Genomic DNA, 53602 nt, shown 5'->3' on the forward strand with positions numbered 1-53602 from the left:
GCTCCAACTGGGCGAGCGCGTTGTGCGCAGCGTTGGGGACGGCCTGCCAAGCCGGATTGTCCCGCCGCGCGAGCCAGGCGCGTTCCCGCAAGCCGGGGTCGGCCACATAGCTCTGATAGGTCGACAGCAATTCGGCGATGGGATCTTTCGTCCACACCCCGCGCGGGCCGCGGAAGTCGGGGATGCCGGAATCGGTGGAGATGCCCGCGCCCGTGAGCACTCCGATCCGACCGGTACGACTGCGCCACTCCGTCGTCATATCTGCACAGCCTAGGGGCAGCGACAAGATCATCGGCCACGGATAGACGATGAGAGAATTGTAGGGCTATCATCTCATTGTATTGAGTTCGACCGATCAAGGGAGATCACGATGACCGCGTCCGTCGCACGCTCAACCACCGGCGCGCGAACGCTGCCGCCCCGCCGCCCGATCGAACCGGGAACCCAGATGTGGGAACAGACCGGTCTGATCACGTTCTCCCTCACCGCGGGCTCGGCTTTCCTGCTGCAAACCATGGAGCCGACCATCTCCGCGGTGGTGGACGAGTACTCCACCTTCCGCACCGATCCGATGGGCCGTGCCACACGCAGCCTGGCGTCGGTGATGATGTGGGTCTACGGCGGCGACGAGGCGCTCGCCGAGGCCGACCGCCTGCGGGAGCTGCACGCCTCGCTGAACACCACCGACGCCAACGGCGTGCGCCACACCGCCCTGTCCAGCGCCCCCTGGGCCTGGGTGCTGCACACCGGGACGTTCGCCTTCACCGAGAGCGCCAAGTACTTCGCCAAGCGCCCGCTCACCGCGGCGGACAAGGAAGCGTACTTCCAGGAGACGCTGCAGCTGTTGCGCAACTTCTCGGTGGCGCCCAAGGAGATCCCCGCGAATTACACCGAATTCGAGAAGTTCTTCGAGGACACCGTCGCGAACCATCTGGTCGCCACCGACACCGCGCGCGATTACCTGCGGGTGATCCGCTCCGTCGCGCCGCCGAAGCAGCTGCCGCGCGTGCTGCGTCCGGTCTGGAAAGCGGCGGTGGCGCCGATCGGCCGGCTGCAGTACTTCGTGACGGTCGGCACCACGCCCGAGGTGGCGCGCCAGAAGCTCGGGCTGACCTGGACCGCGGCCGACGAGCGCAAGCTGCGGGTACTCGGCTGGCTGATCGCGCGACTGGTTCCGCTGCTGCCGGAGCGGTTGCGCTACTTCCCGATCGCCTACGAAGCCCGCCGCCTCGAACGCGACCGGCAGCGGCTGCGCAAGATGATCGACCTGCGTCCGATCTGATACGCCGTCGGGGCATCCGTTCCCGGTGCACTTGGACAGCGGGGCGGGTGCTTCGATCCCCGTGCCATGACCCCGTTGATTCTGGGGCATGTACCCCGGTCGACCCACGTCGACCGGGGTACACGTGTCGAAGCAGCCGAAGCCTGTTTCGCGATGCGGCGTCGCGTTGTGTAGCGATTCGTGTGACCGGGCGACGCCCGCACGCGCCGAGCCCGTGCGCTCGTCGGACGGAGTCGCGAGTCGGCCGCTACTGCCGAAAAGCCGCGGACGACAACGTCTCTGAATATCGCAGACCTCTCGGTGACGCCTTCCTGCGGGTGAACACTCCTGCGTTACCGTCCAGTCCGCTCCAGCAGTCGGCTGCCGCGCGGCGCCGCTACGGTTGCGCGGTAGCGAATTCCGTCGTCTGACCTGCGATTTCCGTACGCGTGCGCACGCGAAGGCACGGCGCGCCGTAACGATTCACGGCTCGCTGGTATACGTATCCCATACGCTCCGAGAGCGTTTCGGCTCAACCAGCCGGGCGGCCGGTCCGGCAGCCAGCACACTTATGCTCCACCTTGCACATCGAAAGGCGTTCCCATGTCCCACAAGCCCAGTGTGCTGTTCGTCTGCGAACACAACGCGGGCCGCTCGCAGATGGCCGCCGGGTTCCTCAGCGCCCTCGCGGGCGACCGGTTCGATGTGCGCTCGGCGGGTAGCGCACCGGCCGAGGCCCTGAACGCCACGGTGGTGGACGCCATGGCCGAGATCGGCATCGACATCTCCGGCCACACCCCCAAGCCGCTCACCATGGACGCGATCGGCATCTCCGACGTGGTGGTCACCATGGGCGCGGGCGATGCCTGCCCGTTCTTCCCCGGCATCAGCTACCGCGACTGGATGCTGCCGGATCCGGCCGACCAGACCATCGATGTGGTGCGCACGATCCGCGACCACATCCGCATCCTGGTGGAGAACCTCATCGCCGAACTGGTTCCCGCGCCCGCGCGGTAGGCGCTGTCCGATTCGTTCAAGACGCGCCCGCGCGCGACTGCCTACGCTGCGGGCATGACACCGCAACTCGACGTCCTCGGCATCGTCGTCCGTGACATGGCCGCCTCGCTGGCCTTCTACCGCCGCCTCGGTCTGGACTTCCCGGAAGGCTCCGAACAGGAGGGGCATGTCGAGGCGGCCCTGCCCAACGGCATGCGGCTCACGCTGGACACCGAAGCCGTCATCCGGTCGTTCCACACCGACTGGACGCCGCCGACCGGCGCGGGCCGTCTCGGGATAGCCTTCCGCTGCGCCGACCCCGCGGAGGTCGACGCCGTCTACGCCGAACTCGTGGACGCGGGCTACCACGGCGAACTGAAGCCGTGGGACGCGTTCTGGGGGCAGCGCTACGCGGTGGTGCACGACCCGGACGGCAACGGCGTCGACCTCTACGCCGCCCTCTAGGGCTGGGCGAGCAACTCTCCCAGCGGCATTCCGGCCAGGGCGCGCACCTCGCGCGACAGGTGCGCCTGGTCGGCGAACCCGGCCTGCGTCGCGGTCTCGGCGAGCGGCACGCCGCGGCGCGCCGTGGCCAGCGCACGCTGCAAGCGCAGCACCCGCGCAAGGGTTTTCGGGCCGTAGCCGAAGGCGTCCAGGCAGCGGCGATGCAGGGTCCGCTCCCCCAGCCCGGCCGCGTCGGCGACCGCCGCCACCGGCCAACCGGCATCGAGCGCGCCGACCACCTTGCGCAGGAGCGGATCGGCCGGCTCGGCCTCGGCCGCGCGCGACCACACGATGTGTTCCAGCACCGCCGCCGGATCTGCGGCGTCCGCGATCCGGTCGACCAGCGGCCGGACCACCGCCGATGGCCACAGCTCAGCCAGATCGACCCGCCGGTCGCGCAACTCGCGCGCCGGGACGCCGAGCAACGCGGGCGCGGTGCCCGGAAAGAACCGGATGCCGACGTACCGATCGCCGGACGATCCGCGGGGGTGGTGCGCACGGGTGTCCGGCCCCGCGACGATCAACCGGCCGTTCATCCAGATCAGATCCATGCAGCCGTCGGGCAGTACCGGCGGCGCGGGGCCACGGCCGTCGACGGTCTTGGTCCACAACACGGCGCCCGCGTACCGCGACGGCCGCTCACGGTAGGCGGCGTCGTCCATGACGCCCGACGCTACTCCGGACCACCGACGAGCACGAGTTCCGATGTCTCAAAAATACCGTCTCAATAAGATCCGCTATTTGAGATAGCGATACAACGTCGCCCGGGAAACACCCAACTCCCGGGCGATGTCCTGCACACTGCGGTGTTCCGCGTCGCGCATGCGCCGGGCGAGTTCGATCCGCTCCGCGGTCAACGCCGCGGGCCTCCCCCTGGACGCGTACGCGGGCGAGGTCCGATCGGTGGGCGCCAACAGCAGGCGCACTCCCTCCAGCACCTCCGCCCGCAACTGCTCGACCGGCGCCTCGGCGTACAACACGACCGGGTCGCTGAGGCCGGCCACCGCCTGGGTGGCTCGAACGCGCTCGGCGAAGGTGGCGTCCGGGCCCGCCACCAGGATGTTCGCCTGCATCATGGTCTTGCTGAACCGCTCGAAAATGGTTCCGGGAGCGGCAAGCGCCAGGTCCCGGACATTGAGCCGGAGCAGATAGCGATGCGTGAGGAACACGTCGAGCAACCCTTCGATCACGCGGCGGCGCGCCTCACACGGATCGGGATCGGCCGCCTCGGCGACGATGCCTTCCATGGCCACGAGCAGCGGTTCGGCCAAGCCGGCGAGGATGTCGTACTTGCTCGGGTAGTGGTACAGCACGCCCGCCTTGGAGATGCCCAGTTGCTCGGCGATCGCGCGTACCGAGGTGCGGTGGTAACCATGCGTCCCGAACAGGTCCATGGCCACCTCGAGGATGCGCGCGCGGGTGGTCGTCTCGTCGCTCACGACCCAGATCCTACCCGTTGACTGACCGATGGTCAGTGCCTTACATTCGTGACTGACCAACGGTCAGTCGACAAGGAGGCACTCATGACGCAGCAACCCCGCATTCTCATCTCCGGCGCGAGCATCGCCGGACCGACGCTCGCCTACTGGCTGGTGCGCAACGGCTTCCGGCCCACTGTGGTCGAGCGCAGCCCGGCACTGCGCCCTGGCGGCAACGGCGTCGACATCCGTGCCGATTCGGTGCGGATCGCGGAGCGCATGGGCGTGCTGCCGCGGCTGCGCGAACGCGCCACCGACATCCGCGAGCTGACCTTCGTCGACGCCGCCGACCGCCGCGTCGCGGGCATGAGCACAAGCGTCTTCAACGCCGAGGGCGACATCGAGATCATGCGCGGCGACCTGGCCCAGGTGCTGTACGAGGCGACCGCGGACGACGTCGAGTACACCTTCGGCGATTCGATCGCCGCGATCGACCAGCATCCCGGCGGCGTCGAGGTGACCTTCGACAGCGGCGCGCAGGCCGAGTTCGACCTGGTCCTCGGCGCCGACGGATTGCATTCGCGGACCAGGAATCTCGCCGTCACGCCGGAAGCGGACGCGCTGCACCACCTCGGTGTGTACTTCGCCACCGCACGTATCGACGCCGAGCTCGGACGACCGCACTCGGTAACGCTCTACAACACGCCGGGGAAGGTGGCGGGGGTCTACCGGTCGGGCGCCCACGACGCCGCGACGGCGTTCTTCGCCTTCCGGGAGGATCGCGTACTCGATATCGACCACCGCGACCAGGAAGCTCAGAAAACGTTGCTGCGCGAGTATTTCGACGACCGAGCCTGGCAGGTGCCCACCCTGCTCGACCAGGCCACCGCCGACGACGGCTTCTATTTCGACGCGGTGAGTCAGGTCCGCATACCCGCGTGGTCGAACGGGCGGGTCGCCCTGGTCGGCGACGCCGGGTACTGCGCCACGCTGCTGTCCGGAGCGGGCGCGGCACTGGCCATCGAGGGCGCGCACCTGCTGGCGACCGAGCTGGCCGCGGCCGGCGGCGACCACCGGATCGCCTTCCGCCGCTACGAGCAAACCCTGCGTCCGACCGTGCTGCGCGCGCAGCGTTCGGTGCGGGCGAGCAGTTCCATGCTGATTCCGGCCACCGGCGGCCGCATCTGGTTGCGCAACCAGCTGACCCGCCTGATGGTGCTGCAATCTCTCGCGTCCCGGGTCTACCGGCCGGTCACGGTGCGCGCCGCCTGAACAGGCGTCCGGGGGTCAGCGCTGCGGCGGTGGCGCGATCGGAACGATCTCGCGCGGCACCACACGCAGATACTGGTCTTGCCGAGCGGCGGTGATCTTCGATTCCGGGTCCCGGCAACCCACGGTGACGTCGCTGTTCGGGACGGAGGAGAAGGTCCACACCGTCACCCATTCCGTTCCACCGAACGTCTCGGTCTTCTTCGCGTCCGACGAGCGCAGATCTTCATTTCGGCCGGAACTGTCGGTGACCGTGCAGCGAATGCCGCCGGCGGCTTGACCCCACGCGGCGGGAGCCCGGATATCGAGCACCGCATCGGCGGGCACCGGAACTTTCTTCACCTCGCCCAGCAAAATCCGGAGCCCGCCGTCCGCCGCCTCGTCGTCACGCGCTCCGGCTGTTGCCGCCGGGGCGCTCGGGGCGGCGGCGCTGGTCGAGGTCGCCGCCTCGTTCTCCTGCGGGTCGTCGGAACACCCGCACACGGCGGCGACGACCAGCGCGGTGATCGCCATCCAGCTCAGTTTCACAGTCGGACCTCTCGTCGCGCCCACTCGTCAGGCGGTTGGTTCGGATCAGCCAGGCACTGAGCATGACAACCGAGCGGAGGAAAATCGCGGATACACGCCGAGGTATCGGCAATTGGACCGCAATCGCTCGAATTCACCCCACCGATAATGAAATAGGTTGAATTGTCGATGCGCTTCCAAAAGCTCGGCTCACCTTCGAGCAATCGGTGTGCAGCCGCGCGCATCGCGTTCTTCGCGGCGCTCGGCCCGGTACCCGGGGCGCTCACACCCCAGCGGGGCGATCGAGGACGCGCACGTATACCTCGACCGACCGGCCAACTCGTCGCGACCGGACCGGTGCCGCACGGCTCGCACTGCGCACGGCGGCGAAGGAATAAAACAAGATTCATCCGATGTTTGTCGTCGGGTGGCACGGGCCTGCGTCCGGTCCGGTTCGTGTCACGCCAGCAACCTGCCGGTTTCGAAGAGGCATTTCCTCGAGACCGCCGGGGCGCATAGTGTGTCGGTAGGCGATCATCTGGAGGGCCACCATGGCGAAACTGTCGTGGGCAGCGGAACGCGAGGGCAGGGCGGAGCCCCGTCGTGCCTGACGGCCAGGGAACCTCCAGCGCACGCACATTGCGCGCAGCAACCCTCAGCGGCTACCGGGAAGCCGCTTTCACCACCACGCCGGTCACGCGCGCCACGCTGATCACCTTGGCGCTGCTGATCGCGGTGATCCTGGCCTACGAGGCCAACGTCACCTCGAGCGAGAGCGTCGACCACGGGTGGTTCGTCGCGCTCGCGCTGTCCGGGGTGTTCGTCGCGCGCGGGCTGCACCTGCGCAGGCCGATCACGCTTCCGCATCTCACCGCCGCCGTGCTGGTGCTCGCCGTCGCGCATCTGGCCTACCGCGCCGAGCATCCGCACGCCGGCTTCGTGCTGCTGGCCGCCACCGGCTTCGTGCTGGTGCTGCCGGTGTCCAGCAAACCGCAGCCCGACCAGATGTACCGAGTCGCCGAGCTGGTCGGCCGCACGGAGGGCGATCCGCTGGCGCCGTTCGCCCTGCACTCGTCCAAGACCTACTTCTTCAACGCGTCGTCGACCGCCGCGATCGGCTATCGCGCCCGCTTCGGCATCGCCGCCGTGGCGGGCGACCCGATCGGTGATCGCGCGGCCTTCCCCGAACTGGTCGCGGCGTTCTCCGACTTCGCGGTCAACCAGGGCTGGCGCGTCGCCGTGCTGGGCGCGAGCCCGGAACTGGCCGAACTGTGGCAGGTGTGGGCGCTGGAGCATCGCGGGCTGCGCGCGGTGCCGATCGGCCGCGACGTGGTGATCGACGTCGACGAGTTCGATCTCGTCGGACGCAAGTTCCGCAACCTGCGCCAAGCCGTGAGCCGCACCAAGAATTTCGGCGTCAGCACCGAGGTGGTGTACGAGTCGGCCCTCACCGAACAGCGTCGTGAGGAACTGCTGGCCATCGTCGACGAGTGGCGACGGGGCAGGCAGAACCGCGGCTTCTCGATGATCCTCGACCATCTGCTCGACGGGCGGAATCCGAACATGCTGGTGGTCATCGCCAGCGATGCGGACGGCAATCCCGTGGGCTTCCAGCGCTACGGCATCTCCGACCGGGGACGGGAACTGAGCCTCGATGTGCCGTGGCGACGCAAGGACGCGCCCAACGGCTTGGACGAACGCATGATCGTCGATCTGGTCGACTACGCCGCGTCCCACGACATCCACCGGATTTCGCTGGCCTTCGCCCCGTTCCCGGAACTGTTCGCCGAGAAGGACAAATCTCGCACGGCCACGCTGCTCTACCTGCTGGTGCACCTCGCCGATCCGCTGATCCGGCTGGAATCGCTCTACCGCTTCCTGCGGAAGTTCCACGCGCTGTCGGATCAGCGCTACGCCTTGATCCGCTGGCGCGAAGTGGTGATCGCCGCCGCCGCCCTGCTCACCCTGGAGTTCGCCCCGCACCGCCGCGAGCACTGAGCGGCACGGCACCGAGGAGTTCGATGGAACTGACCCACAGCGACGTGAAGGCCGCCGCCGAACGGGTGGCTGGGCTGGTCAGACCGGTGGCCGTAGCGCAGGCCGATCCCACGGGCGAGTTGTGGTTCGCGATGGAGTTCCTCCAGCACACGGGCAGTTTCAAGGCTCGCGGCGCGCTGAACTTCTTGCTCACCCACCGCGAGAACGGCACGCTCCCTCCGGTGGGCGTGACGATCGCCTCGGGCGGCAACGCCGGACTCGCCTGTGCGTGGGCGGCCCGCAGCCAGGGGATTGCCGCCACCGTGTTCCTGCCGACCACCGCGCCGCGGGTCAAGGTGGACCGGTTGACCTCCTATGGCGCCGACGTCCGTCTGGTGGGGACCCAGTACGCCGACGCGCTCGCGGCCAGTCGCGAATTCGCCGACGCCACCGGCGCCCTGCTGTCCCACGCCTACGACAACCCGCTCATCGCCGCCGGTGCGGGCACGCTCATGACGGAGATCCGCGAGCGGATTCCCGATCTCGGCGCCGTCGTGGTCGCCGTCGGCGGCGGCGGGTTGTTCGCGGGTGTGGCCACCGCGGCCGACCACTACGGCATCCGGACCGTCGCCGTCGAACCCGACCGCTGCCGTGCGCTACATGCCGCGATCGCGGCCGGAAATGTGGTGGATGTCGAGGTCGACTCGGTCGCCGCCGACTCGCTCGGCGCCCGCCGCGCCTCGGAGCTGGCGCTGACCGCCGCACAGCGCTACGACGTGGCATCGGTGCTGGTCGACGATGACGCGATCGTCGCGGCGCGCCGCGAGTTGTGGGCGGACCGCCGCTTGGCCGTCGAGCATGCCGCGGCGACCGCCCTGGCGGGGATACGCGGCGACGAGCCCGCGTTCCGGCCCGCGCCCGGCGAGCGGGTGTGCGTGGTGCTGTGCGGGGCGAACACCGACCCGGCGGATCTGGCCTGCTGAGCGGCCCGCCACGCCGACCGACGGTTCATCGGCGTATTTCCGACGAATCGGACGACACGGGGTTAGGCTCCCGCTGTCCTCTGCGATCCCGACGGAAGGCACACCATGGCGCATACCTCACACATGGTTCCCATCGGCACACCGCTACCCGACTTCTCCCTGCCCGATCTCGACCAGCGGATCTACTCCCGGGACGACTTCGCGGACGGACCCGGCCTGCTGGTCGTCTTCGCATGCAACCACTGCCCCTACGTCAAGCACATCGAAGCGGCGCTCGGCGAACTGGTCGACTCGCTGCCGTCCATGCCGACCGTGGCGATCTGCACCAACGACGCGACCGCCTACCCGGACGACGCCCCGCTGCGGCTGCGCGACCAAGCGATCCGCGCCGGCTGGACCTTCCCCTATCTCGTCGACGAGGAACAGCACGTCGGGCGGGCCTTCCGCGCCGCGTGCACCCCCGACTTCTTCCTCTACGACGCCGACCTCCGGCTCGCCTACCGCGGCGCTTTCGACGAATCGACGCCCGGCAACGGCAAACCGCTGACCGGGAAAGACTTGCGCACGGCCGTCGAAGCCGTGCTGGCGGGCGAGCCCGCTCCCGAACCGCACCGGCCGAGCATGGGTTGCTCGATCAAATGGCGGGACGCCTGAAGACCTTCCCGCGTTCGCGCACGCGACGATCGCGCTGCGCCACGCACGGCGGCCGACAACCTGGCGAATTCCCCGAGGTTGCCCGGCTCGATCACGGTCCCGGCCTGCCGGGCGGTGGCGGAAATCCGCACGGCGCGCGACGCCTTGCTGACGTGACCGGCGTCGAACGGCGGTTGCGGGTCGTACTCGATGAGAGCCCCCGTGCACACCGAGGTCGTCACCGGGTGCTGCGGTGGGCTCGCGGGTGTGAATCGCTACCCGAAGCGCCATGATGTGCGCACCCGCCGCTCCCGGACGAAAGGATTACCGTTGACCAACTCAGGCGACCCCGGCTCGGTGGCGCGTCGTTATGTCGAGGCGATCGGCGAGCAGGACTGGCAGACCGTCACGGATTGCTGGCGGCCCGGTGCGATCGACGTATTCGTCGGCGTCGCCGATCTGCGCGCTCCGGGGGAGGTCGTGTCCTTCTTCCGCGACGTGCACGCCGCGGTCCCCGACCTGACGGTGGAGATCCTCTCGGTCACCGCGCAAGACGAGCGTGCCGTGGTGCACTGGCGCATGCGGGGCCGGTTCGACGGCACCGCGCCGCTGATCGGTCTGGCGCCCAACGGAAGACAGCTCGATCTGCTGGGCACCGATATTTTCGTCGTGCGCGAGGGGCTGATCGAGTCGAACATCGCGATCGTCAACGGGCTGGAACTCGCCCGCCAACTCGCCGTCCTCCCCCCACAGCACTCGATCGCGGAGCGAGTGCTGTTCGGGCTCGCGAACTCGATTGCCCCACTGGCCAAAGCGATCCGCGCGCGGAACCGTTCCGGACGATGAGCCACTGCTGCCGATCCCGCCCCGATGGGGGACACTGTTCCCGACACCGGGGATCGGAAGGGGTGGGACGTTGGCGACGATCGTCCTCGTACACGGCATCGCGCAGGAACAGGAATCGGCCGACACGCTGGAGGCGCGCTGGTTGCCGGGACTCGCGGGAGGCGTCCGCAACTACGGCGCACCCGAATTGGCGGATCGCTTGTGGCGCAACGGCACTCCCGGAGACTTGTCGACCCGCATGGCGTTCTACGGCAATCGGTTCCTGGTCGAGGGCGCCCAGGGCACGGGGGCCGAACTCGATGACGCCCAGCTGGATCTGATGGAGCAACTCGCGGCCGCATGGCTCGCGACGGCCGTTGCGCACGCCGGCGACCAGCGAGATCGGGCCACGGCCCGCCGCCTCGGCACTCCCCCGCCGACGGACGCGGTGGCGCAGGGAGCGCAGGCGAGGCTGCGGCCCGCTTTGAACGCGCTGATGCGATTGCGCTGGTTCGCGCCGTTCGGGTTCGGGCTGGCACAGAAGTTCGTCATCGCGGCGCTGTCCCAGGTCGCCCGGTACTTCACCGACGACGAGGTGCGGGAGTACGCCCAGCGTCAGGTGCTCGACCAAGTCGGTCCCGACACCCGTCTGGTGATCGCGCACTCGCTCGGCAGCGTGGTGGCCTACGAGGCGCTGCACCGCACCGACCACCCGGTGACCCTGCTGACCATGGGCTCCCCGCTCGGTCTGCGCACGGTCGTGTACGACCGGCTGCGCCCGCAGCCGAGCACCGTGCCGAAGGCGGTGACGAACTGGCACAACCTGGTGGACGAGGACGATCTCGTCGCGGCGCACCTCGACCTCACCCCGTTCTTCCCTCCGTATCCCGGTGGCACCGTCGTTCCGGTCACCGAGCAGCACTTCGACAACGGCGCGTCACCGCACGACTCCACCGGTTATCTCGTCAAATCGGTCACCGGCAGTATCGTCGCGAAAGCGCTCGGGCACTAGAGCTTGTCGAACTCTGCTGCGGGCGAGTTCGTTTCCGCTCTCGATCGAATCCGTCGGTCGCGCAGGAGCAGATAGACCGCGAGCGCGACCCCGAGGCCGGTGAGCGCCGCGCCGACGGAGTAGAGCGACCGCAGACCGGTTCCGTCGCCGATGACCGCACCGCCGATCCGGCCCGCACCCGCCGCGGCGAGCTGATATCCCGACGCGTTCACCGCGACGGCCAGAGTCGGAGCCGCCGTCGCCGCCGTGATCACCCTGGCCTGCATACCCGGGATGACCGCGAAGGCCAGCGCGCCGAGCGCGAAGATCAACGGCGCCAGCACGACCCGGACGTCGGCCGCCAGCCGGAGTAGGACCAGCACGGCCGCGAGCGCGGCCAGCAGCGCGGTCACCGAGGGCAGCAACGCCCGATCGGCGAGCTTGCCGCCGAACTGGTTGCCGACCACCGCGCCGAGACCGTAGACCAGCAACAGGATCGGCACCGCGGCCGGGGGAAACCCGCCGACTTCGGTGAGCAGCGGTGCGATGTAGGTGAAAACCATGACGCCGCCGATGTTGCCGATCGCGGTGAGCGCCAGCGCCCACAGCACATCACGATCAGCGAACACGCGCAGTTCCCTCCCGATCGAGCCCGCCGCGGAACCCGGCGAGTTCGGCACGAAACGCAGTACCAGCCCGAGCGCGGCCGCGGAACAGAGCGCCACGGCCGCGAAAGTCGCTCGCCAGTCCAGACTCCGGCCGATGGCCGCGCCGAGCGGAGTACCGAGCACGATGCCCAGATTCATCCCGAGGGCCACCCGCGCCACCGCCGCCGCTTCCGATCCCGGTCGTGCGGTCGACACGGCGGTGGCGATCGCGACCGCGAAGAAGGTGGCGACCACGGAGCCCGCCGCGCACCGGCTCGCCATGAGCACAACGTAATTCGGCGCCAGCGCCGAGCCCAGATTCGCCAGTATCGCCACCAGTACCAACCCGATCACCAAGGGTCTGCGCGCTACCCGCGCGGTCAGGACGGTGACCACCGGACCGCCGGCGATCATGCCGACGGCATACGCCGTCACCAGCGCGCCCGCGGCGGCCACCGAGACGTCCAGGCCGTTCGCCACCTCGGGCAGGATGCCCGCGATCACGAACTCGCCTGTGGTCAGGCTGAACACCACGAGCATGAGGGAGAACACCGCGGGCCGCATCACACGCCTTCCAGATAGTTCCAACTCTAATGATTTGAATTAGAACTATCACAGTTCGAATGGAAAGCGCTAGACTCGGAGCAATGACGCGGCAGCCGAACCCCGTGGTGGACACCGAACTCGACCGCGACGTGTGCAAGCTGGTGCATCAGTTCACTCACCGGCTCGACGTGCACGTCCGCCGGGTCGCCGAGCAGCTGGAACTCACCCCGTCGCAGGTGATCGCCCTGCGCGAGTTGTCCGAGCCGATCACCGCCAGGGAGTTGGCGGCGCGGATGTCGTGCGAGCCGTCCAACGCGACCTTCGTGCTGGACCGGCTGGAGCAGCAGGGCCTGATCCGTCGCGAGCCGCATCCCACAGACCGGCGCGCCAAACAGATCGTGCTGACATCGACCGGTCTGCGACGGCGCGACGAAGCCGTGGAATTGCTCGGCGCGAGTTCTCCCTTGATCTCATTGACCGAAGCTCAGCAGCAAGCCCTGCGCGACCTCTTGCTCACGATGGCCGCCGATTCCCAGAGCTGACCGCTCTACTGGACACTCTGGGACAGATGGGTTTTCGCGTCCGCATAAGTCCCGGTCAGCACGGCCTCGTCTCGGGTGTAGACCAGATGCAGCACGCCGGTGTCGAAGGTCTGCGAGGACAGCAGGCGCAGCGCAACGGTCGACGCGCCGTCCTGGAACAGGCGTTCGCCTCTGCCCACCGCGATGGGATGCACCAGTAGGTGCAACTCGTCCAGCAGCCCGGCGGCCAGCAATTGACGGACGACCGAGACCGAGCCGCTCATGCCGATGTCCCCGCCCGGCTCGCCTTTCAACGCCGTCACCGCCTCGATCAGGTTCCCGTCGAGCACTTCGCTGTTGCGCCAGGTGAATTCGAGATCTTGTCGCGTCACCACGATCTTGCGCGCATCGCCCAGTTTCTTCGCGAACACCGCGTCCGGACCGCCTGCCGCTTCGCGCTCCGGCCACGCGCCCGCGAAACTGTCGTAGGTCCTACGGCCGAGCAACAGGGTGTCGGCGGCGCCGAGCTGGGCGTCGACGGCCGCGCCCATGGCGTCGTCGAAGTACGGGAAGTGCCAGTCCTGCGGATCTTCGATGACGCCGTCGAGTGCGATGAACAGACCGGCGGTGATTTTCCTCATGCGCGTTGCTCCTGGATCGTTGGTGCGAGGTGGGTCGCTTGATCCGACGACACGACGCGCGCGAACTCATCGGTCGGCACGAAAGCGTGAGCCCGGCCCGCACTAGCCTGGCCGGTTCGCACCGGAACCGTGGAACGCCGCACGGTAGCTGTGCGGACTCGTCCCGACCACCCGCTTGAAGCGGTCGCGGAACGCGGTCGGCGACCCGAAACCGACTTGGCCCGCGATCCGGTCGACCGGGTGACCGGTGGCTTCGAGCAGGTGCTGGGCCTGCCGGATGCGCGCGCGCAACAGCCATTGCAGGGGCGTGGTTCCGGTGTGTTCGCGAAAACGCCGATTGAGCGTGCGGGTGCTCATTCCGGCCTGTGCGGCGATGTCGTCGAGGGAGAGGTCGCGCGCGGAGTTGTCCTGGATCCACCGCAGCACCGGCTCCAGCGCCGAGCCGCGCGGGGTCGGCGGCTGGTCGTGCACGATGAACTGCGCCTGTCCGCCTTCGCGTTCCAGCGGCACGACCGACTTCCTGGCCGCGTCCGCCGCGACCGCCGAGCCGTAGTCCCGGCGGACCATGTGCAGGCACAGATCGATTCCGGCCGCGGCGCCCGCCGACGTGAGCAGCGAACCGTTGTCCACGTACAGCACCCCCGGATCCACCTCGATCTCCGGGTAGCGGGCCGCGAGTTCCGCGGCGGCGAGCCAGTGTGTGGTCGCGCGGCGCCCGTTCAGCAATCCGGTGGCCGCCAGGATGAAGGCGCCGGAACAGATCGACGCGATGCGGGTGCCCGCGGCGGCGGCCCGGCGTAGCGCGTCGATCACCTCGTCCGGCACCTGTAGAGCCGGGTCGGCGCAGCCGGGCAGCACGATCGTGTCGGCCTCGGCCAGCGCGTCGAGCCCGCGGGACGCGCGCAACGTGAACACGCCCGCGTCGACCGTCGGCGCGGCCGCGCAGACCAGCACACGATAGGCGGGACGACCGTCGGGCAGACAGGTTCGCCCGAACACCTCCACGGGCGTGGCGAGATCGAACGAGATCACCTGGTCCAGTGCGAGGACGACCACGGTGTGCATGGCAATAGCGTAGTTCTCCGGTCGATTTTCGCCAATGCGGTCCAAATGCATCTCTGATGACAAGAACGAGGTCAAAGGAGTTGGCGAGAATCAATCGCAATATGGCGGTTTTGCCAATTTCTGGTATCCGCGGCGCTGGCTAGTCTCGACCGCCGTGACGAAGTTCCTGCTCTCGGTCCACGTGCTCGCCGTGATCATCGCCGTCGGACCGGTGACGGTGGCTGCCAGCATGTTTCCCGCCACCACCCGTCGTGCCCTCGCCGGGGCCGAGCACAGTCCGGCCGTCCTCGGTACGTTGCATCGCATCTGCCGGGTCTACGCATTGCTCGGCGTGCTCGTCCCGGCATTCGGTGTGCTCACCGCCCTGAGTCTCGGCGTGCTCGGCGACGCCTGGTTGACGGTGTCGATCGGATTGACCGCGGCCGCGGCAGGGGTGCTCGCGCTGCTCGTGCTGCCGGGGCAGCAGAAGATCCTGGCCGACCTCACCGGGACGACCCCGGGGCTGATCCGTCGCCTCGCCATGGACACCGGGGTGTTCAACCTGCTGTGGGCGGCGGTCACCGTTCTGATGATCGTGCGGCCGGGTTCGACGACCGGGGCGTGAGGCTCAGTCGGGCAGGTAGCGGACCACCATCGAGAGATCGCGGACGATCATGATCGGGCACGCCACCGACAGCAGCAGTGCCTGACTGGTCGAGCCGAACAGCATGCCGGCGAACCCTCCTCGCCCGCGGCTGCCGACCACGAGCAACTGAGCCTGCTCGGAACGTTCGAGCAGGCAGCGCTCGGGCCGGTCGGTCACGATCTCGCGGCGGATCTCGACATCGGGAAAGCGCTCCTGCCATCCGGCGAGACTCTCCGCGAGCACGATCTGCTTCTCGGTGTCCACCGTGAGCGCCGCAGTCGTCGACGGCACTTCCACGCCGGTCCACACGTGCAGGGCCAGCAATGGCACATCCCGGGCCGAGGCCTCGTGCAGCGCCGCTTCGATGGCGGGTTCGCTCGACTCCGTGCCGTCCACCCCGACCACGATCAGCTGCTTCCTGGCCTCCGCGGTGAGCGGCGCGCCCTCCCGGACCACGACCAGCGGGCAACGCGCGCGGCGCGCCAGCGCCGCGCTGACCGAGCCCAGCAGCGCGCGCCGCACGGATCCGCGTTCCCGGGTGCCGACCACCATCGTCCGCGCTGCGCGGGTGCGGTCCAGCAGCGCCGGGCCGACCGGCTCGTACACCAGCTCGGTGGTGATCTCGATGTCGCGCAACGCCCGCGCCGCGATGAGCGCCTCCTCGGTCGCGGTGTCCAGCACCCAGCGAGCGTGCCCCTCCAATCGGGCGTAGTCGGTGCTGGTGAGCGGTTCGGTGACGCCGGGCCCGTAGTCGGCGACCGGATCGAGCACATGCACCAGGCGCAGCGGCGCGCAATGTTGCGCGGCGGCCTGCGCTCCCCACGCGACCGCCGCCGCCGATCCGGCGGACCCGTCCACACCGACCACGATCGGCCCGTTGCTTCGCATGCTCACTTCCTTTCCGACGAAAAGATCGAGCTCAGCACCGCCGGTTTCGACACTACCGGCGCGGCGGACCGGCGAGCGTCGTCGTCAACCGCCGTGGACGACGCACGCGTAGCCCAGGTGGACGCCTTCGCCGACCCGGAGATCGATACTCGCCACATACGGCGCGTACGGCTGCTGTACCGCGCTGACGGTGTGCGGTCCCGGTGTGGCGGGCACCCAGTCGATCAGCGCGACGCCGCCGGACGGCCGGACCACACCGAACGGAATACCGTTGTCGTAGAACGTCACCGGTGCGACGGTGTCGGTCACCGTGGCTCGCGCGGTATAGGTACAGCCCGTCCCGTAGTTGGTCGCCAAGCCGAAGTTGATGCCGGGATACATCCCTACCTGGGTCACCGTAGCTCCGGCCAGGGACGGGCAGACCAGCGCGACTGCCGCGCCGACTCCGATCGCCGCCGCTGTCGCGGCAACTTCTTTTCGCATGCGGGGTGGTCCTATCCGTCGTGAGTCGCTCTTCGTCGAACGGACGCCGGCCGCGCACCGGCGCGATAACTAGATAGTCACTCCCCCACGGCTTCGACGGGGGCAAACCGCCAAAACTCGCTCCCGACCGGTACCACGGCCCGTCTCCGGGCTGCCCCAGGGCCACAACCGGCCGCCGTAGACTATCCGCGCTCTCCGATCGGACAAGCGCACGATCGCCGGATCCGAAAAGCACAGCGGCGCTTCTCCCGGGCACGGTCGGCGTGCGGGTACCGGGCCGCCCGACGGTCGTGTCGTCCCGGCGTGGTTGTGTGTCCGGAGGTCTTCCCGAAACGACGGAGGTGCGACGTGGTGGCGATCGACATCGAGCGAAGGCTGCGCGGGGCGAAGCCGGTGGCGGTCTGGCGTTCGATCGCCGCGCATGGGCTCGGTGGCGTACCGCCGACGGCGCTGGTGCTGGCGGGCATCGTCAGCGTGCAAGTGGGCGCGGCGGTGGCGAAGCAGCTGTTCGCGGCGACCGGAGCGGCCGGGGCGGTCACGCTGCGGCTGGTCTTCGCGGGGATCGTCCTGCTGGTGATCTGGCGCTCGTCGCTGCGGGTGGCACGCGGCGCGCTCCCGGTAGTCCTCGGCTACGGCGCGGTGCTCGCGCTGATGAACCTCTCGTTCTACGAGGCGATCGACCGGATCCCGCTGGGCATGGCGGTGACCATCGAGTTCCTGGGGCCGCTGAGCGTCGCGCTGGCCGGATCACGACGCTGGATCGACCCGCTGTGGGCGGTGCTCGCCGGGGCGGGAGTGCTGCTGCTGACCCGAGCGGACGGCGACGTGAACTGGGCCGGAGTGCTGTTCGCACTGGCCGCGGCGGCGTGCTGGGCGGGCTACATCCTGCTGAGCGCCGCACTCGGCGAACAGACCACCGGCGGCGGCGGGCTTGCGCTGGCCATGGCGTTCGGCGGGCTGGTCATGCTGCCGATCGGCATCGTCGACGCGGGCGCCGCCCTCTTGCATCCCGGCGTGCTCGCCGCCGGATTCGCGGTGGCGATGCTGTCGTCGGTGTTGCCGTACTCGGTGGAGCTGGAAGCGCTGCGGCGGATCCCGCCCCGGGTCTTCGGTGTGCTGATGAGCCTGGAGCCCGCGGTGGCGGCGATCGCAGGCTTGGTCGTCCTCGGTCAGATCATGAATCTCGGACAGTGGGCGGGCGTCGCGTGTGTGGTCGCCGCGTCGGCCGGGGCGACGCGGACCGAAGCGAAGGATTGACGCTCAGCGCGTTTGCCGAGACACATCCGGTTGCCGCTGGTCACCTGCCGTCTCGGGGTTGTCCGCGATCAAACTGCCGAGCAGGGCCAGCGATCGTTCCGAGGGCGATCCCGGTTCCGCGTGGTAGGCGATGAGCATCTGCCCCGGCGCGCCGTTCACGCTGAACGTCTCGTAGGACAAGGTCAGGTCCCCGACCATGGGGTTGCGGAATGCCTTGCTGCCCGCGGTCTTCACCCGGACGTCGTGGCGCGCCCACAGCTGCCGGAACTCCTCGCTCTTCAGCGACAATTCGCCGACCAGCTCGGTCAACCGCGGGTCGTCCAAGTCCGCGCCCGCGGTCGCGCGCAGGCTGGCGACGGTGTCGGCCGCGATGGTCGGCCAATCCAGGTAGAGGTCGCGCGCCTCCGGGTCGAGGAAGACCATGCGCACCTGGTTGACTCCGGGAACCGAACACGAGTTGACGGCCGCGGCCAGTGGATTCGCCGCCAGGACGTCCAGATATCTGCCCAGCACCAGCGCGGGAGTGTGCGGCCACGCGTTCATCAGGCGCAGCAGGCCGGGCGCGACGCGTTCGGGGCGCCGCGGAGCGCGCTGGCGCCTGGCCGTCGGGCGGGCCAGTTCGCGCAGGTGCGCCGTGCCCTCCTCGTCCAGCGCGAACACCCGTGCGAGCGAGGCGATGACCTGCTCGGAGGGGTGCCGGTCGCGCCCTTGCTCCAGCCGCACGTAATAGTCGGCGCTCACCCCGGCGAGCAGGGCGATCTCCTCTCGACGCAGACCGGCGACCCGCCGCTGGCCACCGCCCGGCAGGCCGAAATCCTCCGGTCGCACCAGTTCGCGGCGCGCGCGGAGGAAGGCGCCCAGTCGATTGTCGGAGTCCATGACCCGAGCGTAGGTCAGCGGCGCCGCTCCTGGGTGGCCCCGCGACTACCAGGAAGTCCGCAGCCTGTCAGGTGCGCACGAAGGGCCGGAAGGTAGTGGACATGACGAACAACAACCTCACCGGCCGCGTCGCGGTCGTCACCGGAGCATCGAGTGGAATCGGCGCCGCGACCGCACGGCGGCTCGCACACGGCGGCGCCAAGGTCGCCCTGCTGGGCAGGCGCAAGGATCGCATCGAAGAACTGGCCGCCGAGCTCGGCGGGGACGCGCTCGCGGTGGTCGCCGACGTCGCCGATCAGCAGTCCGTGCGCGATGCCGCCGCCACGGTGCGCGCGGCCTTCGGGCCCGTCGACCTAGTAGTCGCGAACGCGGGCGTCATGCTCGCCGCGCCGTTCGAGTCGGCCCACACCGACGAGTGGGACCAGATGGTCGGTACGAACGTGACCGGCCTGCTCTACACCGGGCGAGCGTTCATCGACGACCTGCTCGCGGCCGCGGCCGAGGGAAAGCGCGCCGATCTGGTGCTGATCGGCTCGATCGGCGGCCACACGGTGTTCCCCAACTACGCCGTCTACACCGCCACCAAGGCGGCGGTCGCGCACCTGACGCGCAATCTGCGCGCCGAGTTCGGTCCGCGCGGCGTCCGGATCAAAAACATCGAGCCCGGTTTCGTCGGCACCGAACTCGGCGACGGCATGCAGGACGAGCAGCAGCGCGCCGGGCTGACGCAATGGCGCACGGCGATCAAGATTCTGGAACCGGGCGATATCGCGGACGCGGTCGCCTACGTCGTCGACGCGCCCCAGCACGTCAACATCGCCGAACTCGTCGTCGTCCCGACCCAGCAGGGCTGATCGCCGACGCGTTCGCTGGTACGTCGCTAGTCGCCGTCCGCCCACCCCGGCCACGGTCGCATGCCCTCGTCACCGCGGATATAGGCGAGGCGGCGCAGCGCCTGCCGCTGATAGTCCGGGTCGACGGCAGCGGCTCGCAACGATTGCAGGGTCATCCGGAACTCCTGAATGTCGCGCAGCAGGTAGAAGCCGTCCCACCGCATCACATCCCGGCCGTATCCAGCACAGAACTCGGCGTACTCCGAAGCGGTGATCTTTTTGGCGGTCCAACAGTCGATCGCCGTGTGCACCAGATCCCACTCCGGCGGGCCGATCACGGCCCGTCCCAATTCGACCAGGATCACGTCACCGTCGTCGCCGACCACCACGCCGTCGTCCCCGCCCGCGCCCTGGACCACCGACCACGGCAGGCCCTGGGGCAGCGCCGTCCAGCGGCCGCGCAATTCCTCCAGGTGTTTGTGCAGCCAGCGCCGGTCGTCCTCGGTCACCGTCCGAGCAGCGGCGATCTCGTCCTCGACCCGAGCCAGCGGCGACATCCGGCGTAGCTCGAAGCCGGGCAGCGGCAGCCGATGCAGCTGCCCCAGCGCCCTGGCGACATCGCCGGGCGTGCCGGGATGATGCGGCGGCAGCTCCTGCCAGAAAGTCACCGGACGGCCGTCGACGACAACCGGCTGCGGGACATCCGCGACGACCCGCGTCGCGGAGACCCCACAGGTCTCCAGCCAGCGGGCCACGGCGACTTCCCGCGAGGTCACCAGCTTCTGCTGCCGCCCACCGATCCGCACGATGACACCGTCGCGCAGCCGGTAGACCCCCTGCGCGCTCAGAGGTTCGGCATCGCTCGCATCGATACCGACGCTCACACAGGCGGCACGCAGAATCGACGGCATACCGTTGCCCGCGACATACGCGGTCATGTCGACCCCCCGCGACCACCCCGGGGGCAGAAGCACCGCATCTCGGCTTCGAGCATCATGGCAGCCATCCAGATACCGGGGGGCTAACACCCCATTTTCCCTGGTCAGTGGACATTACCTGGAACATTCCACCGCGCTCAGCAACCAAACAGAATCCGCCCGGTTCGACCGAATTGCCCCCTTCGGAACACCTCATCGAGCACGTCACGGGCGGTCACCGATCAGTTTCGCGAGCGCGCGCGGTCTACACCTACAGCCCCCACTTGTGAACACGGCCCGAGAGGACGACCTCCATGAGCACCAAGGCACTGCCGCCCGTCACCGACGCCGACACCTGGCAGCGCGAACTCGAAGCGCTGCGCGTCCGGGAGAAGGCCGCGACCAGGGAACTGGACGCGATCGCCGCCCAGCGCCGCCGCCTGCCGATGGTCGAGATGCCCGACTACACCCTCGAGGGCGAGCAGGGGCCGGTCCGGCTGGTGGACCTGTTCGATGGCATGCGGCAACTGATCGTCTACCACCACATGTGGTTTCCCGGCGAGAAGTGGCAGTGCGGAGGTTGCACCGGCTTCACGTCACAGTTCACCCGCCTGGAGTTCCTGAACAACTACGACGCCAGGTTCGTCATCGTCACCCAGGGACCCATCGAGCAAGCACTGACCTACAGGCGGCGGGTCGGAAACAGGATGACCTGGTACTCCACGGCGAACAGCCCCTTCGGCGCCGACGTCGGCGCACCGCCCGGCGGAGGGTTCGCGGTCAACGTATTCCTCCGCGACGGCGACACCGTCTACCGCACCTGGCACACCACCGGCCGCGGCACCGAACAACTCAGCCACTCCTTCGCCCTGATCGACCTGCTCCCCTACGGCCGCCAAGAGGAGTGGCAGGACTCCCCCGAAGGCTGGCCCCAGTCCCCCACCTACAGCCGATGGAGCAGCTCCCAGGACATCGCCGCGGCGTACGGCGATCCGAACTCGTGAAAGAAGGCGATCCTACGCCACGTCCGGCGGTCGGTCGTATGCGTCGATAGCCGCCTTGGACGTCGACGAGTCCTGCAACACCAGCTCCCACGGGCCGGAGTTGATCTCGAAGTTCTTGCCGAAGCCCACCCACTTGCCGGCCATCCTCGCGCCGGTCAGCTCGATCAACAACTGGATCGCCCCGTGGTAATAGGCGCCGCGGTAGTAACCATCCTGGGCGGTGTGCTCACGCCATGTGCCCGTAGCCACGTGACCGTCGACGGTGAGGTCCATCTCCATCGACGACTGCGCGGAGTTCGGCAGGCTGCGAACCGTCAGGCGGTTGTCGTGCTGTAGCACCACCACGTGATGTACGGCCGTGAACGTCGCATCTCGGCCGGACGAGTAGTACTCGTAGCGGCTCAGCCAGATCCCCGAATAGTTGCCGGGCGTCCGCGGGCGCCGGGCGGCGGTGAACTGCTCGGGCGAGACTTCACCGATAGCCGAGTCGACCACGGTCCCGTCCTCGCCACCGGACAGGCTGCGGCCAGCCATCACGGCACCGAATCCAAGCGATTCGATCGGCAGCCGCATGACCTTCTCGAGTGCCCGCGCGTGCGACGGCCGAGGGTTGGCGGTGAGCCCTGATTCCCAGCGCTGCACGAGGCGTTTGGTGGCACTGGCGCATCCCGCTTCGCGGAGCGCCCGCGCTAGATCGCCCTGGCTCATCAGACGCGCGTTCCGGGCCGCGCGGAGAGCCGTGTTAGGTGCGGAAGCCATGTCGCCACCGTAACGCTTTGACGCCTAAATGTCGCCTTGAATAGACGCGGATTGACGCCGATCCCGTCATCGCACGGACATGACCTGTCGACCGACTCTGAACGTGGCCCCGGCGTCGGGTTCGAGTTCCGACCTCCCCGGCGTCGGGCGCCTGCCAACCCACACCACTATGCAAGGGGTTTCGGAGTGACCGAACTCGCAGTCACCCTTACTGTCATGGCCGCTGTCGGCGGCCTGCTGATCCTCGTGTTCTGGGTCCTGCCTTGGCTACTCGATCTCGGAGGCGATACGGACGAGCAGGTGCCGTTCCCTGAAGTCATGGACCGCATCGAGAGCGAGGACAAGCGGTGACGACCCGACGTTCCTGGGTGCAGGACTATTGCGAGGACGGCAACATGCCCACCGACGGGAAGCACGCGCGTGACCTGCTGAAGATCCACACGAACTGCGAACCGCCATGCCCCCGAAAGGTGTCCGCTGAGCGGTATCTCCGGGACAGTGGCGAGGGCAACGATGGCAAGGGTGGGGCGAGCGAGGACAGCTAGCCCAACCCGTTACGTCACGCAATCGGTTCCGAAGACGTGATCGATTCGGACGGTCGCGTACGAAAAAGGCCCCTCACGTGCGATGCAAGTGAGGGGTCTCGTCGTGGACATGTCGAGAAGATACTCGAAACGGACCGATATGCTCGAAGGCTTCACTGAACTGCGACAACGCATCGAGGAAAGCGGACCACATCGGTCAACACGATCCAACAGAGGCACGTCTGGCCGTCGGAAGAAGCAACTGACTCCAGAAGAGACTGCGGCGATCGCAGCCAAGTACGAGGCGGATGCTTCCATTGCCCAGCTGAGGGTCGAGCTCCACATGGCCAAGCGAACTGTGGCCAAGGCATTGCAGGAGGCCGGAGTGACGATTCGGCCGAGGGCGGGCAGTACCGCTGAGGGGTAGGGATTCCAACCACGATCCGGCAGATGGACGACTGGCGTCGAACACCAGCCTAGCCACCATCTTGCTGCATGTCGTTGACGACATATACTGTTGATGGCGTGAGCGAACTGTTCGCCATCGAGATCGAGCCCGAGGTGCGGGACTGGCTGGAAGCCCTACCGGCCAGACACTTCCTCAAGATCGACGAATACGTCGGCCTGCTCGCCGCACAAGCCGAATCGCTGGGCGAACCCTACGCCCGATATCTTGGCGACGGGGTCCGCGAACTGCGCCCAACACTGGATGGCGCAGCCATCCGCATCACCTACTGGCGCGCACCTGGACGACGAGCCATCCTGCTGACGGTGTTTCGCAAGACTCGAATGCGAGAAGACGCCGAGGTCAAACGCGCGAAACTCGCACAACAGACCTGCCAAGCCGAACACGAGCCCGCCCATCAAGAATTCATTCGCACGATCGAGAAGGGAGAACTGGACCGATGAGCCACGCACGCTGGAAGACCCTCCGGGAACGCAAACTCGCTGAGAGCTACACCGAACCCGACGATGTCACCGAGGCCCGCCGAGAAATCCGGCTCTCCATGGCACTGGCCAAAGCCGTCTACGACCGCCGCACCGAACTTGGACTCACCCAAACCGACCTCGCCGAACGCGCCGGCCTGACCCAAGCCAAAATCTCGCGCATCGAAGGCTCCGACACCGTCCCAACCCTCCCCCTACTCGCCAAACTCGCCGACGCCCTCGACGCCACCCTCAACATCGCACTCGACGCCGACGACACCCGAGTCAACTTCACCAGCCACCATACTGACGCAGCCTGAACGTGACGTCGCCTCGGCGAGACCTGGCGCTGACTGCGATCAATCAGTGCGCCGCGCCATAACGCAGGGGTAACTAAGTGACATACGCTGCGTGAGCAGGAGAAATTATCGCCATCATGGATGAGGAAACATACCAAGCACATTATCGACGTGAAGTCCTCGCCTACGACAATCAGTTGCGGCGACACGGATTCACCCGTCTATGTAACTACCGTCGATCGCTCACCGCCTCGGATGTAACGAGCTTCGAGGAAGTCCTGGACTCCGCGTCCAACGAGCACCCGCTCCAAGCTTTCCTAGCCGAGCGACCGCATCTGCTGGTCAACGCTCATTTAGCACACGGCTGCCGGTGGGTCAAGGCTCAGCCGCGATTGGGTGCGCAGTACGTTCCAGACTTCATGGTTGCCCGTATGAACAGCGGCGGCCTGGAATGGACCCTGATCGAGCTGCAGAGCCCTCGCGGCGGACTGTTCTTGGCGAACAACCAGCCAGGATCCCAATTACGGGAAGGCATCGATCAAGTATCGCGATGGAGAGGGCTGCTCACCCGATGGGGTACAGCGGTTGCAACGTCCGAAGGTTATCCAGCACTGTCGCCTGACTTCCGCGGGATAGTTCTAATCGGACGGAGCGGAGACAAGCTCCAGGATCTCGCCGGACTACAACGAGTCCAAGATCTCCAGTACAGCAATGGCCTACAAATCTGGTCGTACGACTCGATTGCTCGTTCCACCCGCCAGTCATTGCGTTATAGGAATACCAAACCGGACGACGACGACTCCGTCGATGACTGCCTAATCGACCACCGAGCCGAACAGACGCAAACCCCAAGCCATCCTTGACAGACGTCGATTGCGCACCGATAGAAACGGCAAAGGCCCGGTCCTGATGGACCGGGCCTTTTGAAGTGGACATGGCGGGAAGGTTTCGATATCCGCGAGGTTCCAACTGGACATAAATGTTGTCACAGCGGGGTCGGCCCACGACGCTTGGACAGCAGCGTCACATCTTTCTTATTGACGTTCCGATGCAGGCTACGGAGAACCGCGAGCGCGGTCGCGGCGTGCGCCGAGTTCGCCGGGGCGGACAGCGCGCGGGCGTCCAAAGATCTGGAGCCGCTCACGCGCCCTCGTAATCGCCGTGTAGAAGAAATTGGGTGATATGTCATCTTCATTGGCGTCCGTAACTACTGGAACTGGTTCGAGTAAGGACGGCCATATGACAAAGCCGCAGGTCGTCGACCTGCGGCTTTGCACTCGTGGAGCTGCCGGGAATCGAACCCGGATTAGGGTCCTGGCAGGGGTGCCGATCCGGGCTATACCTGCGAAAACACATCACTGTGAGTCACGCTCAATCACGGGCTTTCTCGGCGGGTTGTGCCCAAAATGTGCCCACGGAAGCGGCCCAGTGGACACGCGGGGCAACGTGGATATCAGGCGTCGGCGGTCATGTCCGGGTCGATCTGGGTGAGCATCGAGCGCGCCCAGTCGGTGCCCTTGTGTTCCTCCGGCAGTGCCGCGTACCCGTCCTCGGCTTCGCGTATCGCATCAGGGGTGCGGCCCATCGCTGCCAGCACGACACCGCGTTCGAGGCCCCAGAACCCTGGGGTGTACCAGTACCCGAACGCCGGAAGGTCGATCCCTTCCGTTGCTGCCGCTGCGGCGTCGGCATGGTGCAGAGCCCGCGCGGCCCGGCGGCGGTCACCCTGTAGGGCGAGCAGTTCGGCCCGCTGATATCGGTCATAAACACCGAGGATCGGGTGTGCCCGCGTGACGGCTATCGCCGACTCGGTGAGGTCCACGGCGCGCTGTAGGTCGCCGTTGTGGCGCGCGGTGTAGGCGCGGAAGCTGTGCGCGTGCGCGAGCTGTGACGGGTCGTTGCCGTCCTCGGCGAGCTTGGCGGCGTCGCCCAGTACCCGGTCGGCGATATGAGCTCGGTCGGTGGCGTGCTCCAGCCAGCCGCGGTATCGCGCGACTTCGGACGCGAGGCTGGCCGAAGCCTTACCGCCTGCTCGGTGCCGTGCCAGGGTGCGCGCCGTCGCATCCATGCCGCGGACCAGCTGCACAACGGCCGACGCGCCCACAACGTCCTCGAGATGCCGCGTGCGGTCCAGGATCGCAGAGATGTCTTCCAGTCCTGCACGGCCCGCGCTGGACGGGTCACCTACGGTTGAGCCGAGCCGTTCCAGGTCGACGGACTCCAGCCCCAATGTGGGGTCGGACAGCACGGACCGGTATGCCTCGAGCACCGCGGCGGTTACGGGCCGCTGCCCGGTCTCGACCAGTGATAGATAGCCGGGAGTGAAGCATGTCCGGCTGGCCATGCGGCGCAATCCGATACCGGCGACTGTGCGCAGCTCGCGCAGCAGTTCGCCCGTCACCCCCGCATCGGTAAACACAAGCAAACAGTAAGCCCATTCAGCGAAGTTCGCTGGCAGAACACACTTTCCATAGCCCCGGCGTCGGGTTGACCCCCGAATCCCCGGCGCCGGGTGCCACCCAACCCACACCACGCGCTCCGGAGGGTCACTGAATGACCGAAGAACTCGCCAACGTCCTGATCGTCATTGCCGCCGTCGCCGGGCTGTTGATCATCGTGTTCTGGGTGCTGCCGTGGCTAATCCAGCTCGGCGAGGAACCGGACGAGTCCGTGCCGTTCCGTGAGGTCATGGAACGCATCGACCGCGAGGACAAGCAGTGACCACCCGGCGGTCCTGGGTCGAGGACTACTGCGAGGACGGCGACATGCCCGCCGACGAAACCCATGCCCGCGGCTTGCTGAAGATCCACGCCACCTGCACGCCACCGTGCCCACGCAAGGTGTCCGCGGAGCGCTATCTCCGGGAGCAGACCGAAGGGCAGCAACCGTAGGCGCATGTCCGAACGTCTCGCGGCACTCTGAAGCAGCGAACCGGGGGACTCACGATCGAGTCCCCCGGTTCGCTGTCTGTGGGACGGTGTCAATTCTCGCCGACGATGCCCGCCAGTTCGGCGACGCTGCGGAATCGCTCGATCCGGGCGAAGGGGTATCGGCGCCGGGCAGCACGTACCACCGTGCGCGGGATGTCTTCCCGGATCCAAATACGCGACTCCAGTCGCATCCACGTCGTCCGCACCGTCGAGGCCGGATCGTTGGGGCGAACACCGCGCAGCTTCGGCCCACGGGCGGTCACTTCGGTGACGACCGGCCGTTCCGGGATGTTGTCGTTGCACATCAGGCTCACATCCAACCCGCTCATCGGTGACGGCAACTCGGCCAGGTTGGTCATGATGGAACTGACGCGCCAACCGCAAATGCAGGCGATATGTGGGGCCACATGCTCTTCCCGAAGGCAGAATGCTGCCGGTGTCCATCGCGCATACTTACCTTCGGCTTCGTCGGGTCGATCGCCGATACGGGGCAACTCCGATTCCGGTGCACCATAGAACCCGATGAGGCCATTCGGCCGGATTCCGTCGAGCCGGTAACCGTGCAGAACCTCGGGCATCACCTTCAAGTCAACCCAACCGCAGGGGTTGAAGAACATTCCCGTGCGCGATGCTGGACCGAAGTCGGTCCCCGCGCTGCCCATCAGCTTCCGTCCGGCTCGCCGATACGGACGATTGCCTGCGGATGCGGGAACCCGAACGCCACACGCATCGTCGCCTTCACGCCCACCCGGTCGGACGAGAAGTACGCGTCCTCGGAGATGGTGAGCCGGGTGTCGGTGCGCAGCGTGGTGAACGCGAACGACCGCGGGATCGCCCAGATGTCGCCATCGGTGACGTACGGGGAGGTCAGCAAGGGCACACCGAGAACGGTTGTCGCGCCGGGCCGCGCCGGATCCGGGCCAAGGAGCGGCTTGTTCGAACCGGTCATCTCCTTGATCTTCGCCAGCTCGAGCGCCGTGTCCGGGTGGGTCACGAAGTTGGTGATCTGGGCGCCGACGTTCGCCGCCTTGCTGATCGCCTCGGCGAACACGTCGGTGTTGCTGACGCCGGAACCGATGTCGACCCACTGGTGCACGGTGCTGCCGATGCCGTCGGGCCCGTTGCTCGTTGTCACAGCGAAGAACGCGGCGTCGACCTTCGCGACGATGCTGCGGACCAAACCGCTGCCGACGATATCCAGTGCGGACGGGTTCGAGTCCTCAGCCAGTTCGCGGGAGACGATCGTCAGCCCGGCGACCTTCTTGTGCGTGATCTCGAGTTCGTCGTGCCCGGAGTCGCTCGGCGTGATCTCGCTGCCTTCGGGCACCCACGCCGCGGTCGGGTCGGCGGTGACGATCGGGAACTTGGAACTGGTGGAGTCGGTTTGCAGGACGGTGGTCACGGTGAAAGCGACCGAATCACGTTGAACTGGCCGGACGATCAGCGCGTGAATCTGCTCGGGCAGAAGACCGCCGATGCCCGACGCAGTGGTGTAGAGAGCCATGGAATGCTCGCCCTTTGCGGTAGCGGGGAATGGTCTCCGGTGGGCCTCAAGCCCTTCCGGGTGCCCCGCTGGGGCGAGCGTGACGGCGGTGCCCTAGCTCCCTGGCAGTCGCACCGCCGTCACGTGACAGTTTACAGCCGTTCCCGCGACGCCCCGAACACGTCCGCCCAGCTCGTACCAAGGCTGTCGACGCTCGCACCCGACGCACCAGACCGCAGTGACCCGACCGCGGGCCGTTGCTTCTGGGCTCGCTGCCAATGCGGGTGCGACTGGAGAAGGGCGTCAATCGACTTGCCCACCTTCGCCGGATCTATCGCGCCGTCCTTGCCGCGCAACGTCTCCAGGTCGACTCCACCCGTCCACAGATCGGCAGGGTCGGCCAACCGGTCCGCGGCAAGCCGCTCAACCTGCTCACGCTCGAACGCGGTGACGCGTTCCCGGAGGGCATCGCGTTCGGTCTCGACGGTGCGCAGCTGGCGCCGATACTTGGCCGCTTCTCGGTTCGGTGTCTGCTGCTGCTCGGCGCCGGAGTCGGTCTCCGGTTCGGCCGGCGTGGGTTCGGCCGGCACTCCGTCGGTGGGCTCGACCGGTTCGGCCGGCGCGGTGGTGGGTTCAGTCATCGGTGTGACTCCTCTCAGTGAATGGTGGGGTGACGTAGATGTTCTCGGTGACGCGCTCGATGCCCTCCTCGGTGAACTCGAAGTAGGTCACCTGCACGTCGCCCACGGGGATGTCGTCGGCGGGCAACGTGCGGCGCGGCACGACGTCGGGCGGAGCACGGTGATATTCGGGGAATCCGCGGCTCAGGTCCTGTTCGGCAGACACGGGGCCGTCCTCTCGGGTAGATGGGGTGCGTGACGTTATGACGCGCTGACCAGCCGGTTTGCGCAGGCAGGACGACCGGGCGGACCAGGTCCGGAGCCCGCAACGCCCTGACCTGCGGCGATGCGTTTGGAACAAACGGATAGGGGGTGCACGCCTATGCCGGAGGGTGCGGGCGCAGCGCTCCGGGGGTCATCCCCCACCCGTCGAGATCCCCAGACCCGTAGAGAACGGCAGCGTCTATGCCCTTGGCGGGAGCAGCGGGCCGACCGGGTAGCGATGCCCCGGGTGCTGATGGCGCGCGACCGCCGCGCGGCGGAAACCACGCGGCGGTCTGCGTTCGGGGCGCGCATCTCACATCTCCAGCTGGTCCGAGCCCGCCGACTTCTTGGCCAAACCCATGTAGTCCCAGGCTCGGAGGAAGTCGGATCTGCGGTATCCGCGCGCCGCGTTCTTCGGGCTCGTCGGCCGCCAGGAGTGGATGCGGTAGTTCGTCGACAACATGCGGCCCATGCGCTGGGCGGTGATCGCGGTGCGATTCTTGAACGCGTCCGCGGCCCACATATCTGGATTGCCGCGTGCTAGCCTCTCCAGTAGTTCGGCGGTCGGCACGAACTCCTGCTCATCGAATGCCTTCTGCAGATCGGCGAGCAGCACCACGTGCGGGCGCGCCTTGATAGCTCCGTCTTCACGCATCATCTCGTTGCGCTCCAAGTCCTTGACGATGATCTTCTCCAGCCTCGACGGCCAATCGCCGCCAGCCGCCGACGCGATCCGAGCCAACGGCCGCCACACTTCCTTGCGGCGGCCGGTGAGCTTCTCCGGCAACGCGGGACGGGTTGCGCTGATCACTTTCAAGACCTGCTCGACGGCTACACCTAGGCGCCTGCCCAGTTCGGTTGTCTCTTCCTCGATCAGTTCCCAATCGGTCTCTTCTACCTCCCCGTTGTTCGCTGGGACGCACAAGATTTCGATGCATCGCGACACCGTGTCTTCCGGTAGGTCCGGGGCGTTGCCTGCCATCGCGACCGGGGAGTAGGTGCTCATCTCCTCCACCGACCATCCGCCGTTCTCCTTGTCGGGAACGAGTACCGGCCGCGTGGAGGATCGCTTGTATCCGGAGTTGATGATCGCGAGCACATCCTCGATCCCCGGTTTCTTCGGCGACAGGGATCGGTCGCACTCGTCGATCAGCAAGGTGCGTATCTCCTGATTGAGGATGCGCGGCACCAGCGCTGAGGAAGACACCGTGGACATCAGAAGCGGATCACGCGCCGTGTGCTGAATGTGTTCGAGCCCGGTGGTTTTGCCGCTTCCCGGCATCGGGCTATCGAACTTGAGCCGGGGACTGGTGTAGGTCTCCTCGCAGGCGTAGGTGTGCGCCACCCACAACGACAGCGTCACCGAGTCGTCGGGGTCGGCGGTGTAGACGTAGGCGGCGAAGTGTTCGCGCACTTCCTCGAGTACTCCCGCGAGCCCTGCCTCCAGTAGCGGATCCGGTTCCACAACCCCTTCCGGAGTAACCGGAGAAACCGGAGGAGCCGGAGAAACCGGTTCCCTACCCTGCTCCGGAGAAACCGGAGAATCTGGCGGAGCCGGAGAAACCGGCGGCGTCGTGTCTCCAGTTCCGCCACTTCCGCCGGTTTCTCCGGTTACTCCGGAGACCGGTTTCGGAGTACCGGATCCGCGGTGCCGCTGCCGAGCAATCTGCTCGTCGTACAGGGCGCGGCAGTCCGAACAGCCACCGTGGAACATCCTGCGGTGCGCTGGGCAGGCCGCGGGCGGTTCCGGAAGAGTCGGACCGGAGCCTTCAGCGGCATGGGAGAAGTCGAGTCCGTTGCTCATGCACGTCTCCGTTCCGCGGACATCAGGGTCCGCTCTATCTCGGGGGCGCTGAGCCCCGCCGTGGCAGCCGCGGCGCGCAGAAGGTCCATCAGCGCCGGGTCGGCGCCCTGCTCGATCGCGCGGCAGGCGGCCCAAAACAGCGCATGGTTTCGGTTCCCCGGGGCGGCCGTGGCCACGGTGCGGATCAGGCCTTCGTTGCGGTCCGCGGACGGCCGGGCGCGGTACTGCTGGCGCACCGGGTAGGCCACCCGATCCACCAGGTGTTCGGGCAGCGGCGCGATACGGGCCTTGTTGGCCCACTCGTACCGGCGGTTCGATGGGTGCACGCTGGGCGCGACCACGAGATATCCGGCGCTGGTCTTGACGTCGATCCCTGTGGCACCAGCCAGCTTCCCCCGGCATCGGCCCCGGTATCGGAACCACAAGTGCCAGCCGCCCCCACCGGTGTGCGCGGTCCACGTCTCCGGAATGGTGCCGAGTTGTTCGAGGGTGCCGCCTGATCGCGGGTCGACGTCGAGCACCACCGTGGTGTCGGCGGGCCGGATGCCGATGTTGTAGCGCGGGTTCTGGTGCCACCACGCCCGGATCACCTCCGGGTCGGTGGTGGCGTCGTCCTTGCCGTGCGCGCAGGCGGGGAGCTTCCCGCGTGGAACCAGCGGCAGCACGGACAACCCGGCACGGGCGTAGGCCAGTGCGTATTCCAGGGGGAGAGCTTCCACGGTCACGCGGCATCCCCCTTCTCGATCGCGATCTTGCGGCGGCATGTCGGGCCGAGGTGCAGGGCAACAGATTTCGCGGCAACAACCCACTGCCCACAGCGGTTGCATCGGACCGCGAGCCGGAATCCACGCTCACGCGCAGCGGCGAGAACCGCCGCGTCCAACTTGTCCTCGTACAGCTCCGTCACGGGAACGCCCGAAGGCGTGACCAGCTCGGCCACGCCCTGGGTTTCGTAGTTGTTTTCGGTCAACGGCGCTGCCCCCTCAGTCCGCGTCCACGACGTCGGCGACCTGGAGCAGGACGGCCGCGAGCTGCCGCGCCTCGGACACCGTGGCGTCGAAGTCGGTGGTGCCGTGCCGCTGGTTCACCGCGATGTAGACGCTGTCCCTGCCGCCGGGCCGACGCACCGGGGAGACTTCGGCGCTGGCGACCAGGCCGACGCCCGGCGCCGGTTCGATCGTCAGCGCGATGACCTGCTCAGGGCCATAGCAGATCCGGTCGTCGGTGAACAACTCGTCGGGGTGTCCGTCGCCGGTTGGGCACCAGGACGCGCAGCCGGGGTCGCGGCGGCAGGTCTGGCACTTGACCGGAACGTCCGGCAACGGCGCGCTGACGGTGGCGATGACCTTCTTGCAGACCGAGCACGCCAGGTCGAACTCGGCGGTGTTGATGATCGCGGCGCATCCGTGGCCGGGCGCGCACCGGAACACCTGTCCACCGAGCTCGTCGCGGAAGTTCTCGGTCGGTACCCACGGACCGCGCTGGTTGCCGCAGTCCTTGCAGGTAGGGCGGTCGAACTGCGCCGCGGTGAGGGGGGTTGGTATTGTCATTTCGACACTTCCTTTGTGGTGAGGGTTGGTGTTCTCGGCCCGGCGAGCGGGTACCAGCCGCTCGACCGGGCCGCTTCCGATTCCGGGCGGGGATTCAGGCATCAGGCGGCCCCGACCGTGTTCTTGGCCTCGTAGTCGCGGATTTCGGACCAGGCGTAGAGCACCCGGCGCCCTCGCTTCAGGTACTTGGGTCCGCGACCGAGGTAGCGAAGCTGGGCCAATGCGGCCCTGGTGGTGTGCCAGCGTTCGGCAAGTTCGTTCGGCGTCGCGAACCCGTCCGCGGCGTCAATAGCCATCAGGGACAGGAACAGCAAGGTCAACACTGTCCTCATCAAACCTCCGTGCAGTGGTATTCGATCTAGTTTGCGATGCAAATCATCGCACTTACGATGATTACAATAATTCCGATGTGATGTCAAGTGAACTCGCATGCGATGGTTTTCATCGCATATGCTTCATTCATGGCAGAGAAGAAGAACCCCCTGGGCGCTACGGGCGAAACCGTTGCCGCGAACGTCCAGAAGATGCGGGAGCAAAGCAACCTCAGCTATGCCGAACTTTCTCGTCGCCTCCAGGCGATCGGTCGGACGATTCCGACGCTCGGCCTACGGAAGATCGAGAGCAGGGAGCGGCGCATCGACGCCGATGACCTCGTGGCCCTGGCTGCGGCTCTGGAGGTTTCGCCGCTCACACTGCTGATGCCCGAGTCGGCCGACCGATCCGATCAGGTACGCACGACAGCACATTCGGACACCGCCGTGCGCATCTTCCAGTGGCTACGCGGCGATGCCCTGCCCGGTGCCTACGACGACCCTCAGCGGCAATTCAGTTTCATGATCCGGTCGCGCCCGAAATGGGCAGTGTCCGAAGCGATTACGAGGCAGACTGGGTCTACTGATGGCGACGATTGAGCAGTACAAGCTGTGCAAGCCGTCGTGCCCCGACGACTGCACGAAGCGGGAGCACCAGCGCCACATGGTGCGCTACCGCAAACCCGACGGGAAGCAGACGAAAAAGCGCGGGTTCCGGCGCAAGATCGACGCCGAAAACTTCGCCGCTACGGTCGAGGTCAAGAAGATGACCGGCGACTACATCGCGCCGTCGATGGGTCGGCTTACGGTCGCCGATATGGGCGCGGCGTGGATCGCGCGCCAGGTCCACACCAAGGAATCGTGGTCTGAGCGCGTCGAGTCGATCTGGCGTGTACACATCGAACCTCAATGGGGCACAAGGCAACTCGCTTCGATTACGCGGCCCGAGATTCGCGATTGGATCGCGGGAATCGACCGGGCACCGTCGACGGTCGCCGACATTCACGGGGTGCTGTCCGCGATCCTCAGTGAGGCGGTCGACGAGCGGCGGATACCGGCGAACCCAGCTGCCGGTGTACCGCTCCCCCGCCGGGTGCCTGTCGATCACGTCTACCTCACGCACGACCAGGTGGCCCGCCTCGCTGCCGAGTGCAGCAAGGGCCAAGAGATTGTGATGCTGCTCGCGTACTCGGGCCTGCGGTGGGGCGAGATGGCCGCGCTGCGCCCGCGTGACGTGGACCTCCGACGGCGACGAATCCATGTCGTGCGCTCGGCGTCCAAGGTGAACTCTCGCACGGTGATCACCACACCGAAGACGTGGGAGCTGCGATCAGTCGCGGTGCCCGCCGAAGTCGCCGACCTCCTGGCGCCGGTCGTCGCCGCGCAGCGTGACCCTGTGGGCCTGCTGTGGTCGCGTCCGTCCGACGGCGGGCCGATCCGGCCACCGACCACAACCCATTGGTTCACGAAGGCGGTGGGCCGGTGCATCGCGGCGTCCGTGCCGCTCGACGACGACGGCGAGCCGGACGGCCCGGCGACGTTCCCGCGCGTGACGGCTCACCAGCTGCGCCACACCGCGGCGTCACTCATGATCGCCAGCGGCGCGCACGTGAAGACGATCCAACGCCAGCTCGGGCACAAGTCGGCGACGATGACGCTCGACAACTACGGGCACTTGTTCGACGACGATCTCGACGGCGTAGCTGATCGGATGGGCGCCGGATACCGCGATGCCGCGGCGAGATGTGCCCAAAATGTGCCCACGCGCCCCGACCTACGAGTGGTCGGGGCATGAAAAAGGCCCCTGACCTGCTGGTATCAGGTCAGGGGCCTCGTGGAGCTGCCGGGAATCGAACCCGGGTCCTCCGCCGCGTCTTCAGGGCTTCTCCGTGTGCAGTTCGCTGTGTCTCTACTCGGATCTCCGGGTCCCGCGAACAAGCCCGGATGACGATCCCAGCCGCTGTTCGATGTCCCGCCCTACTCCGCGACCGAGTAGGACGGTGAGCCCTCTAGCTGATGCCGGCACCGGAGCCGAGGGCATGCCCCGGGCCGACAGAGACGCTCTGCTGATCAGGCAGCGAGAGCGTACTCGCGCTGATTGGAATCGGCGCTTAATTGGTTGCAACGACGCTTACGGTGGTCTCTTGCCTGCACCGACACGCTTCCCCTGAATCAACGTACGCAGTCGAAACCGTTCAGCCCCGTACGCCCCAGCACCTTGCCGGGCTGTTCATGTTAACACCGGGAGAAGCGTGGATCATCCCGTTATCCAGTGGTGGCGGTCGCCACACCGCGACGTCGTCCACGGACGCAATCGCCGCAGGTCAGGGCTCCCCGCTCCCGGGTCGGCGCGCCGCCTACGAGGGGTGTCCGCCCGAACCCGGGTAATGCCTGCCACGCTCCCCCGTTCGACAGGAGCGCGAACCGGCCACCACCCGCGAGCCGACGGACGATCGACCCGGTGATGGCGCTCCGCGAGCACGCGCGCCGACCGCGGCCGAATCGCATGCCCCCACTGCGCGGCGAATCTCGCCTCGAACCCTTCCCGGATGCTGGTAGCCGATTCTCGAGGCCCGACGACGAACCCGACTTACACTGCACGAGCCGTACGATCGGCTCTGAGCAGCGGATCTCGATTTCAGACTAAGGAAACACTTTGGCAGTTCGCACCATTCGGGACAGGTTGCTGCGCCTGTCCGCCCTCACCGTCATCGCCGGGCTCGTCCTCACGGGGTGTTCCGCCCTGCGCGACAAGTCGACCGCCATCGAACCCGGGGTCACCGCCGACCCGTGCCCGAACGCGGTGGACTCGCGCAAAGGGTGTATCTATCTCGGCGTGCTGTCCGATCTGACGAGTGGGCCGTTCGCCGCGCTGGGCAAGGACATCAACAACGGCCAGCTGGCGTTCTGGCGGGCGGTGAACGAAGCTGGTGGGATCGGCGGCAAGTACGAGGTGGACATCGCCACCTACACCGAGGACACGAACTACGATCTGCAGAAGCACGCCGAGGCCTACCGGAGAATCGAGCCGCACATCCTCGCGCTCTCGATGAGTTTCGGCACCGTGCAGACGCAGAAGGTACTTTCCGAGATGGACGCGGCGAACATGATCGCCATTGCCGGAACCCTGTGGTCGGGTTGGCAATTCGAGAACAGCGACAAGGGTCTGCTGCTGGAGTCCGGCTATTCCTACTGCTCCGAGGCGATCATCGCCCTGGATTGGATCGCCGAGCACGAAGCGAAGCCGAGTTCGATCGCCACCGTCAGCTACCAGGGCGACTACGGCGGCGACTACGCCACCGGCGCCAAGAAATGGGCGTCGGCCAATCGGGTCGACCTGGTGGCGCAGATCGACACCGAGCCGAACACCCAGATCGGCAACCAGGACGCCGCGGTCGCCAAGATCCTCAATTCCAGAGCCGATCTCGTGCTGCTGGCCACGGGACCCGCGGAGGCGGGTGAGATCATGGGCAAGGCGGCGCTGGCCGGTTTCCCCGGCAGGTTCCTCGGCTCGGGCCCGACCTGGAACGGCGGCCTGCTGAAAAGCCCTGCGGCCTCGGCGATCACCGCTCGCTACAACATGACCTCGCCGCTGGACGGCTGGGACGGCACCAGCGCGGGCGCCAAGAAGGCCAGGGCCTCGGCGACCAGGGAGCCCTCCACCTGGGGCTACAGCGCGGGCTGGATGTTCTCCTATCCGATGAAGGCACTGCTCACCCGGGCGGTCAACGAAGGCAAACTGACTCGCAAGGGCGTCCGGCAAGCCGTGCACGGCCTGCGCGTCGACTACGAGGGCGCGATCCCCGAACACACCTACGGCGCGGTCAAACCCGACCTCACCCGGCAGCGAGCCGTGATCGAAGCGCCCGATCAGACCGCGCCGCTCGGCGCGATGACCCTGGCGACCGACTATCACGGCCCGACTCAGGACCGCATCACCCTCAACGAGCCCTGCGTGCAGCCGTAAGCGAGCGAGACATGCCTCTTCACCGTAATCTTCGTCGGCTACTTCGTCTCGTGGCCGCTCCCCTCGCGCTCGGGCTCGTCCTGACCAGCGGCTGCTCGAGCTCGTCGCCCGCCGCCGCCCCCGGCGTCACCCGCGAAGCCTGCCCCCACGCGATTCACCGGGACAAGGGCTGCATCTATCTCGGCGTCCTGTCGGACCTGAACAACGGCCCCTTCGCTCCGCTCGGAAAGTCTTTGCAGGACGGGCAGATAGCGTTCTGGAACGAGGTGAACAAGCAGGGCGGCATCGGCGGCTACGAGATCGATATCACGACCTACACCCGCGACACGGCCTACGATCCGCGCAGGCACGTCACGGAATTCGAGAACGTGGCGCCGCACGTGCTGGCGCTCGCGATGAGTTTCGGCACCGCCCAGACGCTCGCCGTCCTGCACGAGATGGACGAGGCGGACCTGGTGACCGGCGCGGGCACCCTCTGGTCGGGTTGGCAATACCGCGCCACCGACCGCGATCTGGTGCTGGACGACGGCTTCTCGTACTGCACGGAAGCCGTGCTCGGCCTCGATTGGTTCGCGCAGAACTTCTACCAGCCACGCACGCTCGGCGTGGTCGCCTACCGCGGCAACTACGGCGGCGACTACGCCGGCGGGGCGCTCAAGTGGGCATTGGACAACGGCGCGACGATCACCGAGCGGATCGACACCGGACCCAACACCGAAGTCGGCAATCAGGACTACCCGGTCTCCGAACTGTTGGCAGATCCGCCCGATGTGGTGCTCTTGGCCACCGGGCCAGCCGAGACCGCCGAAATCGTCGGCAAATTGGCGAAATCCGGTTACACCGGCCGATTCCTCGGGTCCACCCCGACCTGGAACAGCGCGCTGCTCAAGACACCCGCCGCGCCCGCGCTCACGGCGCTGTACAACTACACCTCTCCGTTCGACGGCTGGGACGGCGCGAGCACCGGAGCCCAGCGCGCCAGGAACGCCGCGCCGAGCGAACCGACCAACTTCGGCTACAACCTCGGTTGGGCGATCTCGTATCCGCTGAAGGCGCTGCTCACCAAGGCAGCCGAGACGGGCAGCATGGACCGGCCGACCCTCCGCAAGGCCCTTGCCGGGCTCACCGTCGACTCCGAAGGGATGGCGGCGCCGCAGATCTATGGGCGCGACGAACCCGATGTGGCGGCGCAGCGGGCGGTGGTCAACGTGCCCGACCCGTCCACGTCACTGGGATCGCGCACCGTGGTGGCCGACTATCGCAGTCCCACCCTGAAGCGGATATCGATCCACGAACCGTGCACACGGTGACGCGCGCGATCGGCTTGCATCGGCGACGCTTCCGACGGCGGGTCCGGGTCCTCGGGAACTCCAGCCAGGTCTCTCCGGCTCGGGCGGCGGATATTCGCCGTCGCCTGAGGACTCGACCCACACCGCGACCGAGCGGCGCGTGAACTCAAGCCGCGGCGATGAGCGCGACCGCGGCCAGCGCGAGGAACAGGCCGACCTGCTGCTGCCGGTGTACTCGCTCGCCGAGCAGAACCATCGCCAGCAGCACGGTCACCGCCGGGTAGAGCGAGCCGATCACGCTCACCAGCGACAACAGCGACCCGTGGAAGGCGTACAGCAGCGCCGCGTTGCTGATGACGTCCAGCACGCTGATGTAACCCGCCAGTCGTAGCGGCTCACCGCGCAACCGCCCGAACTCTCCGGCGGTCAGCGCGGTCAGCCAGACCACCGCGGTGGCAGCGACACGCTGCATCAGCAACGGCCACAGCCCCGAATCGGACGCGGTCTCGTGGAAGAAGACGAAGGCGAGACCGTACGCGGCGCCGGAACCGATGGTCAGCGCGGCGACCTTGCGGGTGAACCGCAATTCACGTCCGCCGGTGATCTCCTCCGTCACGTCGTCCGGCGACTCCCGGCTCACCAGCAGCACGGCGACCAAGGCGAACACGATGCCAACGAAGGCGAGCGGGCCGGGACGCTCGCCGGTCGCCAGGCCTGCCAGTACCGGAATTCCGGCGACCAGCACCGCCGTCAGCGGTGACACGACGGCCATCGGACCGCTGGCCAGCGCGGCGTAGAACCACCACACCGCGACGCCGCTCGCGACACCCGCCGCCGTACCCCACCACAACGACGCCGCGTCCGGGCTCCCGGGCACGAACGGGAGCAGCATGAGGACCAGTAGCACCGAGAACGGATAGGTGTAGATGACGACACGCAGCGCGGTCACCCGCCGCGACGCCACACCGCCGTAGAAGTCGCTTACGCCGTAGCCCACCGCGGCGACCAGCGCCAGCAGGACGGCGGTCACCTCATGCCTTTGACCCGCCGTCCCAGTTCACGGGTGACCTCTCGCTCGGCGGTGCGCCGGGCCAAGTCCTGCCGCTTGTCGTAGTCCTGCTTGCCCTTGGCCAGCGCCAGCTCGACCTTCACCTTGCCGTCGGAGAAATACATCGACAGCGGCACCAGCGTCTGGTTGCCCTCCCGCGACTTACCGACAAGCCGCTCGATCTCGCGCTTGTGCAGCAGCAACTTGCGTACCCGGCGCGGCGCGTGGTTGGTCCAGGTGCCGTGACTGAACTCGGGGATGTGCAGCCCACGCAACCACACCTCGCCGTTGTCCACCGTCGCGAAGGCGTCCACCAGTGAGGCCTTGCCCTCCCGCAGGCTCTTCACCTCCGTGCCGACCAGCGCGATCCCGGCCTCGTAGGTGTCCAGGATCGTGTAGTTGTGCCGCGCCCGGCGGTTGGTCGCGATGACCTTGCGCCCTCTCTCCTTCATAACGGTCCACTTTAAGTGACCCGGCAACCGGATTATTCCCGCAGGTCGCGGACTCGCTAACCGCCCTGATGCAGCACCACGTAGAGCGCGAGGACGGCGAGGAACGCGAGGAGCAGCGCCACGGTCGACATCCGTGGTACGCCGGGACGCCCCGGCGGCGGACTGCGCCGGAGCCATACGTTCTCGACCGCCGGATCGGTCCTGCTGCGCACCTGCGGCGGCACGTCCGGGGCCTCACCCCCCACCGAGCCGATGGACAGATCATCACCCGCGTCACTGGAACCATCACCCGGCGCCATAGCCAGAACGGTAGCCGCCGCGAGGGCGACGCGCCGCAATTCCGTCGCGGCGCAACACAGTTGGAACTCAGGCCAGCCGACGCCGGAACGCCTCGGCGGACGCGCCGGTGGCCGGATCGACCGTGTGTACGCCCAGGTCCATGCCGTCGTCGGTGAGTTCGAGAACCATGAAGCCCAGCTCGTGGTAGTTCTCGTAGAGCGCACCGTGGCCCGCGCTCGCGGCGAGCCGCGGCTCCGCGCCCACCGTTTTCGCGGCCGCGCCGGACACGATCTGCCTGGTTCCCTTCGACTCCGCCGTGGGTTCGAGCACTTGCAGGGAGTGATCGTGCCCGGACAGGATCACGTGGCACCGGCCGATCACGTGGTCTTCGATGAAGCGTTTCACGTGCACGCCGTTGATCGGTTCCAGCGACAGGCCCTCGTAGCGGCCCGCGTCCCCGTGCGGGCCGTTGTTCAGATACGGGTGATGGGTGCAGGCGATCTTCCACGTGGCGGGCGAGTCGGCCAGGGCGCGATCGAGCCAGTCACGCTGCTCGTTCATGAATCGGCCGTCGACGGCCCAGTACGGCGAGAAGACCGGCGGCACGTAGGCCGCCAACGGGTTGACGTCGAGGACGAAGAATTCGACGACAGGCTTCCGCTCCGGAATCCGCACCGAGTAATAGCGGCTCGGCATCCACCAGCGCGGGGAGTTCGCGTGGTATTCCACCTCGGCGTTGCCGCGCAGCAACCACCCGCCGTCACCGCCGAGAACCGAACTGTTGTCGTGGTTTCCCAGCACCATCAACCAGGGGAAATCCAGTCCAGCATTGGGGTTTTCGAACTTGTCGGCGAACTGGGCGTCGGCCGCGCCGTCGGGCCCGTGCTCGTAGATGTTGTCACCGAGGCCCAATGCCAAGGAGACGGGTTCACGACCGTGCAGCGCGCGCATGGCCTCGGCGACCGCCCACTGGGTGCGGGTGCCGGTGCCCGCGTCGCCGGTCACCAGCACCCGTACCCGGCGCTCGGCCGGGAAGGGGAACTTGGTGACGCCCTCGGCGACGGGTACCGCGTGCGCGGGCGTGCGCCCGACCAACGTAGTCCCGGCCGCGAGGGTGGCCGCGCCGGCCAGGAACGCCCTGCGCCCGATCGTCTCGCTCCGACTCACACTTGCCCTCCACAGTTTTCGGCGGCCTGGTCCGGCGACCGTCCTCGCCATCGGTGACCCGCGTGACGGTAATGGTTCATCCGGCGGCGAGCACCTCGAGCACTTGTTCGCCGTATTTCGCCAGTTTGTTCTCGCCGACACCGCTGACGCCGCCGAGCTGTGCGAGACTCGTGGGCTTGCGCGCCGCGATTTCGCGCAGGGTGGCGTCGTGGAAGACGACGTAGGCGGGGACGCCCTGCTCCTTCGCGGTGGCCGCGCGCCATTCGCGCAACTTCTCGAACAACGGAAGATCGGTGGGCGTCAGGTCGACGGAGGCCGCCTTGGCCGCCTTGGCCGCCCGGGCGGGCTTGGTTCGGCGTTCGGGCTCGCGGCGCAGCGGCACTTGCCGTCCGTCGAACAGCACCTCGCCGCTGGCCTCGGTGAGCGTCAGCACACCGTAATCACCGTGCACGGCCAGCAGCCCGTGGGCCAGCAGTTGCCGCACCACGCCGCGCCACTCCGTGTCGCGCAGGTCGGCGCCGACCCCGAACACCTTCAGCTCGTGGTGGTCGTATTGCAGGACTTTGGGACTCTTCTTACCGAGCAGGATGTCCACGATGTGACCCGCGCCGAAGCTCTGGCCGCGTTCCCGCTTCAGCCGCAGCACGGTGGACAGCAGCTTCTGCGCGGGCACCGTGCCGTCCCAGGATTGTGGTGGCGCCAGACAGGTGTCACAGTTGCCGCAGGGCAACCCGGGCTCGCCGAAGTAGGCGAGCAGCTGCGTGCGCCGGCAGCCGACCGTCTCGCACAGCGCGAGCATCGCGTCCAGGTGCAATTGGAGCTGGCGGCGGTGGGCGGCGTCGCCCTCGGAGGAGTCGATCAATTTGCGCTGTTGCACCACGTCACTGAGGCCGTAGACCATCCATGCCGTGGACGGCAGCCCGTCACGGCCGGCGCGCCCGGTCTCCTGGTAGTAGCCCTCGACCGATTTCGGCAGATCGAGATGGGCGACGAAACGCACGTCCGGCTTGTCGATGCCCATGCCGAAGGCGATGGTCGCCACCACGACCAGCCCGTCTTCGCGCAGGAAGCGCGCCTGGTTCTCCGCGCGGGTGCGGTTGTCCAAGCCCGCGTGATAGGGCACCGCGCTGATGCCGTTCTCGGTGAGGAACGCCGCGGTCTTCTCCACCGAGTTGCGCGACAGGCAATAGACGATGCCCGCGTCCCCGGCATGCTCGGTGCGGATGAATTCCAGCAGTTGGCGCTCGGGACGGTTCTTCGGCTCGATCCGGTACTGGATGTTGGGGCGGTCGAAGCTGGACACGAACCTGCGGGCGGCCCCCAGGTCGAGGCGCTGGATGATCTCGTCGCGGGTCTTCTCGGTGGCGGTCGCGGTGAGCGCGATCCGCGGCACGTCCGGCCACCGCTCGTGCAGCAGTGAAAGACCCAGGTAGTCGGGCCGGAAGTCGTGACCCCACTGGGAGACGCAGTGCGCCTCGTCGATGGCGAACAGCGCGACCTTGCCGCGATCGAGCAGCTGCGCGGTGGACTCCAGGCGCAACCGTTCCGGGGCCAGGTACAGCAGATCCAGTTCGCCCGCGACGAATTGCGCTTCGACGGTCCGGCGCTCATCGGGGTACTGGGTGGAGTTGAGGAAGCCCGCGCGCACACCGAGCGCACTGAGCGCGTCCACTTGGTCCTGCATGAGGGCGATCAGCGGAGAGACCACCACACCGACGCCGGGACGCACCAGAGCGGGGATCTGATAGCAGAGCGACTTGCCGCCGCCGGTCGGCATGAGCACCAGCGCGTCGCCGCCGTCGATCACGTGCTGCACGATCGCCTGCTGGTCGCCGCGGAAGCTGTCGTAACCGAAGACTCGGCGTAGCACCTGTTGCGCCGCAACGGATCCGGCGTCCGATCCGGACGCGGCTTCGGTCGCTACAGCAGCGAAATCATCGGGGGGAGTCACCCGGCCCATCCTACGAGCGCACGGGCGGGGCGGTACCCGCACGGTTCGGCGTTCGCCTTGTTGGGCCGCCGAGTTGTCCACATGTGGACAACGGAGACCGTTCCACTCCTTCTCGGCGCGCCGACCTCGCGTTTCCTTCCCGCGAGCGGAGTTCGCGGGCCCTGCCTGCGTGGTGCGGCGCTGTTATGTTGTCGCTCATGGCGAAACGGATGAGGATTCGGGCGTACGCGGCGGTGCTGAGCGCCGTCGCGGTGGCCGCCGGGGTCACCGCGGCGATACCGGCGGCGCAGGCGGAGACGTTCCCCGCCCGGTGCTCGGACGGCTGGGAGACCACGACCGTGGTCGAAGCAGCCGGCGAGCTGGAGAATCTCGATTCCGACGGGCGGGGCGGCTTCTACGTCACCGGTCTGATGGACGGCTACTTGGCGCACGTCGACCGGGCCGGACGGATGGAGAAGCTGGTCACGGACCTGTACCGCCCGGCTGGCGTGCGCCTCGCCGGGCGCTATATCTATTTCCTCACCGGGGACGGGCTCAGCGAACCGCCGGGCACGCTCCAGCGCTACGACCTCGAGACGGGCGCCGTGCGCGTCCTGCTCACCGGGTTGAACGGGCCCAACGGCCTGCTGTTGCTGCGGGATGGCAGCTTGCTGTTCACCACGATCGGTCTCGGCGGATCGAACGGGATCTCCCGCTACTGGCCGGAGACGAGCGAATACGAGCGGGATTGGTCGGTGCTGCCGCCGGCCAACGGCCTCGCGCTGGCCGCCGACGGCGAATCGGTCTACGTCGACACCATGACGCTGCAGATCCTGCGCGTCCGGCTGGACGATCCGGCACGTCCCAGCGTGGTCTCCGGCCTCCCGGAGCTGGTATCTGTGCCCGACGATATGGAGGCCACCAGGGCAGGCACGTTGTTCGTAGCCGATCACGTGCTCGGTGCCGTCTATCAGGTGGACACGGCGACGGGCGCCACCTGCGCGATCATCACGGGCCTGATCAAACCCGCTCCGGTGCGGAACATACCGGACGGCGCCACGTCGGTGCGTATCGACCATGACGGCGACTCCTGGGCACTGTTCGTGACCAGCATGGACGGCGCCCTGCGCCGGTTGCGCCCGCCAGCCGGGATCGACCTGACCCCGGCGACTCCGGCCCGGGCCGGATAGATCCGAACGCGCTCCGGGACCAGGAGGTCGCCGAGTTGTACCCATCCGAGGAGGGAAAGTCGTGGTCGAAGCGGCACCCATGGTGGCGGCCACTCCGGAAGACGCCGACGAGATAGCGCGCCTACGCGATCGGCTGGCGCGGTGGATGGTCGACAACGGCATCGGGCAATGGGTGCCCGGCGAGTACGCGACAGCGGTCGTCGCCGAGGAAGCGGCCCGGGGCGAGTGGTTCGTGTGGCGCGACGCGTCCGGCGCGCTGATCAGTGCCGTTCGTCTCATCTGGCAGGACCCGGAGTTCTGGGGTGCGGACGACGACACCGCGGCCGGTTACATCCACGGTCTGATGGTCGCGCCGGAATACCGGGGCCGCGACCTCGGTCCCCGAATCCTACAGTTCTGCGCCGAACGCACGCTGGCGTGCGGCGTCACCCGGCAGCGCTTGGACACTGCGTCGGACAACGACGTGCTCCGGAAGTATTACGCCGCACAAGGTTTCGTCGAACTCCGGGAAACCACGCTGCCGCCCCGGTTCCACGGCACCACGCACGTCATGCTGATGGAGAAGGTTCTGGATGCGCGGGACGCGAGCTGAACGACGCGTCCGCTGCGCTGCTCGGGTCAGGCCGCCGTTCCCGACCGTCGTACCCGGCAGCGCACGGCTTTCAGCCCGATCACCCGCGTAAACGGTCGAGAACCTCGTTGTGCAGCAGGCCGTTGGTGGCGATGGCGTCGCCACCGTGCGGACCGGGTGCGCCGTCCAGCGAGGAGAAACGTCCGCCCGCTTCGCGGACGAGGATGTCCAGGGCGGCCAGGTCCCACAGGGAAACCTCCGGCTCGGTGGCGATATCGACGGCGCCTTCGGCCAGCAGGCAGTAATTGAAGAAATCGCCGTAGCCGCGGACCCGCCAGACATCGTCGGTCAGGGTGATGAACTGCTCGCGCAGGCCGCGGTCGCGCCAGCCGGACAGACTGGAGAACGCCAGGCTCGCCGAACCCAGCTCGCCGACGGCGGAGACCGAGATCGGCTCGGCTTCCCGCCCCTCGAAGCTCGACCACGCCCCCGCCCCGGCCGCTGCCCACCAGCGCCGTACCAGGGCGGGCGCGCTGACCACGCCCACGACCGGTTCGCCGTCTTCCAGCAGCGCGATCAGTGTCGCCCAGATGGGCACTCCGCGCACGAAGTTCTTGGTGCCATCGATCGGGTCGATGACCCACTGCCTCCCGCTGAATTCGACGGCGCCGCCGAATTCCTCACCCAGCACCGCGTCGTCCGGCCGCGCCTCGGACAGCACCTGCCGGAGCGCCTGCTCGACCGCGAGATCGGCGTCCGACACCGGCGTCAGATCCGGTTTCGCGTCGACCTTTAGGTCCAGCGCACCGAAACGAACTCGGGTGATCTCGTCGGCGGCATCGGCCAGTCGCAGGGCGAGTTCGAGGTCGGAGGAGTACACAGCCACGCTCCGCACCCTATCGGCCCGGCTGCTCACTGCCGTCAACCGTGCCGGAGTGCACAGGAACACAGCCGGGTGGGATCGGTCGCAGCGCCTTCCCCATCTGATACCGGCATGTTGGCGCACAGGCGTCGACGAAGGCCACAGGGCACTGGCGCGGTGCGTGCTCGGCCCACCCCCGCGTGGGTCCGCCGTGGCGACCCAGCCATGCGGGACGAGCGAGTCCGCACCGATCCCGAGCTCACCCCACCGGTTGCAGCGACCGTGCCGCGCTCAACGCGCTCGCCCACCAGTGCAGCTGGTCCAGCATCGCCGTCGCGGCTGCCGCGGGCTCCTCCGGCTCCCGCAGCTCGCCCTCGTCGTCGAAGAGCAGGTAGTAGCGCGGGAACGACACGTAGTTGCGCACGGTGTGCGCGTTGAGTTCGTTGAAGATCTGCCGCAGGTGCTCGATGGCGAGCAGGCCGCCGGAGGCGCCGCTGTAGCCGACGAAACCGATCGCCTTCGCATCCCACTGGGTGAAGTGCCAGTCGATGACGGCCTTCAACGACGCGGGGATGCTCCGGTTGTAGTCGGGCGTGACGATGACGAAGGCGTCGGCCGCCGTGAGCCTGCGCGTGAGGTCGGCCATCCCTTCTGGGCGCTGCGGGTCCGGGTCCATCGCCGGCGGCACCGCGGGCAGCTCCCATGGGATGTCCGCCTCGGCCAAGTCGATGACGTCCACCTCGAACGATCCGTGCCGCCGAGCCTGCTCGGTGAACCAGCTGGCCACGACCGGCCCGAAACGTCCCTCGCGAACGCTGCCGATGATCACCGCGAGCTTCAGTGGGGCGTTGGACATGCTGTTCCTCCTCCGATCACAAGAACGGCCCGGCCGGGCCGCCCACCCAATCTGCTGCCGGGCCCGCGACCGAGGGAGACCGCCGTAAGAGTGGTAGTGGCAGGGACACCCTGCGGGCGATGAACCTTGTTAGGTTCGACGAGTGAGCGACAACGAATTGGGGCTGTTCCTGCGTACCCGCCGTGAAGCGGTGACGCCGGCCCAAGTCGGCCTGCCCACCGGCGCGCGGCGGCGCACACCGGGATTGCGCCGCGCCGAGTTGGCCACCTTGGCCGGTGTGAGCGTGGAGTACGTCACGCGCCTCGAGCAGGGTCGCGACCGGCGTCCCTCGCCCCCGGTGCTTTCCGCGCTGGCGGACGCGTTGCGGTTGAGCCCCGCCGAACGCGTGCACCTGCACCGATTGACCAAGTCGGTGGACAGCGGCTTCACCTGCATGGGAGACGCGCAGCCGCTGCGCGAGGTGCGGCCGACGGTGCGCGCGATCCTGGACCGGCTCGAGCCGACGCCCGCGGTGGTGGTCAACCGCCTCACCGAGGTTCTCGCCCACACCGGCGCCTACCACCGGCTGATGGCGCCGACCGGACTCTTCGACGGGTCGGACACCCCGCCCAACCTGGCGCGTTTCGTCTTCTGCGCGCCCGGCGCCCGCGATGTCTACGCGGACTGGGAGCACGTCGCCGATGAGACGGTCGCCACGCTGAAACAGGGCCCGTTCCGCGCCGACGCGCACATCGCCGCGCTCGCCGATGAACTCACCGTCACCGTGGGCCCGGCGTTCGCCGATCGGGTCGACACCGTGCCGAGCTTGGCCGCCGCCACCGGCATCACCCGTCTCGTCCACCCCGAAGCCGGTTCCCTGCGCCTGGCCTACGAGTTCCTCGATCTCTCCGCCGACGACGACCAGCGGGTGATCGTCTATCTTCCGGCCGACGAGGCCACCGCCGCGGCCCTGGACACCCTCGCCGGACGCCGCCCGGGCGGACTGCGCGCGGTCTCGGGCTGAGCGGGCCGGAACCGAGGGCAACGGCAGCGCGGCAGGGCCGAGGGAGTGGGGTTCGACACACCGCCCGCCGCGCACGGGATCCGTCCGCCCGGCAAGACGACTGATCAGGCACGACCGACGTCCACCGCGCGCTCGGACGAGCACCTCCACCGCCGATTCCAAACACCAACTGCGCCAAGCGCGGTCGCCGTTTAGGGTAGAAGCCCATGAGGCGTCCGTCACAGCTCACCCGCGCCGCGCGGGTTGTCGAGCGAGCGCGCGACGTCCCGGCGATCCGTCCGCTGAGCCCGCGTCGGGCTCGAACCACCCGTGCAGGCGGCGTCCCCGGTCACACCGCGTGCACTCGTGTGCTGCGGCCGAAGAGGGGCGGCTAGGCTTGACGATCGTGCATCCTGACGTTTCCGCTGATCTCGCCGAACTCGACGCCACCCTCAAGACGGTCGAATCGGTCCTCGACATCGACGAGCTGCGCCGTCGTATCGACGAGCTCGAACATCAGGCCGCCGACCCCGACCTGTGGAACGACCAGGACCACGCCCAGCAGGTCACCAGTGAGCTGTCGCACGCCCAAGGCGAGCTGCGCCGGGTGGAGGAGCTGCGCCAGCGGCTCGACGATCTGCCGGTGCTCTACGAACTGGCCGAAGAGGAAGAGGGCGAGGCCAGGACCAACGCACTCGCCGAGGCCGACGCCGAGCGCGCCGCGCTGCACAGCGATGTGGAGGCGATGGAGGTCCGCACGCTGCTGTCGGGCGAGTACGACAAGCGCGACGCGCTGGTGAACATCCGCTCCGGCGCCGGTGGCGTGGACGCCGCCGACTGGGCCGAGATGCTCATGCGCATGTACATCCGCTGGGCCGATCGGCACAAGTACGGGGTGGAGGTCTACGACACCTCCTATGCCGAGGAGGCGGGTATCAAGAGCGCCACCTTCGCGGTGAAGACGCCCTACGCCTACGGCACGCTGTCGGTCGAGATGGGCACGCACCGGCTGGTGCGGATCAGCCCGTTCGACAACCAGGGCCGCCGCCAGACCTCCTTCGCCGAGGTCGAGGTGCTGCCCGTGGTGGAGACCACCGACCACATCGAGGTGCCGGAGACGGAGATCCGCGTCGACGTGTATCGCTCGTCGGGCCCGGGTGGCCAGAGCGTCAACACCACCGACTCCGCGGTCCGCATCACCCACCTGCCCACCGGCATCGTGGTCACCTGCCAGAACGAGAAATCCCAGCTGCAGAACAAGATCTCGGCCATGCGCGTGCTGCAGGCCAAGTTGCTGGAGCGCAAGCGGCAGGAAGAGCGCGCCGAGATGGACGCGCTGAAGACCAACGAGGGTGCGTCCTGGGGCAATCAGATGCGCTCCTACGTGCTGCACCCCTACCAGATGGTCAAGGACCTGCGGACGAACTACGAGGTCAACAACCCGTCGGCGGTGCTCGACGGCGACATCGACGGGTTCATCGAGTCGGGGATCCGCTGGCGGATGCGAGAGCAGGCGAGCTAGATGAATGTCGCGGGAGTCCAGGCGATCGCTTCCACCGGTTTCACCACGTGGCTACGCGGTTCGGGCCTGGAGATCGTGCTGCTCATCCTCGGCGCCATCCTGTTCAGCCGCTTCGCCACCTACGTGCGGGACCGGGTCACCCGCAGAATCGATGCCGGATTCCGCAGCAGCGACGCGCTGGTGCGCACCGAGGCGGCCAAGCATCGGCACGCACTGGCCCAGGTGATCACCTGGGTGGTGCTGACCATCGTCTACGTGCTGATCACCATGGAGGTGCTGCGGCGGCTCGGCTTCGCCGTCACCGGGTTGGTCGCGCCCGCCGCGGTGCTCGGCGCCGCGCTCGGTTTCGGCGCGCAGCGCATCGTGCAGGACATCCTCGCCGGTTTCTTCCTGATCACCGAGCGGCAGTACGGATTCGGCGACGTGGTCCGCATCGCGGTGACCGGAGCCGCGGAGCAGGCGGAAGGCACGGTCGAGGATGTCACGCTGCGGATCACCACGTTGCGCAACGCCGACGGTGAAGTGATCACGGTGCCCAACGGCCAGATCGTGAAGGTGACGAACCTGTCGAAGGATTGGGCGCGCGCCGCGATCGACGTGCCGGTGTCCGCCAGCGCCGACATCACCCGGGTCAACGAGATCCTGCACGAGGTGGGTGCGAAGGCGTACGAGGACGCTCGCCTGAAGCCGTTGCTGCTCGACGAGCCCACCGTCATGGGTGTGGAAGACCTCACCGTCGACCAGATGAACATCCGAATGGTTGCCCGGACTTTGCCGGGTAAACAGTTCGACGTCGGACGCGAGCTGCGGGTACGAGTCGCCGCGGCGCTGCGCCGGGAGGGAATCAGTGAGACCACGTAGATCCACGGCGATCCTGATGGCAACCTGGGTCGCCACGTTCGTGCTGTACGTATTCGTCAAACCGGATGAGACCACCACCGCTCCGACCACCTTGGTCAACGCTGTTCCTGCGGCGATCTTCACCGAACAACCGGAGCGCTGAACCCGGCCGCTCGCGCCGTTCGCACTGTCACCCGTGGTTGACAACGCAGGCCGCGCCCGGTTGCTGGTTACACTGGCTCCCCGTGATCACCATGCGGAACGTGACCAAGTCGTACAAGACCTCGACGCGACCCGCGCTGGACAACATCACCGTCGATGTGGGCAAGGGCGAGTTCGTCTTCATCATCGGACCGTCCGGCTCGGGCAAGTCGACCTTCATGCGTTTGCTGCTGAAGGAGGAGACGCCGACGGCGGGCGAGATCAGAGTGGCCGATTTCCGGGTCGACCGTTTACCCGGCCGCAAGGTGCCCAAGTTGCGCCAGCGGATCGGGTGCGTCTTCCAGGATTTCCGGCTGCTGCAACAGAAGACCGTGTACCAGAACGTCGCGTTCGCGCTGGAAGTCATCGGCAAGCGGCGCCAGGTCATCGATCGCACGGTTCCCGAGGTGCTCGACATGGTCGGCCTCGGCGGCAAGGCCGACCGGCTGCCGACCGAGCTCTCCGGTGGTGAACAGCAGCGCGTCGCGATCGCGCGGGCCTTCGTGAACCGGCCGCTGGTGCTGCTGGCCGACGAACCGACCGGCAACCTCGATCCCGACACCAGCGCCGACATCATGATGCTGCTGGAGCGGATCAACCGCATCGGCACCACGGTGGTGATGGCCACCCATGACAATCACATCGTCGACGCGATGCGCAGGCGGGTGGTCGAGCTGGACCACGGACGCCTGGTGCGGGACGAGGCGACGGGCGTGTACGGGGTGGGCCGGTAATGCGCGCGAGCTTCCTGTTCGGCGAGGTCTTCGCGGGCCTGCGCCGCAACGTCACGATGACCATCGCGATGATCCTGACCACCGCGGTCTCGCTCACCATGCTCGGCGGCGGTCTGCTGGCGGTACGCATCGCGGACAAGACCGAGCAGTACTTCCTGGACCGGCTCGAGGTGCGGCTGTACCTGACCGAGGACGTGTCGGCCAACGACCCGGACTGTTCCCAGGACCCGTGCCGGTCGCTCATGGCCGACCTGAAGGCGACCGGCGGCGTCGAGTCGGTCCAGTTCCTCAACCGCGAGGAAGCGGTCCGCGAAGCCAAGGAGAAGACCTTCAAGGACCAGCCCGAGCTGGCCAAATACGTCAGCGAGACGCCGCTGCCCGCGTCGCTGCGGGTCAAGATGGAGGACGCGGAGCTCTATCCGACGATCTACGAGAAGTTCTACGACCGCCCAGGCGTCGGCATGGTGCGCAACGACAAGGACATCGTGGACCGGCTGGTCAGCCTGTTCGACGGGTTGCGCAACGCCGCGTTCGGCCTGGCCGTGCTGCAAGCGCTGGCCGCGGTGATGCTGATCGCGAACATGGTGCAGATCGCCGCGTTCACCCGCCGCACCGAGGTCGGCATCATGCGACTGGTCGGCGCGACCCGCTGGTACACCCAGCTGCCGTTCCTGCTCGAGGCCGTGGTTGCCGCGCTGGCCGGCTCCCTGCTCGCGATGCTCGGCCTGCTCATCGCCCGCCCACTCGTGATCGACCGCGCCCTCGGCGACCTGTTCGCCAGCAAGGTCTTCCCGCGCATCACCGGCGACGACATCGCGATGACCGCGCTCGTCATCGCTCCGACCGGTATCGTCTTCGCGGCCATCACCGCCTACGCGACGCTGCGGTACTACGTGCGCGAGTGATCGTCCGGGCCGGTGTACGCCTGTGCCACCGGCCCGGACGGACCACTGCCGAGCCCGGTACCGATGACGATCGCGGGCGGCGCCGCACCGCGACGAGTCCCCATACGCGGCGTCGGTCGAGCGGATCTCTACAGCACGAGATCGGTGAGCTGATCCCAATCGAGGTGGATACGGATCGGCAGGTCGACGGCGAACGCCGTTTGCGGCTTCAGGACGCGGGCGAGCCGGTAGTGGCCGACGCTGTGGTCGAGGCCGTAGGTCTCGATGGCGGTCACCTCGGTGTCCGAAACGCTGACCAGCCAGTACCAGGGGATTCCGGCAGCGGCGTATTCGCCCATCTTCTCGAGTCGGTCGGTCTTCACATGACTGGGCGAGATGATCTCGACGGCGATCTTCAGATGGCGTGCGGGCATCGGTCGCACATCCGCTGGCACGCACTCGAACAGTGCGATGTCGGGACGCCGAATAGTCGCTCGGGGGACCTCCCAGAGCACCACGTCGAAGTCGTGGTTGGCATCGAGACATGCCGACGGATCTTCGGCCATATATTCACGAGCCGCCGATTCCAGCATGGCCAGTAGCCGGTGGCCGGCTTTCTGATGTGCCCTGCTCGGCGATTCGCAACGGACCGCATCTCCGTTCACCACTTCTACCAAGCGGCAGTACTCTTCGGGAAGCTCGCGCCAGATGTCGACCGTGATCGACTCCGGCTGCACGTTGTCCGGCCGGGCCCAGTCGAAGATCCCTGACATGCGTCGGATTGTAATCACGGCACCAGCGTCGGCCGCCTCCGTAGACATCCCCTGTCCTTACCCGGCGTGGGTTCGCCGCTACCGATCGCACCAGCGCCATGCTCGGCACTTCCTCCGAGGGATCGGGCCATACAGCCCGCAAGCCTCAGGCGAAGGATCTGCAGCGGTCGGCTCGGTAACGAATCTGCATCGATCATCGCGATCGCCTTGGATTGGAGGCGAACATGCAGCGGCGGATTCGGCTATCCGGCCGGGAACGCCCCTTTGCCTACCGTAAGCGCAGCTCATCGCGCCGCACGGGGATAGAACGACGTGACCGGAGGCGACGACCGACCCCTTGGACGCAACTTCGGGCACTTGTCCAGCAAGGGGCAGATTCCCCGCGTATGCTGCACCTCGACGCACTTCTTACTCAGCAGTAAGATAGCCTTACTCTGGAGTAAGATAGCTGGGTAAGACCGCACCGAACCCATCCGAGAAAACAGGTGATGATGAGCACTCGAGACAGCGCAACGAAGCGACGTCCAGACACGTCCGCGGTCGGCCTGAACCAACCCAAGCGGGATTGGATGGGCGCGGCGATGCGGGTCATGACGAGCATTACCGGGTCGGAACTGGCCGAGAAATACAACCTGCGCAAGCCGATCGAGCGCGTCACCTACGAGGGCACCAAGACCGGCTTCCGCACGCTCGGCGCGGCGACCCGCGCGTTCGCCAAGGTCGCGGGCGGCGGCGCGCCGAAGCGCCTGGCCACCAACGAGGCGAAGAACAAGGACTTCTTCGACCTGACGCCGACCGATGAGCAGCAGATGATCGTCGAGACGGTGAAGGAATTCGCCGCCGAGATCCTGCGCCCGGCCGCCCACGAGGCCGACAACGCCGCCAAAGCGCCGCGCGACCTGCTCGAACGCGCC

65 protein-coding genes and 1 other RNA gene are annotated in these 53602 nt (G+C 67.6%); 34 read left to right on the plus strand and 32 right to left on the minus strand.

What is annotated here, in order from left to right; genetic code table 11:
- Window positions 1–259, minus strand: a 259-nt coding sequence (locus ON21_RS20760; RefSeq protein WP_039800012.1) for a Sir2 family NAD-dependent protein deacetylase, incomplete at its 3' end; no start/stop codon positions are given.
- A gap of 111 nt (window positions 260–370) precedes the next feature.
- Here ON21_RS20760 and ON21_RS20765 point away from each other — a divergent pair.
- The 3 genes from ON21_RS20765 to ON21_RS20775 all read left to right on the plus strand — a co-directional run bounded on the left by ON21_RS20765 (window position 371) and on the right by ON21_RS20775 (window position 2722).
- Entirely contained in the window at window positions 371–1282 is a 912-nt protein-coding gene (locus ON21_RS20765) for an oxygenase MpaB family protein (protein ID WP_051021147.1), read from the plus strand.
- A gap of 582 nt (window positions 1283–1864) precedes the next feature.
- Window positions 1865–2278 (plus strand): arsenate reductase ArsC, encoded by a 414-nt coding sequence (locus ON21_RS20770; RefSeq protein ID WP_039800014.1) that lies wholly within the window; start codon window positions 1865–1867, stop codon window positions 2276–2278.
- 54 nt (window positions 2279–2332) lie between these two features.
- On the plus strand, window positions 2333–2722 hold the full coding sequence (locus ON21_RS20775) for a VOC family protein (RefSeq protein WP_039800016.1): 390 nt from the start codon (window positions 2333–2335) through the stop codon (window positions 2720–2722).
- On the opposite strand, the gene ON21_RS20780 is transcribed toward ON21_RS20775, so the two are convergent.
- Window positions 2719–3423 (minus strand): helix-turn-helix domain-containing protein, encoded by a 705-nt coding sequence (locus ON21_RS20780; protein WP_039800017.1) that lies wholly within the window; start codon window positions 3421–3423, stop codon window positions 2719–2721. The two genes, ON21_RS20775 and ON21_RS20780, sit on opposite strands and share 4 nt — an antisense overlap.
- A 75-nt stretch (window positions 3424–3498) precedes the next feature.
- Window positions 3499–4200 carry a TetR family transcriptional regulator gene (locus ON21_RS20785; RefSeq protein ID WP_039800018.1) on the minus strand — a complete coding sequence of 234 codons (702 nt, stop codon included), beginning with the start codon at window positions 4198–4200 and terminating at the stop codon, window positions 3499–3501.
- Window positions 4201–4284: 84 nt separating this feature from the next.
- Here ON21_RS20785 and ON21_RS20790 point away from each other — a divergent pair, with 84 nt between their 5' ends.
- The gene (locus ON21_RS20790; RefSeq protein WP_039800019.1) at window positions 4285–5451 is read left to right on the plus strand and encodes an FAD-dependent monooxygenase; all 1167 of its coding nucleotides are present in this window, start codon (window positions 4285–4287) and stop codon (window positions 5449–5451) included.
- 15 nt (window positions 5452–5466) lie between these two features.
- Here the strand turns inward: ON21_RS20790 and ON21_RS20795 are convergent, their stop codons facing one another.
- Complete coding sequence (locus ON21_RS20795; RefSeq protein ID WP_157170896.1) at window positions 5467–5976, minus strand: hypothetical protein; 510 nt, start codon at window positions 5974–5976, stop codon at window positions 5467–5469.
- A gap of 582 nt (window positions 5977–6558) precedes the next feature.
- On the opposite strand from ON21_RS20795, the gene ON21_RS20800 reads away from it, so the two are divergent.
- The 5 genes from ON21_RS20800 (at window position 6559) to ON21_RS20820 (ending at window position 11385) form a co-directional block, all read left to right on the plus strand.
- A complete protein-coding gene (locus ON21_RS20800) occupies window positions 6559–7953 on the plus strand; it encodes a bifunctional lysylphosphatidylglycerol flippase/synthetase MprF (RefSeq protein WP_157170897.1) in 1395 nt (464 codons plus the stop codon).
- A 23-nt stretch (window positions 7954–7976) separates the two neighbouring features.
- On the plus strand, window positions 7977–8915 hold the full coding sequence (locus ON21_RS20805; protein ID WP_039800023.1) for a threonine/serine dehydratase: 939 nt from the start codon (window positions 7977–7979) through the stop codon (window positions 8913–8915).
- A 123-nt stretch (window positions 8916–9038) separates the two neighbouring features.
- A complete protein-coding gene (locus tag ON21_RS20810) occupies window positions 9039–9569 on the plus strand; it encodes a thioredoxin family protein (protein WP_245562666.1) in 531 nt (176 codons plus the stop codon).
- 309 nt (window positions 9570–9878) lie between these two features.
- Window positions 9879–10394: an ester cyclase gene (locus tag ON21_RS35935; protein WP_157170898.1), complete on the plus strand. Its 516-nt coding sequence runs from the start codon at window positions 9879–9881 to the stop codon at window positions 10392–10394.
- Between the two features lie 70 nt (window positions 10395–10464).
- The gene (locus tag ON21_RS20820) at window positions 10465–11385 is read left to right on the plus strand and encodes an alpha/beta hydrolase family protein (protein ID WP_039800026.1); all 921 of its coding nucleotides are present in this window, start codon (window positions 10465–10467) and stop codon (window positions 11383–11385) included.
- Here ON21_RS20820 and ON21_RS20825 read toward each other — a convergent pair.
- Window positions 11382–12575 carry an MFS transporter gene (locus ON21_RS20825; RefSeq protein ID WP_039800027.1) on the minus strand — a complete coding sequence of 398 codons (1194 nt, stop codon included), beginning with the start codon at window positions 12573–12575 and terminating at the stop codon, window positions 11382–11384. The genes ON21_RS20820 and ON21_RS20825 overlap by 4 nt on opposite strands.
- Window positions 12576–12658: 83 nt before the next feature.
- Here ON21_RS20825 and ON21_RS20830 point away from each other — a divergent pair, with 83 nt between their 5' ends.
- Window positions 12659–13099 carry a MarR family winged helix-turn-helix transcriptional regulator gene (locus ON21_RS20830; RefSeq protein ID WP_051021151.1) on the plus strand — a complete coding sequence of 147 codons (441 nt, stop codon included), beginning with the start codon at window positions 12659–12661 and terminating at the stop codon, window positions 13097–13099.
- Between the two features lie 5 nt (window positions 13100–13104).
- On the opposite strand, the gene ON21_RS20835 is transcribed toward ON21_RS20830, so the two are convergent.
- Window positions 13105–13719, minus strand: a complete 615-nt coding sequence (locus ON21_RS20835; protein ID WP_039800028.1) for a dihydrofolate reductase family protein — start codon at window positions 13717–13719, stop codon at window positions 13105–13107.
- 102 nt (window positions 13720–13821) lie between these two features.
- Entirely contained in the window at window positions 13822–14784 is a 963-nt protein-coding gene (locus ON21_RS20840) for a GlxA family transcriptional regulator (RefSeq protein ID WP_039800029.1), read from the minus strand.
- 154 nt (window positions 14785–14938) lie between these two features.
- Between ON21_RS20840 and ON21_RS20845 the strand changes: the two genes are divergently transcribed.
- On the plus strand, window positions 14939–15388 hold the full coding sequence (locus ON21_RS20845; RefSeq protein ID WP_039800077.1) for a hypothetical protein: 450 nt from the start codon (window positions 14939–14941) through the stop codon (window positions 15386–15388).
- A 3-nt stretch (window positions 15389–15391) separates the two neighbouring features.
- Here ON21_RS20845 and ON21_RS20850 read toward each other — a convergent pair whose 3' ends face one another.
- Window positions 15392–16297, minus strand: coding sequence for a universal stress protein (locus ON21_RS20850; RefSeq protein WP_039800030.1), 906 nt, complete (start codon window positions 16295–16297; stop codon window positions 15392–15394).
- 84 nt (window positions 16298–16381) lie between these two features.
- Window positions 16382–16780, minus strand: a complete 399-nt coding sequence (locus ON21_RS20855; protein ID WP_039800031.1) for an Ig-like domain repeat protein — start codon at window positions 16778–16780, stop codon at window positions 16382–16384.
- Window positions 16781–17131: 351 nt separating this feature from the next.
- On the opposite strand from ON21_RS20855, the gene ON21_RS20860 reads away from it, so the two are divergent.
- Window positions 17132–18037, plus strand: coding sequence for an EamA family transporter (locus ON21_RS20860; RefSeq protein ID WP_245562667.1), 906 nt, complete (start codon window positions 17132–17134; stop codon window positions 18035–18037).
- A gap of 3 nt (window positions 18038–18040) precedes the next feature.
- On the opposite strand, the gene ON21_RS20865 is transcribed toward ON21_RS20860, so the two are convergent.
- On the minus strand, window positions 18041–18916 hold the full coding sequence (locus ON21_RS20865) for a helix-turn-helix transcriptional regulator (protein ID WP_039800033.1): 876 nt from the start codon (window positions 18914–18916) through the stop codon (window positions 18041–18043).
- Between the two features lie 101 nt (window positions 18917–19017).
- On the opposite strand from ON21_RS20865, the gene ON21_RS20870 reads away from it, so the two are divergent.
- Window positions 19018–19770 carry an SDR family oxidoreductase gene (locus ON21_RS20870; protein ID WP_039800080.1) on the plus strand — a complete coding sequence of 251 codons (753 nt, stop codon included), beginning with the start codon at window positions 19018–19020 and terminating at the stop codon, window positions 19768–19770.
- A 26-nt stretch (window positions 19771–19796) separates the two neighbouring features.
- On the opposite strand, the gene ON21_RS20875 is transcribed toward ON21_RS20870, so the two are convergent.
- Entirely contained in the window at window positions 19797–20687 is an 891-nt protein-coding gene (locus ON21_RS20875; RefSeq protein ID WP_039800034.1) for a phosphotransferase, read from the minus strand.
- A 293-nt stretch (window positions 20688–20980) separates the two neighbouring features.
- Here ON21_RS20875 and ON21_RS20880 point away from each other — a divergent pair, with 293 nt between their 5' ends.
- Window positions 20981–21670, plus strand: a complete 690-nt coding sequence (locus tag ON21_RS20880) for a DUF899 domain-containing protein (protein WP_039800035.1) — start codon at window positions 20981–20983, stop codon at window positions 21668–21670.
- A gap of 12 nt (window positions 21671–21682) precedes the next feature.
- Here ON21_RS20880 and ON21_RS20885 read toward each other — a convergent pair whose 3' ends face one another.
- On the minus strand, window positions 21683–22429 hold the full coding sequence (locus ON21_RS20885) for a helix-turn-helix transcriptional regulator (RefSeq protein WP_039800036.1): 747 nt from the start codon (window positions 22427–22429) through the stop codon (window positions 21683–21685).
- A 186-nt stretch (window positions 22430–22615) separates the two neighbouring features.
- Between ON21_RS20885 and ON21_RS38540 the strand changes: the two genes are divergently transcribed.
- The 5 genes from ON21_RS38540 (at window position 22616) to ON21_RS37245 (ending at window position 25042) form a co-directional block, all read left to right on the plus strand.
- Window positions 22616–22780, plus strand: a complete 165-nt coding sequence (locus tag ON21_RS38540; protein ID WP_157170899.1) for a hypothetical protein — start codon at window positions 22616–22618, stop codon at window positions 22778–22780.
- A complete protein-coding gene (locus ON21_RS20890) occupies window positions 22777–22974 on the plus strand; it encodes a hypothetical protein (protein ID WP_039800037.1) in 198 nt (65 codons plus the stop codon). The genes ON21_RS38540 and ON21_RS20890 overlap by 4 nt, the downstream gene beginning before the upstream one ends.
- Before the next feature lie 504 nt (window positions 22975–23478).
- Window positions 23479–23862, plus strand: a complete 384-nt coding sequence (locus ON21_RS20895; RefSeq protein ID WP_039800038.1) for a type II toxin-antitoxin system RelE/ParE family toxin — start codon at window positions 23479–23481, stop codon at window positions 23860–23862.
- Window positions 23859–24200: a helix-turn-helix domain-containing protein gene (locus tag ON21_RS20900; RefSeq protein WP_039800040.1), complete on the plus strand. Its 342-nt coding sequence runs from the start codon at window positions 23859–23861 to the stop codon at window positions 24198–24200. Before ON21_RS20895 ends, ON21_RS20900 begins: the two co-directional genes overlap by 4 nt.
- Window positions 24201–24316: 116 nt before the next feature.
- Window positions 24317–25042, plus strand: a complete 726-nt coding sequence (locus ON21_RS37245) for a Shedu anti-phage system protein SduA domain-containing protein (RefSeq protein ID WP_083880770.1) — start codon at window positions 24317–24319, stop codon at window positions 25040–25042.
- A 122-nt stretch (window positions 25043–25164) separates the two neighbouring features.
- On the opposite strand, the gene ON21_RS38545 is transcribed toward ON21_RS37245, so the two are convergent.
- Window positions 25165–25323: a hypothetical protein gene (locus ON21_RS38545; RefSeq protein ID WP_157170900.1), complete on the minus strand. Its 159-nt coding sequence runs from the start codon at window positions 25321–25323 to the stop codon at window positions 25165–25167.
- Window positions 25324–25632: 309 nt separating this feature from the next.
- Window positions 25633–26598: a helix-turn-helix domain-containing protein gene (locus ON21_RS20905; RefSeq protein ID WP_245562669.1), complete on the minus strand. Its 966-nt coding sequence runs from the start codon at window positions 26596–26598 to the stop codon at window positions 25633–25635.
- A gap of 134 nt (window positions 26599–26732) precedes the next feature.
- Here ON21_RS20905 and ON21_RS38550 point away from each other — a divergent pair, with 134 nt between their 5' ends.
- Window positions 26733–26900, plus strand: a complete 168-nt coding sequence (locus ON21_RS38550; RefSeq protein WP_157170901.1) for a hypothetical protein — start codon at window positions 26733–26735, stop codon at window positions 26898–26900.
- A complete protein-coding gene (locus ON21_RS38555; RefSeq protein WP_157170902.1) occupies window positions 26897–27070 on the plus strand; it encodes a hypothetical protein in 174 nt (57 codons plus the stop codon). The genes ON21_RS38550 and ON21_RS38555 overlap by 4 nt, the downstream gene beginning before the upstream one ends.
- Before the next feature lie 89 nt (window positions 27071–27159).
- On the opposite strand, the gene ON21_RS20910 is transcribed toward ON21_RS38555, so the two are convergent.
- The 9 genes from ON21_RS20910 to ON21_RS20950 form a co-directional block, all read right to left on the minus strand.
- On the minus strand, window positions 27160–27771 hold the full coding sequence (locus tag ON21_RS20910; protein WP_039800043.1) for a hypothetical protein: 612 nt from the start codon (window positions 27769–27771) through the stop codon (window positions 27160–27162).
- Complete coding sequence (locus ON21_RS20915) at window positions 27771–28613, minus strand: phage major capsid protein (RefSeq protein WP_039800045.1); 843 nt, start codon at window positions 28611–28613, stop codon at window positions 27771–27773. Before ON21_RS20915 ends, ON21_RS20910 begins: the two co-directional genes overlap by 1 nt.
- A 131-nt stretch (window positions 28614–28744) precedes the next feature.
- A complete protein-coding gene (locus tag ON21_RS35940) occupies window positions 28745–29233 on the minus strand; it encodes a hypothetical protein (protein WP_051021155.1) in 489 nt (162 codons plus the stop codon).
- Window positions 29226–29438 carry a hypothetical protein gene (locus ON21_RS20925; protein ID WP_039800046.1) on the minus strand — a complete coding sequence of 71 codons (213 nt, stop codon included), beginning with the start codon at window positions 29436–29438 and terminating at the stop codon, window positions 29226–29228. The genes ON21_RS35940 and ON21_RS20925 overlap by 8 nt, the downstream gene beginning before the upstream one ends.
- A gap of 351 nt (window positions 29439–29789) precedes the next feature.
- Entirely contained in the window at window positions 29790–30941 is a 1152-nt protein-coding gene (locus ON21_RS20930; RefSeq protein WP_051021157.1) for a DUF3631 domain-containing protein, read from the minus strand.
- A gap of 335 nt (window positions 30942–31276) precedes the next feature.
- The gene (locus tag ON21_RS20935; RefSeq protein ID WP_051021158.1) at window positions 31277–32005 is read right to left on the minus strand and encodes a bifunctional DNA primase/polymerase; all 729 of its coding nucleotides are present in this window, start codon (window positions 32003–32005) and stop codon (window positions 31277–31279) included.
- Window positions 32002–32250, minus strand: a complete 249-nt coding sequence (locus ON21_RS38560) for a DUF6011 domain-containing protein (protein WP_039800047.1) — start codon at window positions 32248–32250, stop codon at window positions 32002–32004. The genes ON21_RS20935 and ON21_RS38560 overlap by 4 nt, the downstream gene beginning before the upstream one ends.
- Before the next feature lie 13 nt (window positions 32251–32263).
- The gene (locus ON21_RS20945) at window positions 32264–32830 is read right to left on the minus strand and encodes a DUF6907 domain-containing protein (RefSeq protein WP_039800048.1); all 567 of its coding nucleotides are present in this window, start codon (window positions 32828–32830) and stop codon (window positions 32264–32266) included.
- A gap of 101 nt (window positions 32831–32931) precedes the next feature.
- The gene (locus tag ON21_RS20950) at window positions 32932–33162 is read right to left on the minus strand and encodes a DNA-binding protein (protein WP_245562670.1); all 231 of its coding nucleotides are present in this window, start codon (window positions 33160–33162) and stop codon (window positions 32932–32934) included.
- 129 nt (window positions 33163–33291) lie between these two features.
- Between ON21_RS20950 and ON21_RS35945 the strand changes: the two genes are divergently transcribed.
- A complete protein-coding gene (locus ON21_RS35945; RefSeq protein WP_086006460.1) occupies window positions 33292–33741 on the plus strand; it encodes a helix-turn-helix domain-containing protein in 450 nt (149 codons plus the stop codon).
- Window positions 33728–34936 (plus strand): tyrosine-type recombinase/integrase, encoded by a 1209-nt coding sequence (locus ON21_RS20960; protein WP_039800049.1) that lies wholly within the window; start codon window positions 33728–33730, stop codon window positions 34934–34936. The genes ON21_RS35945 and ON21_RS20960 overlap by 14 nt, the downstream gene beginning before the upstream one ends.
- Before the next feature lie 37 nt (window positions 34937–34973).
- On the opposite strand, the gene ssrA is transcribed toward ON21_RS20960, so the two are convergent.
- Window positions 34974–35344: a transfer-messenger RNA gene (ssrA, locus tag ON21_RS36545) on the minus strand.
- A gap of 453 nt (window positions 35345–35797) precedes the next feature.
- Between ssrA and ON21_RS20965 the strand changes: the two genes are divergently transcribed.
- Window positions 35798–37108, plus strand: coding sequence for an ABC transporter substrate-binding protein (locus ON21_RS20965; protein WP_039800051.1), 1311 nt, complete (start codon window positions 35798–35800; stop codon window positions 37106–37108).
- A 50-nt stretch (window positions 37109–37158) separates the two neighbouring features.
- Window positions 37159–38418, plus strand: a complete 1260-nt coding sequence (locus ON21_RS20970) for an ABC transporter substrate-binding protein (RefSeq protein ID WP_245562671.1) — start codon at window positions 37159–37161, stop codon at window positions 38416–38418.
- A 145-nt stretch (window positions 38419–38563) separates the two neighbouring features.
- Here the strand turns inward: ON21_RS20970 and ON21_RS20975 are convergent, their stop codons facing one another.
- The 5 genes from ON21_RS20975 to recQ all read right to left on the minus strand — a co-directional run bounded on the left by ON21_RS20975 (window position 38564) and on the right by recQ (window position 43294).
- Window positions 38564–39427 carry a DMT family transporter gene (locus ON21_RS20975; RefSeq protein WP_174372191.1) on the minus strand — a complete coding sequence of 288 codons (864 nt, stop codon included), beginning with the start codon at window positions 39425–39427 and terminating at the stop codon, window positions 38564–38566.
- Window positions 39424–39897, minus strand: a complete 474-nt coding sequence (smpB, locus tag ON21_RS20980) for an SsrA-binding protein SmpB (protein ID WP_039800053.1) — start codon at window positions 39895–39897, stop codon at window positions 39424–39426. Before smpB ends, ON21_RS20975 begins: the two co-directional genes overlap by 4 nt.
- 56 nt (window positions 39898–39953) lie before the next feature.
- Window positions 39954–40196: a WLR motif membrane protein gene (locus ON21_RS20985; protein ID WP_039800055.1), complete on the minus strand. Its 243-nt coding sequence runs from the start codon at window positions 40194–40196 to the stop codon at window positions 39954–39956.
- 67 nt (window positions 40197–40263) lie between these two features.
- Window positions 40264–41343: a metallophosphoesterase gene (locus tag ON21_RS20990; protein WP_039800057.1), complete on the minus strand. Its 1080-nt coding sequence runs from the start codon at window positions 41341–41343 to the stop codon at window positions 40264–40266.
- Window positions 41344–41419: 76 nt separating this feature from the next.
- Window positions 41420–43294, minus strand: a complete 1875-nt coding sequence (gene recQ, locus ON21_RS20995) for a DNA helicase RecQ (protein WP_039800092.1) — start codon at window positions 43292–43294, stop codon at window positions 41420–41422.
- Window positions 43295–43491: 197 nt separating this feature from the next.
- Here recQ and ON21_RS21000 point away from each other — a divergent pair, with 197 nt between their 5' ends.
- Both ON21_RS21000 and ON21_RS21005 read left to right on the plus strand, forming a co-directional pair.
- Complete coding sequence (locus ON21_RS21000; protein WP_083880776.1) at window positions 43492–44463, plus strand: NHL repeat-containing protein; 972 nt, start codon at window positions 43492–43494, stop codon at window positions 44461–44463.
- Between the two features lie 61 nt (window positions 44464–44524).
- Window positions 44525–45055, plus strand: coding sequence for a GNAT family N-acetyltransferase (locus ON21_RS21005; protein ID WP_245562672.1), 531 nt, complete (start codon window positions 44525–44527; stop codon window positions 45053–45055).
- 79 nt (window positions 45056–45134) lie between these two features.
- On the opposite strand, the gene hisN is transcribed toward ON21_RS21005, so the two are convergent.
- Complete coding sequence (gene hisN / locus ON21_RS21010; protein WP_039800061.1) at window positions 45135–45920, minus strand: histidinol-phosphatase; 786 nt, start codon at window positions 45918–45920, stop codon at window positions 45135–45137.
- A 235-nt stretch (window positions 45921–46155) separates the two neighbouring features.
- Window positions 46156–46752: an NADPH-dependent FMN reductase gene (locus tag ON21_RS21015; RefSeq protein WP_039800063.1), complete on the minus strand. Its 597-nt coding sequence runs from the start codon at window positions 46750–46752 to the stop codon at window positions 46156–46158.
- Between the two features lie 142 nt (window positions 46753–46894).
- On the opposite strand from ON21_RS21015, the gene ON21_RS21020 reads away from it, so the two are divergent.
- The 6 genes from ON21_RS21020 to ftsX all read left to right on the plus strand — a co-directional run bounded on the left by ON21_RS21020 (window position 46895) and on the right by ftsX (window position 51936).
- Window positions 46895–47755, plus strand: coding sequence for a helix-turn-helix transcriptional regulator (locus ON21_RS21020; RefSeq protein ID WP_039800065.1), 861 nt, complete (start codon window positions 46895–46897; stop codon window positions 47753–47755).
- A 385-nt stretch (window positions 47756–48140) separates the two neighbouring features.
- Complete coding sequence (prfB, locus tag ON21_RS21025) at window positions 48141–49256, plus strand: peptide chain release factor 2 (RefSeq protein ID WP_039800096.1); 1116 nt, start codon at window positions 48141–48143, stop codon at window positions 49254–49256.
- Entirely contained in the window at window positions 49257–50117 is an 861-nt protein-coding gene (locus ON21_RS21030) for a mechanosensitive ion channel family protein (RefSeq protein ID WP_039800067.1), read from the plus strand. It abuts the gene before it with no gap.
- A gap of 16 nt (window positions 50118–50133) precedes the next feature.
- Entirely contained in the window at window positions 50134–50259 is a 126-nt protein-coding gene (locus tag ON21_RS40625; protein WP_281032683.1) for a hypothetical protein, read from the plus strand.
- A gap of 82 nt (window positions 50260–50341) precedes the next feature.
- Entirely contained in the window at window positions 50342–51031 is a 690-nt protein-coding gene (gene ftsE, locus ON21_RS21035) for a cell division ATP-binding protein FtsE (protein ID WP_039800068.1), read from the plus strand.
- Entirely contained in the window at window positions 51031–51936 is a 906-nt protein-coding gene (gene ftsX, locus ON21_RS21040; RefSeq protein ID WP_039800069.1) for a permease-like cell division protein FtsX, read from the plus strand. The genes ftsE and ftsX overlap by 1 nt, the downstream gene beginning before the upstream one ends.
- Window positions 51937–52064: 128 nt before the next feature.
- On the opposite strand, the gene ON21_RS21045 is transcribed toward ftsX, so the two are convergent.
- On the minus strand, window positions 52065–52688 hold the full coding sequence (locus tag ON21_RS21045; protein WP_039800070.1) for a Uma2 family endonuclease: 624 nt from the start codon (window positions 52686–52688) through the stop codon (window positions 52065–52067).
- Window positions 52689–53173: 485 nt separating this feature from the next.
- Here ON21_RS21045 and ON21_RS21050 point away from each other — a divergent pair.
- On the plus strand, window positions 53174–53602 hold a 429-nt coding region (locus ON21_RS21050), incomplete at its 3' end, for an acyl-CoA dehydrogenase family protein (protein WP_373281142.1).

It is taken from the genome of Nocardia araoensis NBRC 100135, from assembly GCF_000308435.1.
In the GTDB taxonomy this organism is placed as follows: Bacteria; Actinomycetota; Actinomycetes; order Mycobacteriales; family Mycobacteriaceae; genus Nocardia; species Nocardia araoensis.

Excerpts from the sequence above, each read along its gene's own strand:
- ON21_RS20765 (WP_051021147.1), top strand. The coding sequence starts at position 371 with ATGACCGCGTCCGTCGCACGCTCAACCACCGGCGCGCGAACGCTGCCG.
- ON21_RS20770 (WP_039800014.1), top strand. The coding sequence starts at position 1,865 with ATGTCCCACAAGCCCAGTGTGCTGTTCGTCTGCGAACACAACGCGGGC.
- ON21_RS20775 (WP_039800016.1), top strand. The coding sequence starts at position 2,333 with ATGACACCGCAACTCGACGTCCTCGGCATCGTCGTCCGTGACATGGCC.
- ON21_RS20780 (WP_039800017.1), bottom strand. The coding sequence starts at position 3,423 with ATGGACGACGCCGCCTACCGTGAGCGGCCGTCGCGGTACGCGGGCGCC.
- ON21_RS20790 (WP_039800019.1), top strand. The coding sequence starts at position 4,285 with ATGACGCAGCAACCCCGCATTCTCATCTCCGGCGCGAGCATCGCCGGA.
- ON21_RS20805 (WP_039800023.1), top strand. The coding sequence starts at position 7,977 with ATGGAACTGACCCACAGCGACGTGAAGGCCGCCGCCGAACGGGTGGCT.
- ON21_RS20810 (WP_245562666.1), top strand. The coding sequence starts at position 9,039 with ATGGTTCCCATCGGCACACCGCTACCCGACTTCTCCCTGCCCGATCTC.
- ON21_RS20825 (WP_039800027.1), bottom strand. The coding sequence starts at position 12,575 with ATGCGGCCCGCGGTGTTCTCCCTCATGCTCGTGGTGTTCAGCCTGACC.
- ON21_RS20830 (WP_051021151.1), top strand. The coding sequence starts at position 12,659 with ATGACGCGGCAGCCGAACCCCGTGGTGGACACCGAACTCGACCGCGAC.
- ON21_RS20835 (WP_039800028.1), bottom strand. The coding sequence starts at position 13,719 with ATGAGGAAAATCACCGCCGGTCTGTTCATCGCACTCGACGGCGTCATC.
- ON21_RS20840 (WP_039800029.1), bottom strand. The coding sequence starts at position 14,784 with ATGCACACCGTGGTCGTCCTCGCACTGGACCAGGTGATCTCGTTCGAT.
- ON21_RS20850 (WP_039800030.1), bottom strand. The coding sequence starts at position 16,297 with ATGCGAAGCAACGGGCCGATCGTGGTCGGTGTGGACGGGTCCGCCGGA.
- ON21_RS20855 (WP_039800031.1), bottom strand. The coding sequence starts at position 16,780 with ATGCGAAAAGAAGTTGCCGCGACAGCGGCGGCGATCGGAGTCGGCGCG.
- ON21_RS20865 (WP_039800033.1), bottom strand. The coding sequence starts at position 18,916 with ATGGACTCCGACAATCGACTGGGCGCCTTCCTCCGCGCGCGCCGCGAA.
- ON21_RS20870 (WP_039800080.1), top strand. The coding sequence starts at position 19,018 with ATGACGAACAACAACCTCACCGGCCGCGTCGCGGTCGTCACCGGAGCA.
- ON21_RS20875 (WP_039800034.1), bottom strand. The coding sequence starts at position 20,687 with ATGACCGCGTATGTCGCGGGCAACGGTATGCCGTCGATTCTGCGTGCC.
- ON21_RS20880 (WP_039800035.1), top strand. The coding sequence starts at position 20,981 with ATGAGCACCAAGGCACTGCCGCCCGTCACCGACGCCGACACCTGGCAG.
- ON21_RS20885 (WP_039800036.1), bottom strand. The coding sequence starts at position 22,429 with ATGGCTTCCGCACCTAACACGGCTCTCCGCGCGGCCCGGAACGCGCGT.
- ON21_RS20900 (WP_039800040.1), top strand. The coding sequence starts at position 23,859 with ATGAGCCACGCACGCTGGAAGACCCTCCGGGAACGCAAACTCGCTGAG.
- ON21_RS37245 (WP_083880770.1), top strand. The coding sequence starts at position 24,317 with ATGGATGAGGAAACATACCAAGCACATTATCGACGTGAAGTCCTCGCC.
- ON21_RS38550 (WP_157170901.1), top strand. The coding sequence starts at position 26,733 with ATGACCGAAGAACTCGCCAACGTCCTGATCGTCATTGCCGCCGTCGCC.
- ON21_RS20910 (WP_039800043.1), bottom strand. The coding sequence starts at position 27,771 with ATGGGCAGCGCGGGGACCGACTTCGGTCCAGCATCGCGCACGGGAATG.
- ON21_RS20915 (WP_039800045.1), bottom strand. The coding sequence starts at position 28,613 with ATGGCTCTCTACACCACTGCGTCGGGCATCGGCGGTCTTCTGCCCGAG.
- ON21_RS35940 (WP_051021155.1), bottom strand. The coding sequence starts at position 29,233 with ATGACTGAACCCACCACCGCGCCGGCCGAACCGGTCGAGCCCACCGAC.
- ON21_RS20945 (WP_039800048.1), bottom strand. The coding sequence starts at position 32,830 with ATGACAATACCAACCCCCCTCACCGCGGCGCAGTTCGACCGCCCTACC.
- ON21_RS20950 (WP_245562670.1), bottom strand. The coding sequence starts at position 33,162 with ATGAGGACAGTGTTGACCTTGCTGTTCCTGTCCCTGATGGCTATTGAC.
- ON21_RS35945 (WP_086006460.1), top strand. The coding sequence starts at position 33,292 with ATGGCAGAGAAGAAGAACCCCCTGGGCGCTACGGGCGAAACCGTTGCC.
- ON21_RS20960 (WP_039800049.1), top strand. The coding sequence starts at position 33,728 with ATGGCGACGATTGAGCAGTACAAGCTGTGCAAGCCGTCGTGCCCCGAC.
- smpB (WP_039800053.1), bottom strand. The coding sequence starts at position 39,897 with ATGAAGGAGAGAGGGCGCAAGGTCATCGCGACCAACCGCCGGGCGCGG.
- ON21_RS20985 (WP_039800055.1), bottom strand. The coding sequence starts at position 40,196 with ATGGCGCCGGGTGATGGTTCCAGTGACGCGGGTGATGATCTGTCCATC.
- ON21_RS21000 (WP_083880776.1), top strand. The coding sequence starts at position 43,492 with ATGGCGAAACGGATGAGGATTCGGGCGTACGCGGCGGTGCTGAGCGCC.
- ON21_RS21015 (WP_039800063.1), bottom strand. The coding sequence starts at position 46,752 with ATGTCCAACGCCCCACTGAAGCTCGCGGTGATCATCGGCAGCGTTCGC.
- ON21_RS21030 (WP_039800067.1), top strand. The coding sequence starts at position 49,257 with ATGAATGTCGCGGGAGTCCAGGCGATCGCTTCCACCGGTTTCACCACG.
- ON21_RS40625 (WP_281032683.1), top strand. The coding sequence starts at position 50,134 with ATGGCAACCTGGGTCGCCACGTTCGTGCTGTACGTATTCGTCAAACCG.
- ftsX (WP_039800069.1), top strand. The coding sequence starts at position 51,031 with ATGCGCGCGAGCTTCCTGTTCGGCGAGGTCTTCGCGGGCCTGCGCCGC.
- ON21_RS21045 (WP_039800070.1), bottom strand. The coding sequence starts at position 52,688 with ATGTCAGGGATCTTCGACTGGGCCCGGCCGGACAACGTGCAGCCGGAG.